Annotated in this window: 45 protein-coding genes and 1 pseudogene; 24 read left to right on the forward strand and 22 right to left on the reverse strand. The window is 74.1% G+C overall.

Features of this window, described 5'->3' with window-relative positions:
* Positions 1-53 precede the first annotated feature (53 nt).
* The 3 genes from OP18_RS43665 to OP18_RS43675 are packed head-to-tail and all read right to left on the reverse strand — an operon-like array spanning position 54 to position 9005.
* Entirely contained in the window at positions 54-7052 is a 6999-nt protein-coding gene (locus OP18_RS43665) for a non-ribosomal peptide synthetase (protein ID WP_052388220.1), read from the reverse strand.
* Between the two features lie 43 nt (positions 7053-7095).
* Positions 7096-8319 (reverse strand): cytochrome P450, encoded by a 1224-nt coding sequence (locus OP18_RS43670; RefSeq protein WP_033365236.1) that lies wholly within the window; start codon positions 8317-8319, stop codon positions 7096-7098.
* An 8-nt stretch (positions 8320-8327) separates the two neighbouring features.
* Positions 8328-9005, reverse strand: a complete 678-nt coding sequence (locus OP18_RS43675; protein WP_033365237.1) for an iron-containing redox enzyme family protein — start codon at positions 9003-9005, stop codon at positions 8328-8330.
* A 146-nt stretch (positions 9006-9151) separates the two neighbouring features.
* Between OP18_RS43675 and OP18_RS54595 the strand changes: the two genes are divergently transcribed.
* Positions 9152-9325 (forward strand): MbtH family protein, encoded by a 174-nt coding sequence (locus tag OP18_RS54595; protein WP_063745750.1) that lies wholly within the window; start codon positions 9152-9154, stop codon positions 9323-9325.
* Between the two features lie 86 nt (positions 9326-9411).
* Here OP18_RS54595 and OP18_RS43680 read toward each other — a convergent pair whose 3' ends face one another.
* From OP18_RS43680 to OP18_RS43700, 5 genes are all read right to left on the reverse strand, one after another.
* Complete coding sequence (locus OP18_RS43680) at positions 9412-10626, reverse strand: M48 family metallopeptidase (protein ID WP_033365238.1); 1215 nt, start codon at positions 10624-10626, stop codon at positions 9412-9414.
* Positions 10627-10779: 153 nt separating this feature from the next.
* A complete protein-coding gene (locus OP18_RS43685) occupies positions 10780-11052 on the reverse strand; it encodes a hypothetical protein (RefSeq protein WP_033365239.1) in 273 nt (90 codons plus the stop codon).
* A gap of 273 nt (positions 11053-11325) precedes the next feature.
* A complete protein-coding gene (locus tag OP18_RS53915) occupies positions 11326-12447 on the reverse strand; it encodes a signal peptidase I (protein ID WP_052388221.1) in 1122 nt (373 codons plus the stop codon).
* Between the two features lie 20 nt (positions 12448-12467).
* Complete coding sequence (locus tag OP18_RS43695; protein ID WP_156090195.1) at positions 12468-13007, reverse strand: hypothetical protein; 540 nt, start codon at positions 13005-13007, stop codon at positions 12468-12470.
* Between the two features lie 8 nt (positions 13008-13015).
* Positions 13016-13603 (reverse strand): M73 family metallopeptidase, encoded by a 588-nt coding sequence (locus tag OP18_RS43700; RefSeq protein ID WP_033365241.1) that lies wholly within the window; start codon positions 13601-13603, stop codon positions 13016-13018.
* 471 nt (positions 13604-14074) lie between these two features.
* Here OP18_RS43700 and OP18_RS43705 point away from each other — a divergent pair, with 471 nt between their 5' ends.
* Together OP18_RS43705 and OP18_RS43710 are read left to right on the forward strand one after the other, a co-directional pair.
* Positions 14075-14713, forward strand: coding sequence for a fasciclin domain-containing protein (locus OP18_RS43705; RefSeq protein ID WP_033365242.1), 639 nt, complete (start codon positions 14075-14077; stop codon positions 14711-14713).
* 71 nt (positions 14714-14784) lie between these two features.
* Complete coding sequence (locus OP18_RS43710) at positions 14785-16311, forward strand: molybdopterin-dependent oxidoreductase (protein WP_245635742.1); 1527 nt, start codon at positions 14785-14787, stop codon at positions 16309-16311.
* Positions 16312-16350: 39 nt separating this feature from the next.
* Here the strand turns inward: OP18_RS43710 and OP18_RS43715 are convergent, their stop codons facing one another.
* Positions 16351-17280 (reverse strand): carbohydrate ABC transporter permease, encoded by a 930-nt coding sequence (locus tag OP18_RS43715; protein WP_033365243.1) that lies wholly within the window; start codon positions 17278-17280, stop codon positions 16351-16353.
* A 509-nt stretch (positions 17281-17789) separates the two neighbouring features.
* On the opposite strand from OP18_RS43715, the gene OP18_RS53920 reads away from it, so the two are divergent.
* Positions 17790-18440, forward strand: coding sequence for a carbohydrate-binding protein (locus OP18_RS53920; RefSeq protein ID WP_156090196.1), 651 nt, complete (start codon positions 17790-17792; stop codon positions 18438-18440).
* 21 nt (positions 18441-18461) lie between these two features.
* Here the strand turns inward: OP18_RS53920 and OP18_RS58175 are convergent, their stop codons facing one another.
* A complete protein-coding gene (locus OP18_RS58175; RefSeq protein WP_156090197.1) occupies positions 18462-18611 on the reverse strand; it encodes a hypothetical protein in 150 nt (49 codons plus the stop codon).
* 314 nt (positions 18612-18925) lie between these two features.
* On the opposite strand from OP18_RS58175, the gene OP18_RS43725 reads away from it, so the two are divergent.
* Together OP18_RS43725 and OP18_RS43730 are read left to right on the forward strand one after the other, a co-directional pair.
* A complete protein-coding gene (locus OP18_RS43725) occupies positions 18926-19372 on the forward strand; it encodes a hypothetical protein (RefSeq protein ID WP_033365246.1) in 447 nt (148 codons plus the stop codon).
* An 80-nt stretch (positions 19373-19452) separates the two neighbouring features.
* On the forward strand, positions 19453-20844 hold the full coding sequence (locus OP18_RS43730; protein WP_033365280.1) for a S8 family peptidase: 1392 nt from the start codon (positions 19453-19455) through the stop codon (positions 20842-20844).
* Between the two features lie 59 nt (positions 20845-20903).
* On the opposite strand, the gene OP18_RS43735 is transcribed toward OP18_RS43730, so the two are convergent.
* From OP18_RS43735 to OP18_RS43745, 3 genes are all read right to left on the reverse strand, one after another.
* The gene (locus OP18_RS43735; protein WP_245635743.1) at positions 20904-21836 is read right to left on the reverse strand and encodes a DUF5996 family protein; all 933 of its coding nucleotides are present in this window, start codon (positions 21834-21836) and stop codon (positions 20904-20906) included.
* 131 nt (positions 21837-21967) lie between these two features.
* Entirely contained in the window at positions 21968-22645 is a 678-nt protein-coding gene (locus OP18_RS43740) for a response regulator (protein ID WP_033365247.1), read from the reverse strand.
* Positions 22642-23802: a sensor histidine kinase gene (locus tag OP18_RS43745; protein WP_033365248.1), complete on the reverse strand. Its 1161-nt coding sequence runs from the start codon at positions 23800-23802 to the stop codon at positions 22642-22644. The genes OP18_RS43740 and OP18_RS43745 overlap by 4 nt, the downstream gene beginning before the upstream one ends.
* 130 nt (positions 23803-23932) lie before the next feature.
* On the opposite strand from OP18_RS43745, the gene OP18_RS43750 reads away from it, so the two are divergent.
* The 6 genes from OP18_RS43750 (at position 23933) to OP18_RS43775 (ending at position 29710) form a co-directional block, all read left to right on the forward strand.
* The gene (locus tag OP18_RS43750; RefSeq protein ID WP_389254583.1) at positions 23933-24844 is read left to right on the forward strand and encodes an ABC transporter ATP-binding protein; all 912 of its coding nucleotides are present in this window, start codon (positions 23933-23935) and stop codon (positions 24842-24844) included.
* Positions 24841-25689 (forward strand): ABC transporter permease, encoded by an 849-nt coding sequence (locus OP18_RS43755; RefSeq protein WP_033365250.1) that lies wholly within the window; start codon positions 24841-24843, stop codon positions 25687-25689. Before OP18_RS43750 ends, OP18_RS43755 begins: the two co-directional genes overlap by 4 nt.
* 99 nt (positions 25690-25788) lie before the next feature.
* Complete coding sequence (locus tag OP18_RS43760; RefSeq protein WP_033365251.1) at positions 25789-26571, forward strand: hypothetical protein; 783 nt, start codon at positions 25789-25791, stop codon at positions 26569-26571.
* Between the two features lie 5 nt (positions 26572-26576).
* Positions 26577-26936 carry a GntR family transcriptional regulator gene (locus OP18_RS43765; RefSeq protein WP_033365282.1) on the forward strand — a complete coding sequence of 120 codons (360 nt, stop codon included), beginning with the start codon at positions 26577-26579 and terminating at the stop codon, positions 26934-26936.
* Between the two features lie 90 nt (positions 26937-27026).
* Positions 27027-29069 (forward strand): phenylacetic acid degradation bifunctional protein PaaZ, encoded by a 2043-nt coding sequence (paaZ, locus tag OP18_RS43770; RefSeq protein WP_245635744.1) that lies wholly within the window; start codon positions 27027-27029, stop codon positions 29067-29069.
* The gene (locus OP18_RS43775; protein ID WP_081971618.1) at positions 29066-29710 is read left to right on the forward strand and encodes a TetR/AcrR family transcriptional regulator; all 645 of its coding nucleotides are present in this window, start codon (positions 29066-29068) and stop codon (positions 29708-29710) included. The genes paaZ and OP18_RS43775 overlap by 4 nt, the downstream gene beginning before the upstream one ends.
* A gap of 5 nt (positions 29711-29715) precedes the next feature.
* Here the strand turns inward: OP18_RS43775 and paaK are convergent, their stop codons facing one another.
* The 4 genes from paaK to OP18_RS43795 are packed head-to-tail and all read right to left on the reverse strand — an operon-like array spanning position 29716 to position 33609.
* The gene (gene paaK, locus OP18_RS43780; RefSeq protein ID WP_033365255.1) at positions 29716-31014 is read right to left on the reverse strand and encodes a phenylacetate--CoA ligase PaaK; all 1299 of its coding nucleotides are present in this window, start codon (positions 31012-31014) and stop codon (positions 29716-29718) included.
* The gene (gene paaI, locus OP18_RS43785; protein ID WP_033365257.1) at positions 31002-31460 is read right to left on the reverse strand and encodes a hydroxyphenylacetyl-CoA thioesterase PaaI; all 459 of its coding nucleotides are present in this window, start codon (positions 31458-31460) and stop codon (positions 31002-31004) included. Before paaI ends, paaK begins: the two co-directional genes overlap by 13 nt.
* 30 nt (positions 31461-31490) lie before the next feature.
* Positions 31491-32309, reverse strand: a complete 819-nt coding sequence (locus tag OP18_RS43790) for an SDR family NAD(P)-dependent oxidoreductase (RefSeq protein WP_033365259.1) — start codon at positions 32307-32309, stop codon at positions 31491-31493.
* A 37-nt stretch (positions 32310-32346) separates the two neighbouring features.
* Positions 32347-33609 carry an ammonium transporter gene (locus tag OP18_RS43795; RefSeq protein ID WP_033365261.1) on the reverse strand — a complete coding sequence of 421 codons (1263 nt, stop codon included), beginning with the start codon at positions 33607-33609 and terminating at the stop codon, positions 32347-32349.
* A 226-nt stretch (positions 33610-33835) separates the two neighbouring features.
* Between OP18_RS43795 and OP18_RS43800 the strand changes: the two genes are divergently transcribed.
* Positions 33836-34258, forward strand: coding sequence for a nitroreductase family deazaflavin-dependent oxidoreductase (locus tag OP18_RS43800; protein ID WP_033365263.1), 423 nt, complete (start codon positions 33836-33838; stop codon positions 34256-34258).
* 53 nt (positions 34259-34311) lie between these two features.
* On the opposite strand, the gene OP18_RS43805 is transcribed toward OP18_RS43800, so the two are convergent.
* Positions 34312-35013 (reverse strand): VIT1/CCC1 transporter family protein, encoded by a 702-nt coding sequence (locus OP18_RS43805; protein WP_052388227.1) that lies wholly within the window; start codon positions 35011-35013, stop codon positions 34312-34314.
* Between the two features lie 187 nt (positions 35014-35200).
* On the opposite strand from OP18_RS43805, the gene OP18_RS58180 reads away from it, so the two are divergent.
* The 5 genes and pseudogenes from OP18_RS58180 to OP18_RS62760 all read left to right on the forward strand — a co-directional run.
* Entirely contained in the window at positions 35201-36829 is a 1629-nt protein-coding gene (locus tag OP18_RS58180) for a PLL family lectin (protein ID WP_156090198.1), read from the forward strand.
* Between the two features lie 187 nt (positions 36830-37016).
* The gene (locus OP18_RS43815; RefSeq protein WP_033365265.1) at positions 37017-38954 is read left to right on the forward strand and encodes a hypothetical protein; all 1938 of its coding nucleotides are present in this window, start codon (positions 37017-37019) and stop codon (positions 38952-38954) included.
* A 90-nt stretch (positions 38955-39044) separates the two neighbouring features.
* Positions 39045-40112, forward strand: a complete 1068-nt coding sequence (locus OP18_RS43820) for a trigger factor (RefSeq protein WP_052388229.1) — start codon at positions 39045-39047, stop codon at positions 40110-40112.
* The gene (locus tag OP18_RS62180; protein WP_033365267.1) at positions 40109-42142 is read left to right on the forward strand and encodes an ATP-binding protein; all 2034 of its coding nucleotides are present in this window, start codon (positions 40109-40111) and stop codon (positions 42140-42142) included. Before OP18_RS43820 ends, OP18_RS62180 begins: the two co-directional genes overlap by 4 nt.
* Positions 42139-42894 (forward strand): annotated as a pseudogene (locus OP18_RS62760) (AfsR/SARP family transcriptional regulator); the annotation flags it as partial. The gene OP18_RS62180 and the pseudogene OP18_RS62760, both read left to right, overlap by 4 nt.
* 907 nt (positions 42895-43801) lie before the next feature.
* On the opposite strand, the gene OP18_RS61390 reads toward OP18_RS62760, so the two are convergent.
* Genes OP18_RS61390 through OP18_RS53930 form a run of 4 tightly spaced genes read right to left on the reverse strand, consistent with a single transcriptional unit; the run spans position 43802 to position 48014 of the window.
* The gene (locus tag OP18_RS61390) at positions 43802-44809 is read right to left on the reverse strand and encodes a tetratricopeptide repeat protein (protein ID WP_081971620.1); all 1008 of its coding nucleotides are present in this window, start codon (positions 44807-44809) and stop codon (positions 43802-43804) included.
* Positions 44806-44955: a hypothetical protein gene (locus OP18_RS58185; protein ID WP_156090200.1), complete on the reverse strand. Its 150-nt coding sequence runs from the start codon at positions 44953-44955 to the stop codon at positions 44806-44808. The genes OP18_RS61390 and OP18_RS58185 overlap by 4 nt, the downstream gene beginning before the upstream one ends.
* A complete protein-coding gene (locus OP18_RS58190) occupies positions 44952-45116 on the reverse strand; it encodes a hypothetical protein (protein WP_156090201.1) in 165 nt (54 codons plus the stop codon). Before OP18_RS58190 ends, OP18_RS58185 begins: the two co-directional genes overlap by 4 nt.
* Before the next feature lie 42 nt (positions 45117-45158).
* Positions 45159-48014 carry a TIGR03767 family metallophosphoesterase gene (locus OP18_RS53930; protein ID WP_052388230.1) on the reverse strand — a complete coding sequence of 952 codons (2856 nt, stop codon included), beginning with the start codon at positions 48012-48014 and terminating at the stop codon, positions 45159-45161.
* Positions 48015-48234: 220 nt separating this feature from the next.
* On the opposite strand from OP18_RS53930, the gene OP18_RS43845 reads away from it, so the two are divergent.
* The 6 genes from OP18_RS43845 to OP18_RS43870 all read left to right on the forward strand — a co-directional run bounded on the left by OP18_RS43845 (position 48235) and on the right by OP18_RS43870 (position 54294).
* On the forward strand, positions 48235-48867 hold the full coding sequence (locus OP18_RS43845) for an MBL fold metallo-hydrolase (RefSeq protein WP_033365270.1): 633 nt from the start codon (positions 48235-48237) through the stop codon (positions 48865-48867).
* 63 nt (positions 48868-48930) lie between these two features.
* A complete protein-coding gene (locus OP18_RS43850) occupies positions 48931-49140 on the forward strand; it encodes a hypothetical protein (protein WP_033365272.1) in 210 nt (69 codons plus the stop codon).
* A 13-nt stretch (positions 49141-49153) separates the two neighbouring features.
* Positions 49154-50158, forward strand: a complete 1005-nt coding sequence (locus OP18_RS43855) for a hypothetical protein (protein ID WP_033365273.1) — start codon at positions 49154-49156, stop codon at positions 50156-50158.
* Positions 50159-50257: 99 nt separating this feature from the next.
* Positions 50258-52672, forward strand: coding sequence for a tetratricopeptide repeat protein (locus OP18_RS60005; RefSeq protein ID WP_033365274.1), 2415 nt, complete (start codon positions 50258-50260; stop codon positions 52670-52672).
* 190 nt (positions 52673-52862) lie between these two features.
* Positions 52863-53582 carry a zinc-binding dehydrogenase gene (locus tag OP18_RS60010; RefSeq protein WP_211273862.1) on the forward strand — a complete coding sequence of 240 codons (720 nt, stop codon included), beginning with the start codon at positions 52863-52865 and terminating at the stop codon, positions 53580-53582.
* Complete coding sequence (locus tag OP18_RS43870) at positions 53539-54294, forward strand: tyrosine-protein phosphatase (protein WP_156090202.1); 756 nt, start codon at positions 53539-53541, stop codon at positions 54292-54294. The genes OP18_RS60010 and OP18_RS43870 overlap by 44 nt, the downstream gene beginning before the upstream one ends.
* Positions 54295-54405: the final 111 nt, after the last annotated feature.

A 54405-nucleotide genomic window follows, 5' to 3' on the forward strand; every position in this document is an offset into this window, starting at 1 on the left:
CCAACTACCGGAGACCTCGCCCATTGTCGATCTCCGACACGCACCCAACCACGTCAGGGCAGGTCAAGCACCACGCCCGAGTTCGACACACGACCTAGGACGTCCGCGACGCGACGTGCGGCGTCGCCTTCCAGCATCGTGAAGTGGGTGCAGTCGATGCGGTGCACGTCGACGCGGCCGGTGACGTACGGCCGCCACGACGCGGCGGGCGGGGTGTCCGGCGCGCGGTCCCGGGTCGCGTCGAAGAACACCACATCGCCGTCGTACCGCCCGGGGGTGAACGCGCGGGCGGCCCGCATGCCGTGCGCGGCGACGGCGCGGATGCGGGCCAGCAGCCGCCGGTCGGTGCCGGCCCCGGCGAGCCCGGCCCGGACCGCGTCGCGGATGCGTTGCTCCACGGCCGCGTCGGCGGCCCGCGCCCGCCGCACCGGATAGGCGTCCAGCAGCGCGAGCAGTGCCAGCTCGGCGCCGTCGGCGCGCAGCTGCACCGCCATCTCGTGGGCGAGCAGCCCGCCGAGCGACCAGCCGAGCAGGTGGTACGGGCCGTCCGGTTGCAGCCGGCGGATCTGGGCGACGTAGTCCGCGGCCATCGCCGTGACGGTCGCCGGCAGCCGTTCCGTGCGCACCAGGCCGCGTGCCTGCAGCCCGTACACGGGCCAGCCGCGGTCCAGGTGCGGCAGCAGGCCCGCGTACGCCCAGCTGAGACCGCCCGACGGGTGCACGCAGAACAGCGGCGCGCGGGCTCCGGCGGGGCGCAGCGGCAGCAGCGTCTCCAGCCCCGCGGTGCGCGCGTCGGCACCGAGCCGCTCGGCCAGGGCGGCCGCGGAGGACGCCTCGAAGATGAGGCGCACCGGCACGTCGGTGCCCAGCACCGCACGGAGCCGGGTGACCAGCCGCACGGCGAGCAGCGAGTGGCCGCCGAGTTCGAAGAACCCGTCGCCGGCGCCGACCCCGGCCACGCCGAGGACCTCCTCGAACAGGGCGCACAGCACGGCCTGCAGTCCGGCCGGCGCGGCGGTGACGGCGGCGGGGACGGCGGCCGTGACGGCCGGTGCCGGCAGCGCGGCACGGTCCAGCTTGCCGTTGGTGGTCATCGGCAGCGCGGCGAGCGGCACGACCGCGTCCGGCACCAGCGCCGCCGGCAGCCGGGCGGCCAGGTGCGCGCGCACCGCGCCGGTGTCCAGGGTGGCCGGCGTGGCGTACGCGATCAGCCGCCGGGTCGCGGCGGTGGCACCGGACGCGACCACGGCGGCACCGGTGACCGCCGGGTGGCTGAGCAGCACGGCACGGACCTCCGCCGGTTCCACCCGCACGCCGCGGATCTGGACCTGGTCGTCGGCGCGGCCCAGGTACTCCAGGACCCCGTCGGCGCGGTGCCGGACGAGGTCACCGGTGCGGTACATGCGCTGCCCCGGCGGGCCGAACGGGCAGGCGAGGAAGCCCTGCGCGGTGAGTCCGGGCCGGTGCAGGTAGCCGCGGGCGAGCTGCACGCCGGCGACGTAGAGCTCGCCGGTGAGGCCGGGCGGGACGAGCGAGAACCGCTCGTCGAGCACGAACAGCCGGTTGCCGGGGATCGGCCGCCCGATCGGCACCCGGTCGGCGGGCAGGTCCGCGGGGTCGAGGCGGTGGTCGGCGCAGGCAACGGTGGTCTCCGTCGGGCCGTAGGAGTTGACCACCGTCACCCCGGTGCGGCGGGGGGCCCAGTCGCGCAGGTCCGCGCCACTGAGTGCCTCGCCGCCCAGCACCAGCTCGACCGTCGGCTGCGCGGCGGCGGGCAGGTCGGCGAGCAGCGCGAGGTGGCTCGGGGTGCCCTTGACGAACGCCGGCCGGTCGGCGTCGGCGAGCTCCGCCACCCGGACGGTGCCGCCGGTCACCAGCGGGCCGAGCAGCGACGTGACGGTGCCGTCGAAGCCGGGTGAGGCGTGCAGCACGGCGGTGCCGGCGAGCCCGGCGTACCGGTCGCGCACGTGCGCGAGGTAGTTGGCGAGCCCGCCCCGGGTCACCACGACGCCCTTGGGCCGGCCGGTCGACCCGGAGGTGTACAGCACGTACGCGGCGCTGGCAGGGGGTGGCTCGGCGACCGGCGCCGCGGTGACCGCCGGCCCGTCGGCCTGCTCGGGGCGGTCGATGACGTGGATGACGCGGGCGTCGGCGAGCAGGGCGGCGCGCCGGGCGGGCGGCAGGTCCGCGTCGAGCGGCAGGTAGGCGGCGCCGGCCCGCAGCACGCCGAGGATCGCGGCCAGCAGGTGCGGGGAGCGGGGCAGGCAGACCGCGACGACGGACTCCGGGCGCACGCCCTGGCGGCGCAGCCTGGCCGCGACACGGGCGGCGCGCGCGTGCAGTTGTGCGTACGTCCAGGCGCCGCCGGGCCAGGCGACGGCCGGGGCGCCGGGGTCGCGCCGCAACGGCGCGGCGAACAGGCCGGCCAGCGGCGGCGGCGGGCGTTCCGTGCCGGCCCAGTCGTGCAGCAGCCGGTGCCGCTCCCCCGGCGCGAGCAGGTCGAGCGTGTGCAGCGCACGGTCGGGGTCGGCGCTGGCCCGGTCCAGCAGCAGTCCCAGGCGCGCGGCGATCGCCCGGACGGTGCCTTCGGTGAACAGGTCGGTGGCGTAGTCCAGGACGCCGGCCAGCCCACCGGCCGACCCACCGGCCGACCCACCGGCCGACCCACCCGCCGGCTCCGCCGCGGTCAGCTCGGTGAAGGTCAGGGACAGGTCGAACTTCGCCGGGCCCGGGGGCAGCGGCACCTCGGTCACCGCCAGGCCCGCCAGCCGCACCGGCGCCGTGGCGGCGCGCAGCGCCAGGAACGTCTGGAACAGCGGGTGCCGGCCGGCCTGCCGGGGCGGGTTGACCGCCTCGACGACCCGGTCGAACGGCGCGTCCTGATGGGCGAGGGCGGCCAGATCGGCGTCCCGGGCCCGGGCCACGAGGTCCCGCAGCGACGGCTCGCCGCCGGTGCCGAGCCGCAGCACGACCGTGTTGACGAACGGCCCGACGAGCAGGTCGACGGCGGGATCGGTGCGCCCCGCCACGGGCACCCCGACGGCGGTGTCCGGGCCGGCGCCGAAGCGGGTCAGGATCGCCGCGAACGCCGCGTGCAGCACCACGAACACGGTGGTGCCGGCCCGCCGGGCCAGCTGCCGGAGCCGGTCGTGCACGTCCGCGCCGATCGGCACCGGTACCCTCGCCGACGCGCCCGACGGCACGGCCGGGCGCGGCAGGTCGGTCCGCGGTCCGGTGTGCTCGGGCAGGCCGGCGAGCGCCGCCGTCCAGTACCGCAGCTGCCGCACCGCCGCCTCGCCGCCTTCACCCGCCCGCTGCCACAGGGCGAAGTCGGCGTACTGGACCGGCAGCGGCGCCCAGTCCGGCGCGGTGCCGGCCGTGCGGGCGGCGTAGGCGGTGGCGAGGTCGCGCAACAGGTGCCCGACGGACCAGCCGTCGGCGGCGATGTGGTGCAGGACGACGACGAGCAGGTGCCGGTCGGCGCCGTCGGGGATGAGCCGGACCAGCATCGGTGGCTCGTCGCGCAGGTCGAAGCGGTGCCCGGCGAGCGCCCGCGCCTCGACGGCCGCGGGCCCGGCGGACGGCCCGACGCGCAGCCGCGGGCCGGTGTCGCGGACCGACTGGACCGGCACACCGTGCTCGTCCAGCGGGAACACGGTGCGCAGCACGTCGTGCCGGTCGGCGAGGTCGGCCACGGCCAGCTCCAGTGCCGCGACGTCGAGCGGGCCGTCGACGCGGTACACGACCGGCATGTTGTACGCGGTCGCACCGCCACTCGTGTGGGACCCGGCATCCGGCCCGGTCAGGAACCACAGCCGCGCCTGCGTGGCGGACAGCGGGACGTGCGCCGGCCGCGGCACGACCGGCACGACCGGCGGCGGAGCGGCCGCACCGGCCCCGTCGACGCACCGGGCGAGGTCGGCGACGACCGGGTGGTCGAACACGGCACGCAACGGCAGGTCGAGCCCGGCCACGGCGCGGACCCGGGCGACGAGCCGCACGGCCAGCAGCGAGTCGCCGCCGAGGGCGGTGAAGTCGTCGTCGGGGCCGGCCTCGGCGAGACCGAACAGCTCGGCGAACAGGCCGCACAGCAGCGCTTCGGCGGCGGTGCGGGCGGCGCGGGCGGGCGGCGCGCCGTCCTCCGGTGCGGGCAGCGCGGCGAGGGCGGCCCGGTCCAGCTTGCCGTTGCGGGTCAGTGGCAGCGCCCCGACGGGGACCACGGCGGCCGGCACCAGGTACCGCGGGAGCCGCTCCCGCAGGTGCGCCAGCAGCTCGCGGCCGAGGCCGGCACCGGCGGCGGTGGGCACCGCGTAGGCGACGAGGCGGCGGCGGCCCGGGCGGTCCTCGCGCACGATCACGGCGGCCGCGGCGACCCGCGGATGCGCGGCGAGGGCGGCCTCGATCTCGGCCGGCTCCACCCGGAACCCGTTGACCTTGACCTGCTGGTCGCCCCGGCCGAGGTACTCCAGCACGCCGTCGTCGCCCCAGCGGGCGAGGTCGCCGGTGCGGTACATGCGACCGCCCGGCGGACCGAACGGGCAGGCCAGGAAGCGCTGTGCGGTGCCGCCGGGCGCCCGCCAGTAGCCGGTGGCCAGCTGGGCGCCGGCCAGGAACAGCTCGCCGACGCCACCGGCCGGCACCGGGTCGAACCGGTCGGTGAGCACGTAGGCGCGCATGTTCGGCACCGCACGGCCGATCGGCGGCCGGTCGGTGCCCCGGTCGGCGTCGCCGTCGACCAGCTGCGCCGTCGCGACGTGGGTCTCGGTCGGCCCGTACTGGTTGTGCAGCCGCCGCCCGCGGGTCAGGGCCCGCAACGCCGGCGTCAGCACGAGCGCCTCACCGGCCTGCACGACGTCGGTGAGGTCGGGCAGGGCCGTGCCGAGCTCGGCGACGGCTGCGCCGACGGCGTCCAGCACGAGGTTGGGCGCGAACAGCTCGTTGACGCGGTGCCGGGCCAGCCAGCGCAGCAGGCGGGGCGGGTCGCGGCGCAGCTCCTCGGCAGGCACGGCGAGGCAGCGGCCGGTGCCCAGAGCCAGGACCAGCTCCTGGGCGGCGACGTCGAAGCCGACCGGGGCGAACTGCGCGGTGACCGTCCCGGGTCCGCCGGGCAGCGTGTCGCGCTGCCAGGCCAGCAGGTTGACCAGCGCCGCGCCGGGCAGGACGACCCCCTTCGGCCGGCCGGTGGAGCCTGAGGTGTAGATGACGTACGCCGGGTCACCGGGGCGCAGCGGCGCGGTGCGCTCGGCGTCGGTGACGGGCCGGTCGTCGCGGTTGCCGTCCGGCGCCACCCAGGGCACCCCGGGCAGCATGCCCACCGTGGACACGACGCAGACCGGGCGGGCGTCGGCGAGCAGGGCCGCGACCCGGGCGGGCGGGTGCTCCAGGTCGACCGGCAGGTATGCGGCACCGGTGAGGACCGCGGCGAGCACGGCGGTGACCTGGTCGGCGGAGCGGGGCAGGGCGACGGCAACGACGGCGTGCGGCCCCGCCCCGGCGAGGATGAGGCGCCGGGCCAGGGCGTTGGCCCGCCCGTGCAGGTCACGGTAGGTCAGCGTGCCGCCGTCGCTGACGATCGCGGCGGCGTCTGGGGTACGGGCGGCCTGCCCGGCGAGGAGCGCGGCGAGCGTCTCGCGCTGCGGCGCCCGGCGCCAGCCGGCGACGAGGCGGCGCCGCTCGCCGGGCAGCAGCACGTCGAGGCGGCCGACGGTGCGCTGCGGGTCCGTGCCGAGCTGCCGGACGACCTGCCGCAGCCGGCGCTGATGCCCTTCGACCGACGCCGGGCGGTGCCGGCGGTCGTCGGCCTCGGCCTGCACCAGCACCGTCGCCCGGACCGGGTCGACCCGGCCGACGAACGCGACGTCGCGGACCGGGCCGGTGGTCAGCACGTGCCGCCGCAGGCGCAGGCCGGGCAGCCGCGGACCGGGCGGGTCGGGCAGCACGTTCAGGACCGGGCCGGCGACCTCACCGGCGGCGGCACGGAGATCCTCCACCCGGTACCGCTGGTGCCGCAGTGCCGCCCGCAGCTCGGCCGCCACCGCGGCGGTGAGCGCCGCGGCCGGCTGCCGCGGGTCGACGCTCAGCCGCACGGGCAGGATGTTGGACAGCATCGCCGGGGTGGCCCGGGCGGCGGCCGTCGTCCGGCCCGTCACCGGCACTTCGATCACCAGGTCGGTGGCGCCGGTGACCCGGTGCAGGTAGGCGGCGAGCCCGGCGGTCAGCCACACCGTCGGGTGGGCGCGCATGCCGAATCCGGCGAGGTCGACGGCGAGCGGCCCGGTGGCCACCCGGCCGCCGGCGCCGGGCCCGCCGTCCAGGCCCAGAGTCACGGGTGCCGGCGGATCCTCGTACCGGCCGAGCCAGTGGTCGCGGTCCCGGTCGTACGCGGCCGACCGGCGGTACGTGACGTCCTCGTCGACCAGGTCGGTGAGCGCGCCGAACCGGCGGGGCGCGGCCGTCTCACCGTACAGCTGGATGAGCCGGTCCACGAGCAGCGCGGCGCCGTAACCGTCGAGGGCCAGATGGTGCACGCGCTGGTAGTAGAAGTGCCGGCGGGGGCCGAGCCGCAGCAGGGCGGCCGCCGCGAGCCGACCGGCGGCCAGCTCCAGCGGGCGCGCCAGGTCGGCGGCCATCCAGGCGTGCGCGGCGGCCGGCGGGTCGCCGGCGGCGCGCAGGTCGATCACCGGCAGCTCGACCGGCGCGGCCGCGTCGGGCAGCTGCACCGGCTCCCCCGCGACGACGGCGAACCGGACCCGCACCGCGTCGGTCTCGGCGATGACGCGGTGCAGGGCCTCGCGCATGCGGCCGTGGTCGAGCGGGCCGCGGATGTCGAAGTACTGCGCGATCTCGCGCCGGTCGGCGCCGCCACCGACCTGCTCCGCGAGCCAGATGCCGCGCTGCGCCGCGGTCAGCGGCAGCGCGTCGCCCGGCGGCGTGCCGGGCCCCGACCCGCCCGCGGCAGCGGGCGTCACCGCGACGGTGGCGTCGCCGGTGCGGCGCGCGGCGGGGTCCGGCGGGTGGCCGTTCGGCGGCGGGCGGTCAGAGACGGTCGTCACGAGGCGCTCCGGAGGGTCGACGGTCCGGTCCAGGTTCGGTGCGTCACCAGCGCACGGGCAGCGCGTGCACGCCGTACGTCGCCATGTCGGTGCGGTAGGACAGCTCCCGGGCCGGCACCGCGAGGCGCAGGTCCGGCAGCCGGCGCAGCAGCCCCAGCAGGGCGATGCGCAGCTCCGCCCGGGCCAGCTGCTGGCCCAGGCACTGGTGCGCGCCGAACCCGAACGCGAGGTGGTGGCGCGCCTCGCGGCCGATGTCGAACGCGTCCGGGTCGGCGAACACCGCCGGGTCGCGGTTGGCCGCGGCGAGCAGTGCCAGGACGCCCTCACCGGGCCGGATCGTCTGCCCGGCGACGGTCAGCTCCTCGACCGCGACGCGCGGCACCCCGAAGTGCACGATCGTGTGGTACCGCAGCAGCTCCTCGACGGCCGCCCCGGCGAGGCCGCCGTCGGTGCGCAGCCGCGCCAGCTGGCCCGGGTGCTCCAGCAGCGTCAGCACCGCCATACCGATCATGTTCGCGGTCGTCTCGTGACCGGCCACCAGGAGCAGCAGGGCGATGCCGACGATCTCGTCCCGGTCGACCTCACCGCGGCGCAAATGCCGGCGTACCAGCCGGCCGATCAGGTCGTCGCCCGGGTCCTCGGCGGCGGCCTTCGCGTCCACCAGGGCACCCATGTACGCCTGGAGCTGCGCGGCGAAGCGCTGCGTGTCCGCCTCGCTGTGCCGGCGGGAGAACAGCTGCCGGCTGCGGCCCTGGAACTGTTCGTGGTCGGCGTACGGCACGCCGAGCAGCCGGCAGATCACCTGCGAGGTCAGCGGGAAGGCGAACTGCGACACCAGATCTGCCTCGCCGCCGGCCAGCCCGTCGATCAGCGTGTCGACCATCGCGGTGATCTCCGGCTCCAGCCGGCGGATCTCCCGCAGCATGAAGTCGCCGGTCAGCAGCCGCCGCAGCCGGGTGTGCTCCGGCGCGTCCATCCGCAGGAACTGCCCTGCGCGGTTCTCGGCGCGGGCCGCGGCACGAAGCCCGGGACGCACGAACGGGAACCCGGGCCGGGTGGGGTCGGCGCTGAGCCGCTCGTCGCGCAGCAACCGGGCCACGTCGCTGTGCCGGGTCACCAGCCACGCCCAGCCGCCCGCCGGAAGCTCCACCCGGGTGACCGGCGCCTCGGCGCGCAGCACCGCCAGCTCCGGCGGCAGGTCGAAGGGGTCGGTGCGGTCGGTCGGCAGCGCGACGGGGCAGCTGCGGACCGCTGCGTCGGTTGACATCGCCGGACCTATCCGCGGTCCGCGAGGTACCGCTCGAGGACACCGGCCAGCATCGCCTCGTTCAGGTGCAGCGACGTGCGAGCCACCTCGATCACCTGCGCCTGCTGCTGCGCGGTGACGGCGTGCCGGCGCAGCGCGTCCTCGACCTCCTTGCTGTGCTTCTGGTCGATCGTGGAGTGCGCGACGAAGAAGCTCAGCTCGCGGTCGGTGAGGCCGAGCTCGGCGCGGGCCTTGCCGAGCAGCTCGCCGATGTGGTCGTAGGCGTTCTCGGCCCAGTAGCTGTACCCCATCCGCGGCACCGCGCCCTGGGTCAGGCCGACGTAGTACAGGTACGCGATGAACGCCTGCGTGGCCGGCAGCGGCACGGCGTCGTACATCGCCTCGTCGAGCAGCCCGACCGCGCGCAGGTCGTGCTCGATCATCTTCTCGTGGCTGATCTCCTCCATCGCGTGCTCCACCGCGTAACGGACCAGGTGGGTGTTCCGCGGCGGCGCACCGAGCACCGCGACCGCCTGGTTCAGCGGGTTGTGCTGGATGTAGTGCCAGAGCTCCCACATCGTGCGCTGGTAGAGCTCCCGGTCCGGAGCGTGCTCGCGGACGTAGTTGAAGAACGGTCCATTGTGGATACGCCGCCAACCGGCGGCCACCACGTCGTCGAGCTGCTCGAAGAATTCGTCCTCGGCCATCGCTGTCTCCTGGCGGGCTGCTGTCTGCATCGGACGCCGGGAAGCCTAGCCACGGCCACTGAAGCCGGTCTTTCGTGTCGCTTGGCAAGCCGGCCTTTAGCGACGCGCGGCACGATGACGGCGCAGACGACGGAAAGGAGCCGGCGATGAACGGTCGATACTGCGTCCTGGTGAACGACGAGGAGCAGCACTCGCTGTGGCCGGCGGATCTCGACGTCCCGGCCGGCTGGCGGGTCGTGTTCGACGGCGGCGACCACGACGAGTGCGTCGCCTATGTGGAGCGCAACTGGACCGACATGCGCCCCCGCAGCCTCCGCTGAGACACCCTCGCCCGGCGTCAACCCCGGCAGCCCCGGGCCTGCCCGGTCCCGTGCGGAGGCGCGCAGCTCGGTCCGCGGGTGGTGGATCAGCCGTTTCTGAGGTCCCGGACGAGCCTGCGGTACATCGGCCGCAGCTCGACGTCCGTCTCCGCGGACTCCTCGGGGTCGGCGGCAAGGGTGCCCGGCACGTCGGCGAGCACCTCGATCCGCCGGCCGAGCGGTGGCGTGACCGCGAACGGCGAGGCGTTGCGCGCCACGTCGGCGTCGCAGCGGTCGGGCAGCAACGGCAGGTTCTCTGCCAGGGCGGCGGCGGCGAGGGCGGGCCAGCCGGCGACGACCGTCTCGGGTTCGTCGCGCCGGACCGCGCTGGAGCGGTCACCGGCGCGGGCGTCGCGGCGCAGGACCGTCACCATCGACTCGGCGAGCAGCCGGGTGGCGAGGACCGACCGGACGTCCGCCGTGCCGGCCGCCGCGGCCGCCCGGGCGTCGGCCGCGAGGACCGCCCGGAACGCATCCGGCTGCAGCAGCGTCAGGTAGCCCAGCCGCACCAGCCCGAAGGCGCCCTGCAGGAGTGCGATGAACGGGCGGATGAGGTCCTCGGCGAGGTTGGTGGACGCCTGTTCCTCACCGACCCGCTGGCCCGGATTCGCCGAGATCATCTTGACGACGTCGTTGTCGCGACCGGTCTGCATCCGTTTGTCCGCGGCGGGTTCGAGCACGGCGACCATGGTCGCGAGCGTGCGCTCGACGGTGCCGGTGAGCGCTGCGCGGCTCGGGTCGCCGCCGCCGAACCGGGCCAGCTCCAGGGCCACCAGCGCGGCGCGCTGCGCCGGGTCGAGCACCGCCCACAGCGGCGCGCCGATGCGCAGGTACCGGCGGCGCAGGAATCCGGCGAACCCCGAGTCGGCGGCGAACCGGTCGTCGAGCACGACGACGTGCGGCCGGGGCACGCCCAGCGCGTCGGCGACCCGGTCGGTCAGCGCGTGCAGCGCGGGTGCGTCGGCGCGCCGCACCGCGACGGCGTCCCGCGGCATGGTGGCCGGCCGGGGCAGGGTCAGCACGCCGAAGAGGAGCAGCACCACGCCCGGCAGCAGGGCGACACTGGGGAACCGCACCGTGCACAACCAGGCACCGCACAGCAGCGTGGCGAACGCTGCGACCTGCACGACGGCGGCGAGGGCGGCCGTGGCGGCCCGGCGCCGGCGGCTCGGTGCGGGTTCGGCCCGGACCTGCCGGCGGGCCCGCTCGCGCAGCCGCACGTCAAGCCATCGCCAGCCGACGATGCCGTCGTTGCCACTCATCCGTGCAGTATGTCCCCTGCTGTCCAGGAGGGCCTGCCGAAACCCTGTCCGGCGCGGTCCGGGACATCGCCGCGAAGTGCGCCGGGGTGCCGCGTCCGGCTTGCACCGCGGCGGCGTGTCCGCCTGCCTGTATCACCACGCCGCGGTCCGTCGTCAGTCCTCCGCGAGCAGCCGGGCGACCGGCCGGCGGCTCAGCGGCAGCGCCGGCAGCGCCGCCGACACACCGGCGAGCAGCGTCCCGGCGAGCGCGGCGAGGAGACCGACGAGGACCAGGTCGGCCGAGGTGTGGCCGACGAACAGGCTCGCTGCGGCGAGACCGGCTCCGGCGCCGAGGATGCCGCCGGCGACGCCGATGCCGAGCCCTTCGTTCGCGATGAGCCGCCCGAGCGCGCCGGTGGACCACCCGACCGCGAGCAGGCTCGCCATCTCGCTCGCCCGGCAGCCTGGCGGTGGCGGTCGCGCCGGAGAGCACGGTGAAGCCGGTGGTCGCCACGAGGATGCCGGCCAGCAGCGCCATCGACCGGCCGGCGCGCCCGCGCACGTGCGACCACACGAACCGGATCACGGGCGGTCCCCTCCGGCGCTCGACCCAGATCAACGCTCTTACATTGCTACAATGCAAGACCGGTGCGCAAGGGCCGCGCGCCCGCACCTGCGGGCTCCGCGCCGACACGTCTTGCGGGGATGGACCCGCCCGGGTCAGGCCGCGACGGGCAGGCGGAGGGTGAGGCCGGCCGCCGCGGCGTCGACATGGATGCGTTGGGTCTGCAGGAGGTGCCGCGCGGTGGTGGCCGCGACGCTCACGCCAGCGTGCATGTCGGCGTGTGCGGCGCCGAGCTCGGCCATGTCGACGGTGACGTGGTCGCGGCGGCGCCGGACGGTGATCGTGAGGATGTGGCCGGGTTCGGCGCTGGTGACCGCTTCGTCGAGCAGGGCGGTGACGGCGCGGCGGACGGGCCGTGGGTCGACGAGAACGCCGGTGTCGCCCTCGACGTCGAACACGAGGTCGGCGCCGTGGGCGGCCAGGTGCGGGGCAAGGGCGTCGCGGACCTGATGGAGGATGGCGAGCAGGCAGGTCGGTCCGTCGACGTGCTCCGGATCGCGGGTGAGGGTCTGCAGGAGGCTGAGGTCGTCGGCGAGGCCGGTGAGGCGCTGGGCCTGCCTGGCGATGGTGCGCACGACCTCGGCCTGGCGAGGACTGAGCTGCTCGTCGGCGAGCAGCTCGGTGTAGCCGACGATGCTGCTCAGGGGTGTGCGCAGTTCGTAGGAGATCTGTTGCAGCGGCGCGACAGCCGCCCGGGGTTCACGGTTGCGCAGCAGGCGGGTGGCGTAGGCGGCGGCGCCGGCGAGCAGGAGGATGCCGGGCCAGGTGAGCGCGCCGCCGGTCCGGCTGGCGGTGTTGTGCAGGAACTGCACGACGACCCCGGCGTGCGGCAGCGACGTCTGGACCCGGTACAGCGAGGCGGAACGCAGGTCCACCGTCCACGGGTCCGTGGCGGTGTTGGCGTCGCCCCTGGTCCGCATGACCGGGGTGCCGTCCTGGTCGCGCAGTTCGACGACGCGGTGCATGACGGCGGTGCCGGCGGGCAGGTGCCCGGCGGGCGGCTGGAAGATCACCACGTCGCCGACGCGGAGGCTGTCGGCGCGCACCGGCACGGCAGCCACCAGGGAGTACCGCGGGATGGTGGGACTCATGGAACCGGACAGGACCGGTTCGAGCCGGGCACCGGTGACGGCGAGGACAGCAGTGACGGCGAGGAACAGCAGGGTGACCACGAGCGCCGTGCGGAACAGCAGCGTGTGGGCGGCGCGGATCAGCATGCGACCTCCGTGACGGTTGATCAGCCGAGGGTTCGGTCGGCGCCACCGGCCGGTAGCACGGCGCTGGTGACGCTCAGGGTGATGGCGGCGGTGGCGAGGAACCCGCCGACCTTGACCTGCAGGTAGGTCCGGCCGCCGGCCGGGATCGGGGTGCTCTGGTAGGCGACCGCCGGCTGCGTGCTCAGCCACGTCGGGGCGAGCAGGGTGACCGCCCCGGTCGGGCAGGCCCCGCCCGCCCACGCGACCCCGCAGCCGCGCACGAGCACCGTCGAGCCGAGCGGCAGGGCGGTGTCGGCGGTGATGACGCCGGCGAAGCTGGCCGGTGTCGCGCCGGTGTTCGTGAACACCGGGTAGTCGGTGTCCACGAAGTTCACCACCGTGTAGGGAATCGTGTACGAAGCGCCGGTCGGGCCGGAGAACCTGTACGCCGGTGTGGCCATCGTCAGGTCGCCGGTGCGCTGGTGCGTGCTGCTCGTCCAGCCCGCCGCCGCGGCGTCCGCCGCCGGTACCGACGCCGAGAACGCCACGAGGAAGGCGGCAAGCGCGGCAAACGTCCTCATCGGCTGCCTCAGCCGCCGGTGCGGTCCCGGCCGCCGGAGACCGGCGTGCTGCCGTTGACGGTGACCTTGACCGTGCCGGTGGTGCCTTGGAACGTGGCCTGGGAAGCGCCCGCGCTGAGCATGAACTTGTACCGCAGGTAGGACGACCCGCCGGCGGCGATCTGCCCGAGCGCGATGTCCGTTGAGCCGGCGACGTCGCGGATCGCGGCGACCGGCAGCAGCGTGCCGCCGCACGTGCCGTTGCCGGCCCACGCGGTGGAGCAGGAGTCGACGGCGATCTGCAGCCCACCCGCCGCGGCGAGGGCGCCGCTGCCGGTGACCGCGGCGGTGAAGTCCTGCGCGAGCGCGCCGGTGTTGACGAGGTTCGCGTAGCGGTACAGGTAGTCGCCGGGCAGCAGGTTCGCCACACCGCTGCTGAACACCGTGCCGTTGGTGTCGGTGTGGGTGAGCCCCACGCTCGCCGCCTGCACGGCACCGGTCGTGGCCTCCGAGGTCGCCACCCACGACGCGAACACGCCCTGGCTGGTCATGACCGTACCGACGGCAGCCGCGGCACCGAGCACCAGCCACTGCCCCGCACGTGTCTTCTTCGCCATCTGCCCGCCTGCCTTCACCGTCGCGCGAAACCTGTCGACGGCAGCATCGGCCTGTCCCCCGATCGGATGAGGCGCGGCACCGACCCGCCGACGGCCGGCACCCGGAAAGCAACCCACCGCCATGTTTGACCGCGCTCCCGGCCGCCGCAGCCGCTGCGACTCGGCAGTGTCGGACGGTCCAGTTCGAAGATTTCTCCGCCGGGCACCCATCCGACGGCACAACAGCGCCGAATACCGATCGAGCCTGACGCATGGGGCGTCACCGCTGATATCAGGAGGAAAACCATGAACGTGCGGTCCGCAGGGCGCGTGGGGTGCCGGCCGGCCGGCCGCTCACCAGGGTGGTGGGGTGGCGCTGCTCGGCGGCGGCCTCGGCACTGACCGGCGCTGACATTCACTCGAAGGTGCGCCGATCCGGCCGCCGCACCGTTCCGAATCACCGGCAGAAGTCCCAACGTGAAAGGGTTCCCGATGTTCCGCACGAAGCTGGTCGCCGTCACGGCGGCCGCCGCATTCGCCCTGACCCTCACCGCCTGCGGCAGCAGCGATGACACGTCCGGCGCCGGCGCGCCGGCCACCACCGCCGCTCCCATGACGTCCGCCGCGATGCCCTCGGCGACGGGCACCATGGACACAGCGTTCGGCGCAGGCTGTGCCGCGGTCCCGACCGACCCGGCCAACCCTGGCAGCTTCGACGCCATGGCCAAGGTCCCGGTCGCGAGCGCCGCCTCGGGCAACCCGGTGCTGTCGACCCTGGTGACTGCCGTGAAGAAGGCGAACCTCGTCGACACGCTCAACGGCGCACCAGCGGTGACGGTGTTCGCGCCGACCAACGACGCCTTCGCCAAGATCCCGAAGGCCGACCTTGACAAGGTCCTCGCCGACAACGCCACGCTCACGAAGATCCTCACCTACCACGTCGTGTCCGGCAAGCTCACCCCCGCGCAGCTGGCCGGCACGCACAAGACGCTGCAGGGCGGTGAGGTCACTGTGACCGGCTCCGGCACCAGCTTCACGGTCAACGGCGCCTCGATGGTCGTGTGCGGCAACGTGCAGACCGCCAACGCCGTCGTGTACATCGTCGACACCGTCCTGATGCCGAAGAGCTGACGCACGGCCGGCACGGGCCGGGCGGCCCATCCGCCCGGCCCGTGCCCATCACCGTGGAAGGGATACCGGTCGTGCGTCCACCTCTACAGCCGATCCTGGCCGGGCTGCTCGCCGCCGCGGCCGGGACCGCCGCCGCCGAGCTCGTTGCCGCGCTCACCAACCCCGCCGCCGGGCCGATCGTTGCCGTCGGCGGGGTCGTCATCGACGCCACACCCACCGCCGTCAAGGAGTTCGCCGTGCGCACGTTCGGCACCGCGGACAAACCGCTCCTGCTGACCGGCATCGCCGTAGCCCTCGCCGCCGCCGCCGCCACCATCGGCGTACTCGCCGCCCGGCGACGCCGGCACGGACTGATCGGCGTGGCGCTGTTCGCGGCGCTCGGGACCGCCGCGGCGCTGTCCCGGCCGGCCGCCACCGGACCGGACTGCACACCGACGCTGCTCGGCGGTGCGGTCACCGCCGTGGCGCTGCACCTGCTCAACCGGCGGCCGCCGGTCGAGCGTGCGCCCGCCGGCCTGAGCACCGGCCGGCCAGCGCGGCTGCTCGACCGGCGGACGTTCCTGGCCACGGCAGCGCTCATCTGCGCCGGTACCGCTGCCGCCGCCGGCGGTGCCGTCGCCGCCCGCAGGGCACGAGGCAGCGCCAGCGCCCGCGACCGCTCCGCGGTGCGGCTCCCCGCGCCCTCAGACCCGGCACCGCCGTTGCCCGCCGGGCAGGAGCCGGGCTTCGTCACCGCGAACGCCGACTTCTATCGGGTCGACACCGCCCTCACCGTCCCGCGTGTCGACCTGGACAGCTGGCGGCTGCGCATCCGCGGCATGGTCGAGCGCCCGCTGACCCTGTCGTTTCCACAGCTGCTGGCCCGGCCCCTCATCGAACGGCACATCACCCTCAACTGCGTCTCCAACGAGGTCGGCGGCCCGTACATCGGCACCGCCCGCTGGCTCGGCGTCCCTCTCGCGCCGCTGCTGCGTGAGGCCGGCATCGCACCGGGGGCCGACCAGGTCGTCGCCCGGTCCGTCGACGGCATGAGCATCGGCACCCCGCTGACCACGGTGCTGGACGTCCGCGACGTCATGCTCGCCGTCGGCATGAACGGCGAACCACTGCCGTTCGAGCACGGCTTCCCCGTTCGCATGCTCACCCCCGGCGTGTACGGCTACGCCGGTGCATGCAAATGGCTCACCACGCTGGAGGTGACCACCTTCGACGCAGTCGACGCGTACTGGGTCCAGCGCGGCTGGGCGCCCCGGGCTCCGGTGAAGACCGCTGCCCGCATCGACCGGCCCGCGCCGCTGACCAGCCCTGCCGCCGGGCCGCTGCCGATCGCCGGGGTCGCCTGGGCGCAGGGCCGCGGCATCGCCCAGGTCGAGGTCCAGATCGACGACGAACCGTGGCGGGCCGCCGAGCTGCTGCCGGTGCCGTCCACCGAGACCTGGGTGCAGTGGCGCACCACCTGGACCGCCACCCCGGGCCTGCACACCATCCGCGTCCGCGCCACCGACCGCACCGGCGCGGTGCAGCCCGAGCTCCGCAGCACCCCGTTCCCCGACGGCGCCACCGGGTGGCACACCATCAGCGTCACCGTCGCCGGCTGAGCCACCCGGCCACCGGCTCGGGAACGTCCACCGGCCGACTCAGCCCTTCACTCCCCCTGTCAGCAGGCCGCGGACGAAGTACCGCTGCAGGGTCAGGAAGACGACGAGCGGGATCACCATGGAAACGAACGCGCCGGACGTGAGCCGCTGCCATTCATTGCCTCGCGTGCCCGCCAGCTCGGCGAGCCGGACCGTCAACGGCCGGGTGTTCGGTCCGGAGGTAAACACCAGTGCGACCAGCAGGTCGTTCCAGATCCAGAGGAACTGGAAGATCGTCAGTGACGCGAGCGCCGGCGCGACGAGCGGGATCACGATCCGCCGGAACGTCGTGGCGTGGGTACCGCCGTCAATGCGTACGGATTCGGAGATCGTCTTCGGCACCTCCGACATGAAATTGTGCAGGAGGAACACACCGAATGGCAGCCCGAAGCAGGTGTGGGCGACCCATGCGGCAAAGAATCCGCCACCCCAGCCAATGGCCGGACCGAGCAGCTGCAGCAACGGAATGAGCGCGACCTGCAGCGGCACGATCTGCAGCACGAAGACGCCGATGAAGATCCAGTCCCGGCCGCGGAAGTCGACCCAGGACAGCGCATAGGCGGCCATCGCCGCCAGACAGACCGAGAAGAGCACCGCGGGGACGGAAATCACCACGGAATTCACGAAGTAGCTGGCGAGCCTACCCGATGCGCCCGACGTGCCGAAAACAACCTGCTGGTAATTGTCCAGAGTCAGGGCAGGATCGCCGAAAGCCTTCCACCAGCCATTCGTCTTGATTTCCTCCTCCGGGCGCCACGAGGAGATGAACAGGCCAAACGTCGGGATCGTCCAGACGACACCGATAAGGATGGAGGCCACGGTGGCCGTGCGGGTGCTCAGCTTGCGCCGCACCCGACTTGCCATGGTATTGCGCTTCGGCGTGGTGGTGCGATGACGACTTGGCACGGCAACGGCGCCGACACTTTTCATCCGACATCCATCTCAGTCTACGTAACGCACATGTCGATCACATCAGCTCGAGCGCGCAGGGGTCGCGCCCAACAATGCATATTCATATTTCGAGCGCCAAATCGGCACTCATGGTGCTCGCGATGCGTTCCGGTTTGCGTACCTAATGAGCTAGTGTCCGGGCTGTTCATTGTCAAGATGCGCACTCTTGAAGCCCGTAACGATCCCGCAACGGGCCAGGCGAGGAGCGGCCGCGTGGGCGGGGCGGGGACACCGTCCCGGACCGACTAGATTGACGCCTCATGACCAGTGACGACTCCGAGGCGAGCCGACTGCGGGCCGGTCCCTGGTTGCCGGAACCGACCGTCCGGCACTCTTCAGGGGCAAACTGGGACGAATCCGCCGGCGCGGGCACCGATCCCCCATCGCCCAGGCACGCGAGCCGCGGCCGGGAGGCGAGGGGTCCGGTGTGGCCCGAGCGGAGCTCGGCCCCGCCCCCGCCGGCCGGCACCGGCGGACCCGAGCCGCCGGTGCCCACCCGGCGACGGCTGTGGTGGCTGCTCGCGGCGCCGGTCGCGGTCGGTGCCGCGGTCGCGGTGACGGTGTCGATGTGCTCCTCGCCGCCCGAGCGCGAGCCCGTCCGCGCGCCGGAAGGGCTCGTCGCCCCGACGGCGGCGACCGGCGCGCCGTCCGCGGCCGGGTCCGCGACGCCGAGCCCGAGCGTGAGCGTCGCAGGCTCGCCGTCGCCGTCATCGTCGCGGACCGCCACCCGGCCGCCGTTCCAGCTCGGGCTGGAAGCCGAGGCGGGCTCGGCCCAGCTCGCCGGCACCGCCGAGATCGTCGCGTACCCGGGCGCGTCCGGCGGCCGGATCGTACGGAACCTGGGCAGGCTGGGACCCGGCGCGAAGAAGACCGGCAGTCTGACGTTCACCGACGTGACCGTGCCCGAGACCGGGACGTACGTCGTCACGCTCTTCCTCGTCGCCGACGGCGACGGCACCCGCTCGGCGGTGGTCAGCGTGGCCGGCGGCGGCTCGGCGACGGTCACCGCGTCGGGCGCCGCGTGCTGCACCCGCACGGCGGCGACCTTCACCCTGACCAAGGGACGCAACGCGATCACGATCGGCAACGGCGACGGTCACGCACCGTCCGTCGACCGGATCACGGTCAGCGCCGCATGACCTGCCCGGCGTACGGGCGGCTCAGCGGGGCACGTCGCCGGAGGCCACCCGGTCGGCCGCGGCCTGGAACAGGTCCGTGACCGGCCGGGTGACCAGCTGCCACCGGTACGGCGGCTCCTGGTCAGGCGTGAAGCCGTACAGCGTCGACTTCCATGCCTCGAAGGCAGGCACGAATCTCGGTTCGAGCCACGGTCCGGGGATGCCGTACCGGCGACCGGGCCGGACGTCCTCGACGACCAGTTCGCGGCCGAGCAGCGGCGCGGCGAGCGCCGCGAGTCGCGCCGCGTCCCATCCGTTCCACCGCAGCAGGTGGGCGTCCGTCGGGTCGGGCAGGGCCAGCAGTTGCAGGTACAGCGACGCGGCCGCCGACGGCAGCGCGAACCGCCGCGCGACGCGTTCGACGATGTGCGGGGCCGACAGCAGGGCGTTCTGGTCGTAGGCGCCGACGCCTGGTCGGGCAGCGCCGCGTCGAGCACCTGGACGCGGTGCGCGACAGGGACGGTCATCAGTTCCATCCTGCCGATCTCCGCCTCACGCGCGGTCAGCTCCAGCACCGAACGCTGCGTTTCGTCGAGGAACTCGGCGTCCCGGTGCCCTTCGATATAACTGCGGTCCCGTTCACCGAGCTGGTCGGCGGTGGCGAGCGCGTGCTCGAGTGCCTGGACGAGCACCTGCCGGTGCACCGCAGGCGTCGCCGCGGAGGTCGCCCGGATCAGCACCGCGCCGATCCCCGCCGGTGCGTCACCCGCCTCACCGAGCAGCCAGCCGAACGCGGCGGCCTCCTCCGGATACTCCTCGTCGTCCTCGTGCTCCGGGTCGACCAACGCCTTCAGCGCGTCCCACACGTCGGCATGAAGCTGTCCGAGGCTCGCCACGATGTGATCATCCACCGGACCGGGCGCCGGGGACGACATGCCCATTCCGACCGGTGATCAACTTCCATTGATTTCCATTCGTCACTGAAGCTACCCTCCGTGGTCACGCGCCGTGTTCGCTGACCAAGGAGGGTCCCTTGAAACGCTCGCGTGTCTCCACGTTCGTCACCGGTGCCACCGCGCTGGTCCTGACGACGTTCGCCATCCAAGCCCCCGCGCACGCACAGGTGCCGGCCGGCTCGGAGGCGGCCCCGGCCGACGGCCAGTCCCAGCAGTACATCGTGCAGTTCAAGGCCGGAGCCGACCGGGGGGCCGCGCTGCGGGCCATCGGCAACCGTCTCGGCGTCTCGCTGACCGAGCAGCGCCAGCTCGCGGTCGGCGCGCACGTCATCACGGTCAACCGGCGCACGGCCGGTCTCCTCGCCGCGCTGCAGGCGCGCGGCGACGTCGAATACGCGGAGCCCGACACGCAGATGTACGCGCTGTCGACCCCGAACGACCCGAACTACCCGCAACAATGGGACTACTTCGAGCCGACCGGCGGCATGAACGTCCCCGGCGCGTGGGACCTCGCCACCGGCACCGGCGCGGTGGTGGCGGTGCTCGACACCGGCCGCACGTCACACCCGGACCTCGACGCCCGCTGGCTCGGCGGCTACGACTTCATCAGCAGCTCGACCATCTCCCGCGACGGCAACGGCCGTGACGCCGACGCGCAGGACCAGGGCGACTGGTATGCGGCCGGCGAGTGCGGCCAGACCACCGCCAGCAACTCCAGCTGGCACGGCACGCACGTCGCCGGCACGATCGCCGCCGTGGCCAACAACAGCCTCGGCGTCGCCGGTATCGCGTACAACGCCAGGGTCGTCCCGGTCCGGGTGCTGGGCAAGTGCGGCGGCACCAGCTCCGACATCGCCGACGCGATCGTCTGGGCCTCCGGCGGCTCCGTCGCCGGCGTCCCGGCCAACCCCAACCCGGCGAAGGTCATCAACATGAGCCTCGGCGGCAGCGGCTCCTGCTCACAGACCTACCGGCGCGCGATCAGCTCCGCCAACAGCCGCGGCACCACCGTCGTCGTCGCCGCGGGCAACTCCAACGCCAACGCCTCCGGCTTCAGCCCCGCGAACTGCGCGGGCGTGGTGACCGTGGCCGCCCTGGACCGCGACGGCAACCGGGCCTTCTACTCGAACTACGGCAGCACCGTCGAGGTGGCCGCGCCGGGCGGCGAGGTACGCCTCGAGACCGACCCGCCGGGCACCCGCTCCACCCCGCAGAACGGCATCCTCTCCACCCTCAACGACGGCGCCACCACGCCCGGCAACCCGACCTACACCACGTACATGGGCACCAGCATGGCCGCACCACACGTGGCCGGCCTGGTGGCCCTCATGCTGAGCCGCAACCCCAGCCTCACCCCGACCCAGGTCCTCGCGGCCCTACAGGCGCACGCCCGCCCGATCCCCGGCACCTGCAGCGGCGGCTGCGGCGCCGGCCTCGTCGACGCGGCAGCGACGGTGGCAGCCGTATAACCCACCAGGAACTGGACACGATGGCCCCGGCCGGCTCCCTCCGGCCGGGGCCTTCACGCTCAGCCGGCGGCCGGGCCGGGTTCGAGGGCCTGCCGGTCCCACCCGCCGAGGTCGGCGGCGGCCTCGTAGGTCGACTGGAGGAAGTCGGTGAGCGTCGCGTCCGGATCGGCCGATCCGGCCACCGCCTCGTACGGCAGCAGGAACTCGCAGAGGCGCGGATCGTAGGAGGCGTCGGGCGGGCGGACGCGCCGTTCGGCGTATCCGGCCGGCTCCGGGTAGGTGTACGCGTAGAAGGTCCCCTCGGCGCCACCGCCCGGCCAGAAGCCGCAGCTGGCCAACTCGTGGGAGTAGCCCTCGCGCATCACCCAGGACGGGCAGTTCGGCGCGCCGCCGGGGTGCGGCGGCGCGGGCCGGCCGGAGAACCGGGTGTACGCCAGGTCCATCGCACCCCAGAAGTAGTGCACCGGGCTGGCCTTGCCGAGGAACCCGGACCGGAACCGCCCGATCACCCGTTGGGCCTGCAGCAGCTGCCGCCAGAACACCTGGGCCGCCGCCGCGTCGTACGCCGTGTGCACCTCGTCCTCGGCGAACGGCACGGCCGGCTCGACCTCATTCGGCACGGCGTGGATCCGGGTCTGTACGCCGAGTCCGGCGAGGGCGTCCATCGTCTCCCGGTAGAACACCGCGACCGGCCTGGGCGCCAGGGCGACCGCCCGGGAACGGCCGTCGCTGGTGCGCAGCCGCAGCTGATGGTCGAGCAGGTCGAACTCGATCTCGAACGCGCCGTCGCGGTACGGCACCGCCGACGTGGTCAGCCCCCGGGCGCTCAGGTAGAGCGTGACGTGCCACCAGTGGTTGACCGCCGGGGCGTGCGCCATCCGGATCTTGCCGACGATCTGGGTCCACATGTGCAGCGTGTCCCTGGTGTCGGTCCAGTCCGCCACCCGCAGCCGCGGCCACCCGCCCTCGTCTCGCACCGCCCAGCCCTCCACCAGAACCAACCTACGCGGCCCCGGTGCCGAACCGGTGCCGAACGAACGGCGCCGCCAGGGTGGGATCGTGAGGGTGGCCGGCGGCCCGGCCGGCCGGCGCGCGTGGTGCGTGGAGCGCCGAACCCGGGCTCTCAGCGCCGGGGCGCGACAAGCCCGGCGTCGTACGCGGCGATCACCAGCTGCAAGCGGTCACGGGCACCGAGCTTCGTCAGCAGCCGCGCCACGTGCGCCTTCGCGGTGGCGACGCTGACCACCAGCTCGGCGGCGATCTCGCCGTTGGACAGGCCGCGGCCGACCAGCGTCAGCACCTCCCGCTCCCGCTCGGTCACACCGGTGAGCACCGGGCGCGGGCGGGCCGGTGCGGGCCGACCGGCGAACTCGGCGATCAGCCGGCGCGTGACGCTCGGTGCGATCAGCGCGTCGCCGGCAGCCACCACCCGGACCGCGCCGAGGATCTCCTCCAGCGACATGTCCTTGACCAGGAAACCACTCGCCCCGGCCCGCAACGCGCCGTAGACGTACTCGTCGTCGTCGAACGTCGTCAGCACCAGCACCCGGGTCGCCCCGCCCGCTGCGGTGATCCTCCGGGTGGCGTCGATGCCGTCCATGCCCGGCATGCGGAGGTCCATGAGCACCACGTCCGGCCGGAGCTGACCGACCAGTGCCACCGCCTCCGTGCCGTCCGACGCCTCGCCCACCACCGCCATGCCGGGCGTGTCGTCGATAAGCACCCGCAGGCCCGCGCGGATCAGCGGCTGGTCGTCGGCGAGCACGACCCGTACGCACCCGGCGCCGCCCGGCGCGGTCACGCGACACCCGCCGTCGTCGGGAGCCGAGCGAACACCCGGAAGCCTCCGCCCGGGCGCGGACCCGCGCTGAGCTCTCCACCGAGGATCGCGGCCCGCTCCCGCAAGCCGGCGAGCCCGAAGCCCGGCGCCGCCGCCGCGTCGCCATGTCCCGGGCCGTCGTCGGCCACCTCGACCGACAGCTCCCGCTCGCCGTAGTCCACGGTCACCCGGCAACGGGCGGCGCCGGCGTGGCGGACCACGTTCGTCAGCGCCTCCTGCACGATCCGGTACGCCGACAGTTCGACCTCCGGTGGCAGCAACCGCTGCTCGCCGCACCGGGAGAGCTCCACCCGTACCCCGGCATCCACGGTGGACGCCACGAGCCGGTCGAGGTCCGCCAGACCCGGCGCCGGGTGCCGAGGCGGCACGTCCCCGGTGGTGTCCGGACCGGCCCCGCCGGCCGGACGGCGCAGCGACACGAGCGTGAGGCGCAGCCCGGCGAGGGTCTCCCGGCTGGTCGCCTCGATCGTGCGCAGCGCCAGGCGGGCCTCGTCCGGCCGGCTGTCGATGACCCGGGCACCCATGCCGGCCTGGATGGCGATGATCCCGACGCTGTGCGCGACCATGTCGTGCAGTTCGCGGGCGATGTGCAACCGCTCAGCTGCCACCGCCCGCTCGGTCGCCTGCGCCGTCATCTCGGCCGCGTGCTCGCGGCGCTGCCGCGTCGAGTTGCCGATCGCCCACGCGGCCACCCCGGTCAGCGCGACGATCGCCACGGTGCTGCGGTAGAGCTGGTCACCGGTGGCGTAGAAACCGACCGCGGCGACCTGAACGGCGACGACCAGCGCGGCCGCGGCCAACGACACCCGTCGCGACCAGGCCGCCGCCGTCACCGCCAGCGCCACGTCCACCGCGAGGACCTGGCTGTATGCCACCCCCCATACCGGCGTGGTCACCGTGACCAGCCACGAGCCGGCCAGCATCAGCGCCAGCACCGGTAACGGGTACCGCCGCAGCAAGCCGGTCGGCAGCAGCAGTGCCAGCATCGGCAGCAGCGTCCCCCGGTACACCGGCACCAGGGTCAGCAGCACGACCGGGTACGCCGCCGCGCCGCACCAGGCCAGCACCGTCCAGACGAGCGAGGCTGGCGGGCGCGTCGGCGATGCGGGGTCGGACATGCCGCGATGCTATGCGAGGCGGCGGCGGCCGGCATCGGCCTGCGGGCGTACGCCCACCGGCTACCCCGCGCCGGCGATTGTGTGCCGCGGCCCGATGCCCGCAGCCGGCCCACCCGGCACGGTGGACATCGTGATCGAACTACGTCAGCTCACCAAGCGGTACGGCGGCACCACCGCGGTCGACGACCTCACCTGCACCATCGAGCCCGGCCACGTCACCGGCTTCCTCGGCCCCAACGGCGCCGGCAAGTCCACCACGCTCCGGCTGATCCTCGGCCTGCACGAGCCGAGCGGCGGGACCGTCACCGTGGACGGGGTCCGCTTCCGGGACCACGCGCGAGGGCTGCGCCACGTCGGCGCGCTGCTCGACGCCAACGACGTGCACGCCGGACGCAGCGCCACCGCGCACCTCACCGCGCTCGCCGTCAGCAACCGCATCCCCCGCCGCCGGGTGGCCGAGGTGCTCGCCGAGGTCGGCTTGAGCGCCGCGGCCCGGCGCCGGGTCGGCGGGTACTCCCTGGGCATGAAGCAGCGGCTCGGCATCGCGGCCGCGCTGCTCGGCGACCCGCCCGTGCTGCTGTTCGACGAGCCGTTCAACGGCCTGGACCCCGAAGGGGTGCGCTGGGTGCGGGAGTTGTTCGGCCGGCTCGCCGCGCAGGGGCGCACCGTGTTCGTCTCCAGTCACCTGATGAGCGAAATGGAGCACACCGCCGACCGGCTGGTCGTCATCGGCCGGGGACGTCTGATCGCCGAAGAGCGCCTGGCCGACTTCGCCGCCCGCAGCGCCAACCCGAGGGTCACCGTGCGTACGTCCGCCCCGACCGCCCTCGCGGCGGCGCTGGTGGGGGCCGGCGGCGCGGTCGACACCGACAGCACCGGCACCCTCACGGTGACCGGCCTGGCCGCGGAGCGAATCGGTGAGCTCGCCGCTGTCCGGGGCATCGCCGTGCACGAGCTGTACACCCGCACGTCATCACTGGAGGAGGCATTCATGCGGCTCACCGCCGACAGCGTGGAGTACCAGGCCGGGGAGGAGCGATGAGCGTGCCGCGCACCCGTACGGCCTCGCCCACCGCCCGGGCGGCGGAGACGGAAGCGCGCGCCCGCTTCGCCGACCTGCTCGCCGCGGAGTGGATCAAATTCTGGTCACTGCGCTCCACGGCCGGCGGCCTGGCGCTGATCGCGGCGCTGATCGTCGGCTCGGCCGTGCAGCAGGCGATGTACGACCGGGACAACTGGGGCCGGTGGAGTCCCGAGGAACGGGCCGCGTTCTACCCGCTGCGCGACGCGTTCGTCCACAACTCGTACCTGATGGCGATGCTGGCCGCCGGCGCGATCGGGGCGGTGGCCCTGGTCAGCGAGTACGGCAGCGGCCTCATCCGCACCACGTTCGCCGCGGTGCCCGCCCGGCGTTCCCTGCTCGCGGCCAAAGCCTGCGTCCTGGCCGGGGTCATGTCGGCCCTCGGCGTGCTCGTCGCGGTCTCGGCGTTCCTCGCCAGCCAGGCCATCCTGGCCGACCACCACGCCGGGCTGTCGATCGGCCATCCCGGCGTACCCCGGGCGATCACAGGCTGCGCGCTGCTGCTGCCGGTCTGCGCGCTGGTCGGCATGGGCATCGCCGCGCTGCTGCGCCACCCCGCCAGCACGATCGTCACCACCACCGGGGTCCTGCTGTTGCTGCCCCTGTTCTTCAGCCCGGAACATCGGTGGAGCCGGGAAGTCCGCAACGCCACGCCACTCGTGGCCTACGACCGGCTGGTGGACATCAACCCGCACCCATGGGGCCTGTACCCGCCGAGCCTGGCCGAGGCGTGGGCCGTGTTCGCCGCGTGGCCGCTCATCGCGCTGCTGGTCGCGCTGGTCGTCGTGCACCGCCGGGACGTCTGACGCCGGCCGGCGGGTGCGGGTCCACGCCGTCCCGTTGACTTGTCGCAATCCTTGTCGCACTCTATTGGTACAAGCATTGCGACAAGCGGTGGAGGCGTCATGTCGAACCGAACGGACGGGGACCTCAGGGACGCCGGCGCCTGGCTGGCCGGGCACGGGCTGGGCGACGTCGAGCCCACCCCGCTGCTGGCGGCGCGGCTGGCGGTCCGGCGCCGCGCGCGACTGGCCGGGTCGATCCTGCTGGCCGTCTTCCTGTGCGCCGTCGCCCTCGCCTACGTCAGCAGCCTGCCGGACGGCGCCGGGCGCGGGCCGTTGCTGGCCCTGACCTCGGCGGTGGTCGCGCTGGTACTGGGCCAGTCGCTGCTGGACCGGTGGGTGCGCCGGGCCGACCGGCGGGCCGCCGCGACACTGCCCCGTCGGGCCGCCCACCCGGTCCGGCTCGGCTGGCGCACCCTGCTCGGCCCGCCGCGGGCCGCCCTCGCGCTCATCACCTACGCCGGAGCGGCGGCGATGGCGGTCCGCGGCCTGGTCGAGCCGGACGCCGGCACCAGGTTCGCGGCGGTGGTCCTGCTCATCGGGCTGGCCGGGGTGGCCGCGGCCGCCGCGGTCCAGTTGCGCCACATCCTGACGCACCCGACGGTGGCCGACGACGAGGCGTCCCTCACCGCCGACGTCATCCTGCGGGTCGAGGACGCCCGGGAGGTCGCCACCCCGACCGCGGTGTGGTCGCTGCCGGTCGTGTCGGTGTTCGCCACCGCGCCCGGCTGGTGGGTCGCCGCCTGGATGGTCTTCATCGTGGCGACCGTCGCGGCCCTGGTCGTGGTCAACGCGCGGACCGCGGGCAGCGGCACCGTGGCGCGGCACGCCACGAACGCCGGGTGAGCCGGATGATCGTCATCGACGCCGCCTCGCCGGTGCCGCCGTTCGAGCAGCTGCGCGCGCAGCTCGCCCGGCAGATCCACGAACGCGCCCTGGCCGTGGGCACCCGGCTGCCGACCATCCGCCGCCTCGCCGCGGACCTCGGGCTGGCCGTGAACACCGTCGGCCGGGCGTACCGTGAGCTGGAGGAGGCGGGGCTGATCGAGACCCGCGGCGCGGCCGGCTCGTTCGTCTCCGCCGGCGGTGAGCAGGCCCGCGAGCGGGCCGGGCGGGCCGCCGCCGAGTACGCCGCCGTCATCGCCAGCGTGGGCCTGGACACCGAGGAGGCGATCCGGATCGTCCGCGCGGCACTGACCGCGGGCACCTGACCCCGGACCCGGTTGACACCCGCCGCCCGGCGGACTAATTATTCAACCGAACGTTCGTTAAATCGGCGCCGCGCCGGCGAGGAGAGCATCATGCCCACACCCATGATCCGTAACCACGTCGGCGGGGCGTGGCAGACCGCGACCGACGACGGGCGGCCGGTCCACGACGCGGTGACCGGCGAGGAGATCGCCCGGGTCTCGTCGGCCGGCGTCGACTTCGCCGCCGCCCTCGACCACGGCCGCCGCACCGGCGGGCCGGCGCTGCGCGAGCTCACCTTCCACCAGCGCGCCGCCCTGCTCAAGGCCCTCGGCCAGCACCTGCGGGAGCACCGCCAGCGCCTCTACGCGGTGTCGGCCAGGACCGGCGCCACGCCCGGGGACTCCAAGTTCGACGTCGACGGCGGCATCGGCGTGCTGCTCGCCTACGCCAGCAAGGCCAAGCGCGAGCTGCCCAACGACACCGTGTACGTCGACGGCGCCGTCGAGCCGCTCGGCCGCGGCGGCACGTTCCTCGGCCAGCACGTCTGCGTCCCGCTGCACGGCGTCGCGGTGCAGGTCAACGCGTTCAACTTCCCGGTGTGGGGGCCGCTGGAGAAGTTCGCCCCGGCGTTCCTCGCCGGCGTGCCGAGCCTGGTCAAGCCGGCCACCCCGACCGCGTTCCTCACCGCCGAGCTCGTCGAGCTCATCGTCGAGTCCGGCATCCTGCCGCCCGGCGCCCTGCAGTTCGTCGCGGGCAGCCTCGGCGACACGTTCGAGCACCTCACCGGCCAGGACCTGGTGTCGTTCACCGGCTCGGCGTCCACCGCGCAGACGCTGCGGGCGAACCCGGCGCTGGTGCGCCACGCGGTGCGGTTCACCGCCGAGGCCGACTCGCTGAACCTGTCGGCGCTCGGACCCGACGCGGTCCCCGGCACCGCCGAGTTCGACCTGTTCGTCAAGGGCCTGGTCACCGAGATGACGGTGAAGGCCGGCCAGAAGTGCACCGCGATCCGGCGCGCGTTCGTCCCCGCCGCCCACGTCGACGCCGTCGTGCAGGCCGTCTCGGCCCGGCTCGCCGCCACCGTCATCGGCAACCCGGCCGCCGCCGACGTGCGCATGGGCGCCCTGGCCAGCCTCGACCAGCGCGACGAGGTCCGCCGCAGCGTCGCCGCGCTCGCCCGGGCGGGCCGCATCACCTACGGCGACCCGGAGAAGGTCGACGTCGTCGACGCCGACCCGGACCGCGGCGCGTTCATCTCCCCGATCCTGCTCGTCGGCGACCCCGACCGGGCCGAACCGCACGACGTCGAGGCGTTCGGTCCCGTCGCCACGATCCTGCCGTACGACAGCACCGCCCAGCTCATCGACTACGCCGCCCGCGGCCAGGGCAGCCTCGCCGGGTCGATCGTCACCGCCGACACCGGCTTCGCCCGCGACGTCGTGCTCGGTGCCGCGCCGTGGCACGGCCGGCTGCTGGTCCTCAACGCCCGCGACGCCGCCGAGTCCACCGGCCACGGCGCTCCCCTGCCGGCCCTGGTGCACGGCGGGCCCGGCCGCGCCGGCGGCGGCGAGGAGATGGGCGGCATCCGCGGCGTCCTGCACCACATGCAGCGCACCGCCGTCCAGGGCGACCCCGACACGCTCGCCGCGGTCACCGGCCGCTGGGTCACCGGCGCCGAGCGGCACCACGGCGACGTGCACCCGTTCCGCAAGCACCTCGAGGAGCTGCGCCCCGGCGACACGATCGTCGCCGGGCCGCGCCGGGTCACCCAGCAGGACGTGGAGCACTTCGCCGAGTTCACCGGCGACACGTTCTACGCCCACATGGACGCCGACGCCGCCGCCGCCAACCCGCTGTTCGGTGCGCGCGTCGCGCACGGCTACCTGGTCGTGAGCCTCGCCGCGGGCCTGTTCGTCGACCCCGACCCGGGCCCGGTCCTGGCCAACTTCGGCGTGGACAACCTGCGCTTCCTCACCCCGGTCAAGTTCGACGACGAGCTCACCGTGACCCTGACCTGCAAGCAGGTCACGCCGCGGGAGTCGACCGGCTACGGCGAGGTGCGCTGGGACGCCGACATCACCCGCCAGGACGGCGAGTCCGTCGCCCGCTACGACGTGCTGACCCTGGTCGCCAAGCGCGCGGCCGGGCAGTGACGACCACCGGCCGGGCGGAGACGGGCGCCGAGCAGGGCGCCGACCAGCGACCCGGCCGCGGCCGGCCGCCCCGGTACCGCCGCGACGAGCTGCTCGAGCGGGTCGTCGAGGTGTTCAACGAGCGCGGGTACGAGGCCACCTCCATGGAGGACCTCGCCCGCGCGACCGGGCTGAACAAGTCGTCGTTCTACCACCACTTCAGCGGCAAGGAGGAGCTGCTCGGCCTCGGCGTCGGCCGGGCGCTCGACGCGCTCGCCGCCGTCCTCGCCGAGCCCGCCGCCCGGCACGGCGCGGCCGCCGACCGGCTCGAGCACGTCGTGCGCCGCACCGCCGAGGTGCTGCTCGCCGAGCTGCCGTACGTGACGCTGCTGCTGCGGGTACGCGGCAACACGAAGGTCGAGCGCGAGGCGCTGCGCCGCCGCCGCGACCTCGACACGCAGGTCGCCGCGATGGTCCGGGCCGCCGCCGAGGCCGGCGAGATCCGCCCCGACGTCGACCCGCGGCTGGCGACCCGGCTCATGTTCGGCATGGTCAACTCGATCACCGAGTGGTACCGGCCGGGTGTGCGGCCCTCGTCGCGCACCGACGTCGTCAACGCCGTCGTGGCGATCGCCATGCACGGCCTGGCCGTCAAGGGCTGAGCCGCTCAGCCGCGCGGGCGGTTGTCCTGGATGCGTTTCGCCTTGCCGATCGAGCGCTCCAGGCCGCCCGGCGGCAGCACCTCCACCCGCACCGTCACCCCGACGTTGTGTTTCACCAGCGCGGCGAGCTGACCGGCGAGCGTCTCGTCGACCGGGTCGGCGCGGGCCTCCACGCGGACGGTCAGCTCGTCGAGGCGGCCGGGCCGGTCGATGACGCACAGATAGTGCGGGGCGAGGCCCGGCACCCGCAGGATCAGCTCCTCGATCTGGGTGGGGAACACGTTGACGCCGCGCAGGATCATCATGTCGTCGGAGCGGCCGGTGACCTTCTCCATCCGGCGCATCGTGCGGGCCGTGCCGGGCAGCAGCCGGCTCAGGTCGCGGGTGCGGTACCGGATGATCGGCAGCGCCTCCTTCGTCAGCGACGTGAACACCAGCTCGCCGCGCTCGCCGTCGGGCAGCACGTGGTCGAACACCGGGTCGACGATCTCCGGGTAGAAGTGGTCCTCCCAGACGTGCAGGCCGTCCTTCGTCTCGACGCACTCCTGCGCGACCCCGGGCCCGATCACCTCTGACAGCCCGTAGATGTCCACGGCGTGCATGTCGAGGCGCTGCTCCACCTCCCGGCGCATGTCCTCGGTCCACGGCTCGGCGCCGAAGATGCCGACCTTGAGGCTCAGCCGCCGCGGGTCGACGCCCTGGCGGTCCAGCTCGTCGAGGATCGTCAGCATGTACGACGGGGTGACCATGATGACGTCGGGTTCGAAGTCGACGATCAGCCGCACCTGCCGCTCGGTCATGCCGCCGGACACCGGGATGACGGTGCAGCCGAGCCGCTCCGCGCCGTAGTGCGCGCCGAGCCCGCCGGTGAACAGGCCGTAGCCGTAGGCGACGTGCACCCGGTCCCCGGGCCGCCCGCCGGCCGCCCGGATCGACCGGGCCATCACGTCGGACCACATGTCGACGTCGGCAGACGTGTACCCGACGACGGTCGGCTGGCCGGTCGTGCCGCTGGAGGCGTGGATGCGGGCGACGCGCTCCCTCGGCACGGCGAACATGCCGAAGGGGTAGCTGTCGCGCAGGTCCTGTTTCGTCGTGTACGGGAACCGCGCCAGATCCTCGAGGGAGCGGCAGTCGTCGGGGTGCACGCCGGCCTCGTCGAACTTGCGCCGGTACAGCGGCACGTTGTCGTACGCGTGCCGCAGTGTCCACCGCAGCCGGCGCAGCTGCAGGGCGCGCAGCTCGTCGACGGACGCGGTCTCGATCGGCTCCAGGTCGCCGGGGCGGGGGCTCAGCTCTCGCACGACACGCTCCTCTCCGCTTCGGCCGGGGTCAGGATCGGCTGCCCGAGGCGACGGCTGCGGCCGCGGAACTCGGCGACGACGGTGCCGTCGGCGGCCCGCACCGTCACGTCGTACAGGCCGCTGCGCCCGTGCCGGACCCGCTCGGTCGCGGTGGCGACGAGCTCGTCACCGGGCCGGGCCGGGGCCACGAACGTGATGTCGAACCCGGCGGCGACGGTCACCTCGTCGTAGGTGTTGCAGGCGACGGCGAACGCGCTGTCCGCGAGCGTCGCGATGTGCCCGCCGTGGCACAGCCCGTGCCCGTTGGCCATGTCGTCGCGGACCGCCATGGCGAGGGTCGCCCGGCCGGCGGCCACGTCCCGCAGGCGCATCCCCATCGCCCGGCTCGCCACGTCCCGGTCCCACAGCGCCCTGGCACAACGGCGGGCCAGTTCGTCCGGATCCATGCGGTGCTCCTCGCGGTGCTGGTGCGGGCGTCACCCGCCGACGGCGGCGGCGCTCGCGTCCCACAGGGTAGCCGCCGCGGCCGGGTCCGCGGCGTGCGGCGCCGGCGTGGTCACCTTGTGCCCGACGTAGTAGCCGCCGTTGGTCAGCCCGCCGACCGCTGCGGTGGCCGGCGTCGTGGCCAGCCAGACCAGCAGCGCCCCGGCCTTCTCCGGGGTGGTGAGGAACGGCGCGAACCGGTACACGAGCCGGACGGGTCCCTCACCGAAGTTCGTGCGCACCACGCCCGGGTGGAACGACACGCTCGTCACGTCCGGCCAGCGGCGGGCGGCCTCCGCGGCGAACAGGATGTTCGCGGACTTCGCCGCCCCGTACGCCCGCCCCCACCGGAACCCGTCGGGGCCGCCGGTGAAGTCGCCCGGGTCCGGCCGGCCCTGCGTGTGCACCCGCGACGCGGTGGCGACCAGCCGCGCCCCGGCGAGCCGCTCCCGCAGCAGGGTGGTCAGCAGGAACGGCGCCAGGTGGTTGCTCTGCATCGTCGCCTCGAACCCGTCGACCGTGCGCCGGTACTCGCCGACCATGCCGCCGGCGTTGTTGGCCAGCACGTCGATCGCCGGGTATCCGTCCAGCAGCCACCCGGCGAGGTCACGCACGTCGGCGAGGCGCTCGAAGTCGGCCCGGAACCGGCCCGGCTCCCGCCCGCCGCCGGCGGCCCGCACCCGCGCGACCGCCGCGTCCAGGCGCGCCTCGTCGCGCCCGACGACGACCACCTGGTCGCCCTGGGCGGCGAACTGCTCCGCCGCCGCCAGCCCGACCCCGGAGCTCGCCCCGGTCACCACGACAGTCCGCATCGCAGCAGTATCCGCCGCGCCGGTGCCCCCCGCACGCCTACGCCAGGTGGCTGACCCGCCCGGCGGTCGTGGTGTGCTGCTCGTACGCGCTCTCGGCGTGGATGGCGAGGTCCAGGCCGCCACGCTCGTGCTCCGGGGGGACCCGGAAGCCGACGGTCCGGTCGACGGCCTTCGCGACCAGCCAGGTGACGGCGAACGCGTACACCGCGACGACGAGCACCGCGAGCGCCTGCCGGCCCAGCAGGTCCGGCCCGCCGCCGAACGCGAGACCGCGCTCGCCGCCGGTGACCGCGGCGGTGGCCAGGACACCGATGAGCAGCATGCCGATGAGCCCGCCGACGCCGTGCACGCCGACGACGTCGAGCGAGTCGTCGTAGCCGAGCTTGTACTTGAGGCCGACGGCGTAGCAGCAGGCCACCCCGGCGACGAGACCGATCGCGAGCGCGCCGAGCGGGTTGACCGACCCGCACGACGGGGTGATCGCGACCAGGCCGGCGACCGCCCCGGACGCCGCGCCGAGGGTGGTCGGATGCCCGTCGCGCCACCGCTCGACGATCAGCCAGCCGCCGACCGCGGCCGCCCCGGCGACCTGCGTGTTGAGAAACGCGGTCGCGGCGACCCCACCGGTGGTCAGTGCCGACCCGGCGTTGAACCCGAACCAGCCGAACCACAGCAGCCCGGCGCCGAGGATCACCAGCGGCAGGCTGTGCGGTCGCATCGCCTCGGTGCGGAACCCGAGCCGCGGCCCGAGCACCAGGGCCAGGGCGAGCGCCGACGCACCGGAGTTGACCTCCACGACGGTGCCGCCGGCCAGGTCCAGGACGCGCAGGTGGGTGGCGATCCATCCGCCGCCGAACACCCAGTGCGCGATCGGCACGTACACGAGCAGCACCCAGACCGCCACGAAACCCACCCACGCACCGAACTTGGCCCGGTCCGCGATCGCCCCGCTCAGCAGGGCCGCGGTGATGATGGCGAACATCAGCTGAAACGTCGCGAACGCCATCGTCGGCACCGACCCGGTGAGGTCACGGGCCCCGATGCCGGCCATCCCGACGTGCTCGAGCGAGCCGATGAGACCACCGGCGGTGTCCTTGCCGAACGCCAGGGTGTACCCGGCGAGCACCCACACGACGGTGACCACCGCGAGACACGCGAACGACATCATCAGCATGTTGAGCGCGCTCTTGATGCGCACCATGCCGCCGTAGAACAGTGCCAGGCCCGGCACCATCAGCAGCACCAGCGCCGCGCTCACCAGCAGCCAGGCGGTGTCACCCGCGCTGAACCCCTCCGGCATCCCGGACCCTCCCCTTTCCGCGTGTGGTCCGTGATCGCCGTTGATCGCGTGGCATGCAGCGTCGCGGCCGCGCGTTTCACCCGGTGAACGTGCTCGTTTCAAACATGTTTCCAGCGTCACGCGTTCGGTACCTGATCGCGCTGTCCCGTTCGCCGGGTGGAACCCGCCGGCATGGACAATCATGATCAGGGAAGAAGATCCGCGACGAGAAGGACGAGGTGCACGGGTGAGCGACTGGAACCAGAAGATCATCGAGGAGTTCCGGGCGAACGAGGGCAGGGTCGGCGGCCCCTTCGAGGGGGCACCCCTGGTGCTGGTCCACCACCGCGGCCGCAGGACCGGCCGCGAGACCGTCGCGCCGATGATGTACCTGCCGCACGAGACGAACGACGACGTCATTTACGTCTTCGCCTCCAAGGGCGGCGCACCGGAGAACCCCGACTGGTACTACAACCTGACCGCCGCCGGCACCGGCAGCGTCGAGCGCGGCACCGAGACCTACGCGGTGACCGTGCGGGACGTGACCGGCGACGAGCGCGACACGCTGTACGCGGAGCAGGCCCGCCGGTACCCGGGGTTCGCCGAGTACGCGGAGAAGACCGCCGGGATCCGCACCATCCCGGTGCTGGAGCTGAGCCGCAGCGCGTGACCGCCCGCGGGCACCGGTCCCCGCGACCGGTGCCCGCGGCGCCGTCGAGCGGCTCATCCGACGGCGGTGCCGACCAGTGCCCCGACGCCGTAGGTGACGGCCATGCCGGCCGCGCCGCCCAGGACCAGCCGCAGGACCGCGCGGGCGGGCCGGGCGCCGCCGAGCCGGGCGCTCAGGTACCCGGTCGCGGCGAGCGCGGCGACGACCACACCGAAGGTGACAGCGACCCGGATCCCGGCCGGTGGCAGCAGGATCGCCGCCAGCGGCAGCAGTGACCCGATCGTGAAGGCCGTCGCGGACGCGACCGCCGCGTGCCACGGATTCGTCAGGTCGTCGGGGTCCAGGCGCAACTCGACGTCGGCGTGCGCCGCGAAGGCGTCCTTGTCGGTCAGCTCCCGCGCCACCTGGCGGGCGGTGGCCTCGCTGAGTCCTTTGGCCGCGTAGAGCGAGACGAGCTCCTCGAACTCCCGCTCGGGGGAGGCGGCCAGCTCGCCGCGCTCCTTGTCCAGCAGCGCACGCTCGGTGTCGCGCTGGCTGCTGACCGACACGTACTCGCCCAACGCCATGGACACCGCACCCGCCACCAGCCCGGCGACACCCGCCGTGAGGATCGGCCCGGTGGAGGTCGTCGCGCCGGCCACACCGACGACCAGGCCGGCGGTCGACACGATGCCGTCGTTGGCGCCCAGCACACCCGCGCGCAGCCAGTTCAGCCGGCCCGACACACTGGCGTCGTGTGGCTCCCCAGGGTGCATGATTCCAGCGGCTCCTCGCGTCGTCGACGGTGGGAACGCACTGCCACGGACCGGTTCGCGGGCGTGGGCCCCGCGGCCGCTGCCGGTTCGCAGCGGTGCCCGCCTGCGTACCCCGCACGATGTCCCGAGGGTACAGCAGCCCCGGCTGCGCCCACCGCGGCGGAACCGGGTGGAACGCCAGGCGGACGTGAACTCTTCAACACTGCGAAGCAGAGCAGGGCGGGCCCTGCTGGCGGGGCTGGCCGCCCTGGCGGTGGCCGGGCCCGGCGCCCAGCCGGCGTCCGCGGGTCCTGGCGACGAGCTGGAGGAATACGGCAAGTACGCGGGGCACGTCAAGACCGCATACGACGTGTATCAGAAGTTCTTCGGCAACGAGATGACCCTGCAGCGGGCGGTCGACGAGCTGCAGTCGGCGATCGCTGAGGTGAGCGAACAGATCGACGGCGTGCTCGACGAGGTCGGTGAGGTCGCCGCGGCGGATGTCGAGACCTGTGCCAGGACGGCGCTCGTCACGTTCGCCGACATCGAGTCGCTCAGCGTGGACAGCGCGCAGGACTTCGCGACGGACGCCACCGAGTGTGTCGCGAGGGCCCGCGCGTACATCAACGTGGTCGACAACCGGGCGGCCGTGGACGTGATGAGCTATGCCCTCAACGCGCTCGGGCCCGTCGCGCTGTTCGCGCGGGCGAACGTCGGGTTCGGCCCGGCGCTGCTGCGCGACGAGCTGGTCGCGGCCAACCGGCGGGCCGTCGAGCGGCTCGAGCCCAACTGTCTGGCGAGCCCGCTGTGGGGGGACGCGCTGCCGGGACGGCCGGTCGAGGTCCAGCTGGCGTGCACCGCGTTCAACGGCAGGGTCGGCTACGACGTGACCTGGGCGATGCTCACTCGTGCCGATCCGCTGCCGCCGTTCGACTTCTCGCACGCCAGGGACCGTGCGCTCGAACTGTCCAGCGCGCCGATCGCGGAGGAGACCCTGGCCACGCTGCTCGGGCCCGGGCCGGCGAGCGGATCGTCCATCGCGGCGGGCGCCGGCCTGGACGGGGCGCTGCGGGTCTGCGGGACGTCGTCGTCCGACGGCATCTTCTGCCGGTCCGGCTCGTCGGCGTGGTCACAGCTAGACGGCGAGCTGCACTCGGTGGCGGTGGAGCGCAACGACGACGGGCGGCTGGAGCTGTTCGGGGTGAACCGCGAGGGCACCCTGTGGCACCGTTGGCAGACGGGGGCGGCCGACTGGTCCGGCTGGGCGTCGCTCGGCGGGCCGTTCACGTCGGTCGCCGTCGCCCGCAACGGGCAGGGTCGGCTGGAGCTGTTCGCGACGTACCTCGACGGTGCGGTACGTCATCGGTGGCAGAACGTGAAGAACACCACGACCGACTGGTCGGGCTGGTCCTCGCTCGGCGGCACCGCGCGGTTCGTCGCGGCCGAGGCCAACGGTGACGGCCGCGTCGAGGTCTTCGCGATCGACGCCGCCGGCGGCCTGTCGCACCGCTGGCAGCTGGCGGCCGGCGGCTGGTCCGGGTGGAGCCCGTTCGACGGCTCGCTGCGGTCGGTGGCGCTCGCCCGCAACAGCGACCAGCGCCTCGAACTGTTCGGGACCAACCGGGACGGCATGGTGTGGCACCGGTGGCAGCTGGCGACCGGCGGCTGGTCCTCGTGGAGCCGGATCGACGGGTCGTACGCCGGGGTCGCCGCGGACGGCGGCACCGACGGGCACGTGGAGCTGTTCGCCGTGGACGCGGCCGGCAAGCTGTTCCGCCGGGAACAGACGGCCGCCAGCTGGACGGCGTACGACAGCGGACTGCGGCTGCGGCCCTGACCCGGCACCGGCCCACGTCGCCGTGACTGCGCGCACCGCCGTGACGGTCCCCGCGGCGCCGGCCGGGCCGGGCCCGCCGTGGCAGGGACGACGCGACGCCGGTGGGCCACCGCGCGGACCCGGCGACCTGGTCCGCACATCAGCACCACATCAGCGGCAGTTCAGCGGGACGGGTGAGGCTGCGTCCATGGCCCCGCTCGTCCCGGTCCCGCCCCGCACTGCCCGGTCCCTGCTCGCCAACGGGGCGCGGACCCTGCACGTCGACGGCAACCTGAAGTCCAGCCGCGAGTGGTTCGACCAGGCGTACCGGCGAGCGGAGCGCGACGTCGACGACGAGGCGCAGGCCGTCGCCGCGGTGGGGTACGGCGGCCTCTGGGTGCACGAGCACCGCGGCGCCGGCACTGCGGTGCTCATCGAGGCCCGGCTGCGGCGCGCCCTGGCCCTGGTCGAGCCGGCGTCCCCGCTCGGCGTGCGGGTGCAGGCCCGGCTGGCGGCCGAGCTGGACTATCGCGAGGGCGGCCACGAGCGCGTCTTCGCCGCCGTCGAGCAGGCCCGGCGCAGCGGCGACGCGGTCGCGCTGGCCGAGGCGCTGAGTCTGGCACACCACTGCGTGCTCGGGCCGCACCAGGCCCAGCTGCGCGAGGCCGTCGTGCGGGAGCTCATCGAGACGGGGCTGCGCAGCACCCGGCGCGGCGACACCCTCATCGGCCTGCTGTGGCACACCGTCGACCGGTTCCTGGCCGGCGACCGGCACGCGGAGCGGTCGCTGCAGGAGCTGCGGACGCTGCTGCGCCGCAAGCCGCACGAGGCCATCGGCTACGTCGTGCAGGCGATGGAGGTGATGCTGACGATCCGCGCCGGCGACCTCGAGCTGGCCGAGCGGCGGGCGGCGTCGTGTGCCGAAGCGGGCAAGGATGCCGGCGACGCCGACGTGATCGGCTGGCAGGGTGCGCACACGATCGCCCTGCACTGGTACCGCGGCACGCTGCCGGAGCTGATCCCGGTGCTGCGGGAGCTGGTCAACTCCCCGACGCTCAGCGCGGTCGACAACTCGCACCTGGCCGCCCTCGCCGTCGCCGCGGCGGCCGCGGGCGACCAGCGCCTGGCCCGCGGCTGCCTGGCCAGGCTGGAGGGGCCTTCCTGGTCGGCGCTGCCGATGACGAGCAGCTGGCTGGCCACGATGTACGGGGTGGTGGAGGCCGCGCACCGGCTCGGCGACCGGCGGGTCGCGGCCGCCGTCCACGACCTGCTGCACCCGTTCCACCGGCTGCCGATCATGGCCAGCATCGGCGTCACGTGCTTCGGCTCGGCAGCGCACGCGCTGGGCGTGGCCAGCCTGACCGTCGGCGACGTCGACCGGGCGGTCACGCAGTTCGAGGACGCGGTACACGCGAACCAGTCGCTGCAACACTGGCCTGCGGCGATGCTGTCGCGCGTCCGGCTGGCCGAGGCGCTGTGGTACCGCAACGGGGGCGGGGACCACGCGGCGGCGCAGCGGCACCTCGCGCAGGCCCGTGCTGAGGCCACCGCCTTGGGTTTGCCGCTGCCGGCCGTGGCGGCCGGCGAGCGCGCGGCCGTGCACGGCGCGGTGGCGACGCTGCGCTGCACCCGGCGGGGACTGCACTGGGAGCTGCGCCTCGGCGACCGGGCCGTCCTGGTCGAGGGCGGTAAGGGCATGGCCTACCTGGCGAGCCTCACCGCCAACCCTGGCTTCGAGATCCCGGCGGCCGAGCTGGCCGCGGGCCCGGGCACCGCTGCCCGGGCCGCCGGCGCCGACCGGCTCGCGTCGGCCCAGCACGTCCTCGACGACGAGGCCAAGCGGGCCTACCGGGTCCGGCTCACGGAGCTCGAGTCCGCCATCGACGAATTCGAGACGATGAACGATCTCGGCAAGGCCGAACAGGCCCGCGCCGAGCGGAGCTGGCTCATCGAGGAGCTCGCCGCGGCGACCGGCCTCGGCGGACGCTCGCGCCGCTTCGCCGACGGCGCCGAACGGGCCCGCATCTCGGTCGGCAAGGCGATCAGGCGGGCGATCGCGCAGGTCGAGGCGGCCGACCCGGTGATCGGCAAGCACCTGCGCTGCAGCGTGCGGACAGGCATGCGCTGCTGCTACCGGCCGAGATAACTTGCAACCGCCCGAGACGCGCGCCCCTGGCCGCGGAACACGACGGAACGCCGCGTGCGTCGGCCACCGTCTGAAGGAGCTGAGGAAACCATGGACAGCATGCGCTGGTTGGGTCCACGCCGGGTCGAGGTCGTGTGCGCCGCGCCGGACCAGGACGCGCTCGACACGATGTTGCGCCGGCACGGGCTGGTCGCCTCGGCGCCGCCGCAGTTCTTCCCGGACACGATGACCGCGCACGTCGACGTCCTGCCGCACGGGGTGCTTCCCGACCTCGACACGATCACGGTCGGCGCCGCCGCCGGCCTCGACGAGCAGGAGGTGGACGACTACCTCGAGCACCTGCGGCAGCAGGCGGCGACGTTCGAACCGCTCAACCGTCCGGCGATCCGCGGCGACTGGGTGCGGCTGGACCTGGCCGCGACCGTCGCGGAGGTCGCGGTCGACCACGGCCGGGCCCACGACGTGCTGCACGAGGTCGGTCGCGATCATGCCCTGCCCGGCCTCGACGAAGCGGTGACGGGACTCGGCCCGGGCGACGTCACGACGATCGAGACCGTGCTCGTCGGCGGGCCGCAGCAGGGCCGCACGGCCACCGTGTCGCTCACGGTGCGGGCCGTGCTGCGGCGGGTCACGCCGGCGCTGGGCGACGAGTTCGCCGCGCGGATCGGCGAGTTCACCGGCCTCGCCGAGCTGCGGGCCGCGATACGGGCCCGGCTGGTCGCGCGGGCCGCGGATTACGACCACATCGCGGCCTGCCGCAGCGCGGTGCGGCAGGCCGCGGACGCCGCGGGCGTCGCCGCACCCGAGTCGCTGGTCCGCTGGGAGCTGCGCCGGCACAAGGACCGGCTGACGGCCGCGCTCGGACGCTACGGCGTGTCGATGGCCGAGTGCCTGACGGCCGAGGGCGCGACCGAGGACGAGGCCGACGCCGAACTGTCCGCGGTCATCGCCGGCCAGCTGCGGGCCGAGCTGACCCTCGACCTGATCGCCCACCGGTACGCCATCGGGGCGACCGACGCCGAGGTCGCCGAGGAGGCGCGCCGCCCCGGACCGGCCAGCCGGACCGGCGGCTACGATCCGTCGTCGCCCCGCGCCAACGTCCTGCGCGGCAAGGCGCTCGTGCTGCTGATGAGCCGCGTCAGGACGGCGCACGGATGATCGCCGACGTGCGGGTGCGGCTGCTGGGTCCGGTCGAGGCGCTGGTGGACGGCGCGTGGCGGCCGGTCGCCGGGCTGCGCCGGCAGGCGCTGCTGGCCGCGCTGGCGCTGCAGGCCCGCGAGGTCGTGTCGGCCGAGGCACTCGTCGACCTGGTGTGGGACGGGGACGAGCCCGCGAAGGCGCACAACTCGCTGCAGAGCCACGTGTCGTTCCTGCGGCGCGAGCTGGCACTGCGGGACGTGATCGTGGGCCGGGCGCCGGGATACGTGCTCGACCTCGCCGTCGGCGGCACCGACGTCGAGGTGGTCGACGGCCTCGTCCGTCAGGTCCGGGCCGAGACGGATCCGGCTCGCCGGGCCGGCCTGCTGCGGCTGGCCCTGCGCTGGTGGCGCGGGCCGGCGCTGGCGGGCCTGCACGACCTGAGCTGGTTCGGCGAGCAGGCGGCCCGGCTCGAGGCGGTCCGGCGCGATGCGGCCTGGGCGTTGACCGACGCGCGGCTGGCGCTGGGTGAGCACCGGGCGCTGCTGGCCGAGCTGGAGCACCTGGCCGACCAGCATCCTCTCGACGAGGAGCTGCACCGCCAGCTCATGCTGGCCCTGTACCGCTGCGGCCGGCCGAGCGACGCCCTTGCGGTGTACGGCCGGCTGCGCCGGCTGCTGGTGGAACAGCTGGGTGTCGACCCCGGTCCGGTGTTGCGCGAGCTGGAGGCGTCGATCCTGCGCCACGACGCCACGCTGGAGCCGCCGGCCGGCGGCGGCCCCGTGTCGGCGGTCGACCGCAGTGACCGGGTGCTGGTGGAGCGGGCGACCGAGCTGCGGGTGATCGATACGGCACTGACCGGTGCGGCAACGTCGGATTCGGGTTCGGTGATCTTCTTCGAGGGACCCGCGGGGATCGGCAAGTCGACCCTGTTGCGTTACGCCCGGACCCGGGCGGAGGAGGCCGGGTTCAACCTGGCGGCCGGCACCGGGCGCCTGCTGGAGACGGGCCACGCGTGGGGTTGCGTGCGCCAGATGTTCGAGTGCCTGCTGCGCAGCCCGCAGGACACGACCATCCCGCTGGCCGGCGCGGAGCGGGCCACCGCACGCCGGCTGCTGGCCGAGGCGGACCCCGCCGGCGAACACCCGTTCATCGACGCGCTGCACCGGCTGGTCGTCGACCTGGCCGCGCGCGGGCCGCTGCTGGTGACGCTGGACGACCTGCACTGGGCCGACCCGCCCTCGGCGCGGCTGCTGGCATACCTGGCGGCCCGGGCCGAACGCTCGCCGATGGTGGTGATAGCGGCGCTGCGGCCCGGGGTGGCCGGGATCGACCAGATCGTCGCCGGGTTCGCCCAGTCCACGTGGGTCCTGTCGCCGTTGTCGGAGCGCGGCAGCGCGGCGCTGCTGCACGGCGTCGACGAAGCGGTCGCACGCCGCTGCCGCGCGGTGGCGCGTGGCAACCCGTTGTGGCTGCGGGAGCTGCGCCGGCACGCCGCCGCGGACGTCCCGGCCGACGACGCGTTCGAGCGAGGCCTGCGCGGGCTGCGCCGTCTGCTGCAGGCGCAGATCCGCCAGCTGCCCGCGGCGCTGCCGGTGGTGCAGGCGCTGGCGGTGCTGGGCGGACCAGCTCCGGTGGAGGCGATCGCGGTGACGGCCGGCACCGGCGTCGACGAGGCGTTGCACCAGTTGGCGGTCCTGCACGTGAACCACCTGGTGGAGGGGGCCCAGCGGTACTCGTTCACGCACCCGCTGACCGGTGAGGCGGCGTACGAGGGGATCGGCCCGGCGCAGCGGGCGGCGATGCACGCTCGGGCGGCGGGGGTCGCGTTACGCACGGACGATGTGGTGGCGGCGGCGTCACATCTGGTGCGGGTGCCGGCGCGCTGGGGTGACGTCGATGCGGTGCCGGTGCTGGACCAGGCGGCCCAGGTGTGCCTGGACCGGGGTTCGGTGGACGAGGCGGCGGCGTTCCTGCGCCGGCTGCTGGAGGAGGACCTGGGCGGCGACCGTGACCGGATCCTGGACCGGCTCGCCAGCACGGGGCGATGACGCCGGCCGGGCTACCATTGACCGTGCCGAATTCGGTGACGGACAGCCCGGACGGGTCCGCCCTGCCCAGGGTGCGGCTGCTCGGCCCGGTCGAGGTGGTGGTCAACGGGCAGGCCCGGCCGGTCAACGGCCTGCGGCGGCGCGCGATCGTGGCCGCCCTGGCCCTGCCGCCCGGCGTCGTCGTGGCCACCCGGCGCCTGATCGCGGTCGTGTGGGCCGACGACGCGCCGGCGACGCGCCCGAACACGCTGCAGAGCCATCTGACGTACCTGCGTCGCGAGTTCGGCCTGCGTGACGCCATCCGCGCACGCGGCGCCGGCTACCTGCTCGACCTCGGCGACGAGCTGACCGACGCGCAGCTCGCCGAGCACGGGATCCGCCGGGCCGCGCAGGAGCCGGACCCCGTGCGGGCCGTTGAGCTGTTGCGGACCGCCCTGGCGCGGTGGCGGGGCCGGTCGCTCATCGACCTGCACGAGATGCCCTGGTTCCGGGAGCACGCGGTGCGGCTGGAGGCACTGCGGCGATCCGCGCGGCACTCGCTGACCGAGGCGAGGCTGGCCGCCGGCGACCATCACCAGCTGGTGACCGAGCTGGGTCAGGCGGCGCAGCGGCATGCGCACGACGAGGCGCTGCACCGCCAGCTGATGCTCGCGCTGTACCGCAGCGGCCGGCGGGACGAGGCACTGACCGTCTTCCAACAGCTGCAGCACCGCCTGGGCCGCGCCGCGGACCAGGCGTCACGCGAGCTCGAGGCGGCGATCCTGCGCCGCAGCCCGCAACTGGAGCTACCGGCGAGGGTGGGGGTCGCCGGTCCGGTCCCGGCCGGGCCGCTCGTGGAGCGGGACCGGGAGCGCGAGCTGATCGACGCCGCCGTCCGGCGGGCCGTCGAGCAGCGCTCCGGCACCGTCCTGGTGTTCGACGGCGGGCCGGGCATCGGCAAGTCGGCGCTGCTGTCCTACGCCGAGACGACCGCGGCGGCGCGCGGCTGCACGGTGGCGACCTCGGTCGGCTGGCCGGCCGAGGCCGACGTGCCCTGGGCCGGCGTCCGCAACCTCTTCACCGACGCCGACCTGCCCCCGCACGCGTACGGCGTGTACTGGCACATCGTCGAGCGCGCCGAGCGCGGTCCGCTGGTCCTCGTCGTCGACGACGTGCAGTGGATGGACGAGACCTCCGCCCGCTTCCTCGCCTACCTGGCACCGCGGGTTGACCGGCTGCCGGTCGTCCTCGTCGCCGCCGCGCGCCGCGACTCGCCCCATGTCGACGAGATCCTCTCCGCCCTCGCACCGGCCACCCACCGGCTGTCGCCGCTCACCGGCGACGCGGCCACCACCCTGCTCGCCACCGTCACCGGTCTCCCCCGTGACCACCCGGTGATGGCCGGCTGCCAGCGGCTCAGCGGCGGCAACCCGTTCCTGCTGCACCAGCTGGGCCGGCGCATCAAGCGGGCACTGACGAGCGGCGGAGATCCGCAGACCGCGCTGGAGGAGACCGTGCCGACCGTCGCCCTGATGGTCAGCACGCAGCTGGCGTACTTCCCGCCGCCCGCCACCGTCGCCGCCCAGGCGCTGGCGGTCCTGGGCGGTGAGGCCGGCGTGCACGCGCTGGTCCGGGTGTCGCCGGCGCCGGCCCAGGAAGTGCTGCAGGGCCTCGGCATCCTCACGGAGAGCGCCTACGTCGTCGAGCACGCCGCCACCGGCACGTACGCGTTCGCGCATCCGCTGGTCGGTGCCACCGTCTACGCGGCGATCGCACCGGCGCAGCGGGCCGAGCTGCACGCACGCGCGGCGCGGGTCGAGGGGACCGGGCCCGCCCGTTGACGCCCGTCAGCCGCCGCAGTTCGGCACGGCAGGCGACCAGGGTCGGCTGGGACTCCGCGACCACCGGTCGCAGGACGGCGACCGCCTCGCGGAGGTGCCGGACCGCCGGCTGGACGCGGCCGAGGACTGCGGCGCAGCGCGCCAGGTTGTACAGCGTCACCGCCAGATCGGGGTGCCGGCGGCCGAGGCAGGCGCGCTTCACCGTCAACGACCGTCGCAGGGTCCGCGCCGCCGCCGCGTGCGCCCCCATGCGGTGCCGCAGCGAGCCCAGGTTGTGCAGCGTGACCGCGACGTCGTGGTGGACGGGCCCATGTGCCTGCAGGAAGGTGGCCAGGCAGTCACCGAGGAGACGCTCGGCCTGCGGCAGCTCGCCCCGGTCGACGAGGATGGCGGCCAGTGCGGCCTCGTCGGCGGCCAGCCGCAGCCGGTCGAGCGGTGCACCGGCGGTGCGGACCGCGATCCCCCGGCGGGCCAGCCGGACGGCGAGGTCGAGGTGGCCCCGGATGTGGGCCAGGCCCGCGAGGTTGTGCAGGCCGGAGGCGACGTCCGCGTCCCGGCCGGGCAGCTGCTCGAGGAGGCCGAGCGAACGCTCGTACGCCCGTTGCGCCTCGTCGAAGCGGCCCAGGTACTTGCAGTACATGCCAAGCTCGTTCAACAGCACCGCCATCATGACCGTCGCGGCCGGCCCACGGGCGCGTTCCAGCGCGTTGACCGCCTCGCGTGCGGTGGCGGCGGCCCGCGCGTAGTCGCCGCCGCGGCTGAGCGCACGGCAACGCCCCAGCAGCTGCGCGGCGGCCGCCGGTCGGATCCGACCGGCGGCCGCCGTTGCCGCCTCCCTCCCGATCATGCCTGGCCGGGCGGGCCGGCCGGATGAGGACCGATGTAGAGCCCGCCCGCGGCCTCGACCCGCGGCCCGGCGGTCGTGGTGGCGAGACTCAACGCCGCGGCGACGAGGACGCCGACGACGAGCCGGGACCGACGCCCGCGGTTCACAGCAGCACCTGGTTGTGGTTCTGGCCGCACGCCCAGTCCGGGCAGTCCTGGAAGGCCGACGTCGTGGACCGCTCGCGCGCCTGGTGCCCGGCCACGCCCGCGGCCAGCAGCGCGGCGAGGGCGAGGACCGCCGCGACCGCGCGTTTCCGTGTGTTGTTCATACCGGCCGGGCGTTCCACGGCGTTCCACCGCGTTCACCGACCTCAGGCACCGCCGCCGGCGACGTACTCGCCGATGGTGAGGCTGACCGCCGATCCGGCCGGGACCTGGCGGCCACCGGCCGGACTCTGCGCGATGACGCGGCCGTTCAGGACGGACTCCGAGACCTGCCGGTGCCCGACGGCGCCCTTGGTGAGTCCCGCCTCCGCCAGGGCCGCGAGGGCGTCGGTGAGCGTCTCCTCGTAGAGGAACGGCACGGTGACCGGCTGCGCGATCAGCTCCGGCATCGCCTCCCACGCCGACCAGCCACCGGCCGCCAGCTGGGCGCGGCGCCACACCGTCCCCAGCTGGTCGGTGCCGCCGAGCCGCCGGCGCTCGGTCGCGAACACCTCCACCAGCCCGCCCGCGCCGGTCCCTGCCGCCAGGTGGCTCATGGCGTCGACGGCGCCGCCGAAGTACTGCCACGGCGTCCACGTCCCGTCGGGAGCAGTCTGGTACCGGTGCAGGATCGCGCCGTCCCGGTCGGTGCCGAAGATCTCCAGCCGTCCGTCGCTGTTCGTGGCGGCCGCGATCGACGTCACGGGGGTGCCGAGGCTCAGGTCGATCCAGCCGCTCCAGCCGCCGGAGGCGAGCTGGATCCGGTGCCACACCTTGCCCTCGGCGTTGACGCCGAACAGCGCGAGCCGCCGGCCGGCGTCGGGCGCGGTGTGGGCGATGGCGACCTGGCACAGCTCACCGTCGAACCTGGCCCACGGCGTCCATGTGGTGTCCGTCGGGCTGCGGTGGGTGCTCTGCCAGATCCGCCCGGCCGGGTCGGTGGCGAGGAGCTCCAGCCGCCCGTCGGCGTTGCAGCCGGCCGCGACAGCGGTGACGGTGGGACTGGCGAGGCGCACCCAGCTGGTCCACGTGCCGTCGTTCTTCTGCGCGCGGGTGAACAACTGCCCGACACGGTTGATCCCGAACAGCTGGGGTCGCAGGGACGCGGCGCGCACGGCGGAGACCGACCGCAGCTCGCCGTCGAAGCGCATCCACGGCGACCAGCCGGTACTGCTCTGCATGGCGTGCACGATCTGGTCCGCCCGGTTGACCGCGACGAGTTCCAGGTTGCCCCGGCTGTTGGCGGCCGCGGCCAGCGGGGAGCCGTAGACCGGCGGCCTCGTGAACGGGGTCGGCACCAGCAGCTGCGCGTTGCGGTCGACGTCCATGCCCTCCCGCCCGACGTTGCCCTGGGGATCGTTGGCGGCCAGCTCCCGGCCGAGCGCGGCCAGCGCGGTGGGCGTGCTGAGGTCACCGTTGTTGCTCAGTGGCGCGTCGATGTCGAGCATCGTCGTGAAGATCGACAGCATCCCGCCGCCCTCGGTGATCTCGATGATCCGGCTCTGGATCGGCCAGTCGATGTGCGACGCCGTCGTCACCTCCCAGAAACCGCCCTCCACACCCATGGCGCTGCGCCGGGCGTGCGGCCGGATCCGGTTGCGGTGCGTGTGCCCGTCGACCATCAGGATCACGTTCGGGAAGCACAGCAGCAGATCACGCAGCTGGCTACCGTTGTAGTAGCTGTCCCCGCCGGGCGCCTCGACGTCGTTGGTCATGGTGTCGAGCGTGTGATGGCAGTACACCACCACGAACTTGTCCTCGACATCCGGTCGCGTTTCGATCCGGAACGTCTGCCGCGGATCGTCGACCGGCAGGAGCACCGCCTCCTTGACGATGTTGCGCGAGCTGCACGCCTTGAGCTGCGCGACCAGCCAATCCCACTGGTCCTCGTCGATCGCCCCTTCCGAGCTCGCCGTCGTCGTGCGGGTCGAGTCGACGCAGATGAACCGCACGGCGTCGTCGGCCAGCGCGGGCACCGCGTAGTAGGCGAGGTCGCTGCCGGCGGTGAACCCGTGTCCCGCGGGCAGCCCGGTGGTGTCGAAGTGTTCGTCGATGAACTGCGCCCGCGACAGCAGCCGCCGGTCCGGGTCCGGCGTGACCCGCAGCCCGGAGAACCCGCTGAGCACGACGGTGAAGTCCCAGACGCTGGCGTCGTCGAGCCGGTCGGGCAGCGCCTCGACGAGCGAGGTGCGCTTCACGTCGCCGACCGCGATGTCCTTGAGCGTGCTGCCCACGATCGGCCAGGTGGTGGGCGCGTTGCCCTGGACGAGGGCGTCATGGTTGCCGTAGGCCGCGTACCAGGGCATGCCGAGGCCGTGCGCCTGGAACTCCCGCCGGGCGTTGGACAGCAGGTTCTGGATTGCCGGGAACTGCCGGTAGTACCCCTGCGGCGCACCGATCGAGTACTTGTCGAGCTGCCCGTGCTGCTCCTCCCACGCCCGCATGGTGGGGTGCCAGTACTCGAAGATCGCCCCGAACCCGTCCCCGGAGACGCTCTCCTCCTTGCTGAACGACCCGGAGTCGGCCCGCACCCGATTCCCGTCCAGCAGATCGATGTACCAGCGCGTCTCGTTGTACTGGCAGTTGTCGATCGAGTCGCCGGTGACGAGGGTGAACGCCAACGGCAGGCCCGTCGCCGGCCCCTTCCCGACCTTGGCGACCGCCCGGATCGCGGCATCACTCATGTGCGCGGACAGCATCTCCTGCGGCCGGTAGGCCGACGCCGTCGGGTACGACGCCCAGTGCGGCGCCCCACCGTCGGCATACTGGTCGAGGAACTCGACCCGCAGCGGCGACTGGTCGTCGATGATGTGCAGGTCACTCATCTGCGCGAAGGCGATCACCGGCCGCTGCGCCGTCGACGGCCCACGCGACACCAGGTCCCTGCGCTCGATGTGCGGCTCACCGTCCCCGGCGACGAGCGCCGAATAGTAGACCCCGTTGAGATACCGGACGGTCCGCTCGAGGGTGGTGTAGACCGGCCCGGTGGACGCGGCGGCGGGCGCTGCACCCCCACGCAGCAACCCAAGCGGATCGAGGGCGCCGACAACGGCCCCGATCCCCCCGACGGCAAGCAGACCACGACGCGAAACTGACACTGTTCCTCCACGTGTGCGAAAGCGACAGCCCGGTCAGCGTTCCCCGCCGTTCCACGTCCGGTGTCACGACCCGCCGGCGCGGCCCGCGGCGCACCGTCCAACGCCGGACGACGACCGCCGGACCGCCCCCTGCCATAGTGGGTGCATGCGTCTGATCAAATACGGCCACGCCTGTCTGCGGGTGGAGGCGGACGACCGGGTGCTGGTCATCGACCCGGGCACGTTCTCGGCGGCCGAAGCCCTCGACGGGGTCGACGAGGTGCTGGTGACGCACGAACACCCCGACCACCTCGACGTCACCAGGCTCGTCGCGGCGAGCCGGCGCAATTCCGCGTTCCGGGTGTACCTGCCACCGACCGCGATCGAGTCAACCCCCGAGCTGGGCGGCGCGGCGGTCGCCGTCGAGCCGGGCCGGCGGTTCACGGCGGCCGGGTTCTCCGTCGACGTCGTGGGCGGGACACACGCCGAGATCTACGAGGGCCTGCCCGGCTGCGCCAACGTCGGTTTCATCGTGGACGGCACGGTGTACCACCCGGGCGACTCCCTGTTCGTGCCGCCGTCGCCGGTCGAGACGCTGCTCGTGCCGGCCGCCGCCCCTTGGCTCAAACTGGCCGAGGCGCTGGACTTCGTGCGGGCGGTCCGCCCGAAGCGGGCGTTCCCGATCCACGACGCCACCCTCAACGAGCTCGGCCAGGAGTACTTCGACGGCTGGCTGGAATCCAAGGGCGGCACCGAGTACGCACGCATCCCCGACGGGAAGTCCGTCACGATCCGCTAGGAAGCCGCAGCCGCGCGTCCGGCGGTGATCGCGCCGGACGGGCCCGGCGGGCACGATAGCGGGGTGATCGTCGCGTCGACCGCTCCCACCATCGCGGAGCAGCCCTGGTTAGGTGTCGTCATCGGGCTGATCGGCATGGTCGGGGCCGGGTTCGTGTTCATCCGCCTGCGGCGCACGCCGAATGAGCCGCGCGGGCAGCTCATCGGGGTCGCGGTGGTGTTCGTGGGGATGCTGGCCGCGTTCACGCTCGGCGTCTACCACCTCACACGCTGACATCCGCCGGGGCTTGAGGGGCGGTCGGGTCGCCGGCCACCCTCCACAGCCGGTTCGCGCATCGGCCCAGACCGCATCCGGCTCGATCGACGACTACCTCGACGAGGTCGAGCTCGCCCGCAGGCACGCCGCCGAGCTGACCGACGCCGCCGTCGCCGCCGGGCGGCCAGCACCCGCGCTCCATGACGAGATCTGGTTCGGGCTGGTCGGCGCGGGTCTGCGCGGCAGACGCGACAACATCAGCGCGGACCTGCTCGAGCTGGCGGTGACTGAAGGCAGCTGGACCTCGCGTCGGGCGCTCGCGCAGCTGCACCGCGACGGCCGGCTGGTCCCAGGTCACGGCAGGTCGGTCCGTCAGCTGCTCCCGCACGTGCCGGAAGACGACCGGCGGCGGCTGATCGCCCTGGCGTCGGCCAGTACCGCGACCGCCGAACACGACTACGCCCGGGTCTTCGAATGGGTCGACCTGCTGCCGCACCTGACGCCCGAGGAGAGGGCCGCGACGACCGCGAGGATCATGGACGAGCTCCTCGCCATGGACAAGGTCACGTTCCAGAACATGTTGCCCGTCGCCGACGCGCTGGCGTTGGCCCTCGGCCCCGCCGGCAACCCGCGCCCACAGACACTGGTCGCGCTCGGCCCGGTGCTGTCCGAAGCGCAGCTCGACCGAGCGATGGCCGCCGCTGTCGCGTTCGACGACGGCAACCCTCGGCGGCGGGCCGTGCACGGCCTCGCGTCGCACCTGCCGCCACCGCTCGTCATCCGGTACGCCGGCGTGGCCGCGCGGGACACCTTCACCATGACGGCGATGGCGCGACGGGCATCGGCGATCGTGGCGGCCGAACCGGGCCAGGCGCACGTGGCGCTCACAGTACTGCGGACCGGGCTCGCCGCGCCGGAGCGCCGCATCGCGTACGCCGCCCTCGCCGAGCTCACCGGCGTCGTGGCGGCGGTCACGGGCGGCGACCTCGGACCCACGCTCGACGCGGTGCTGCGAACGGCCGCGTCGTGGCGTTGACACGTGCGAACGTCCGCGACGGTGAGGTTGTGGACCGTCGTCGTCTCCGCCCAGCGCCGCACGGCGGTGACCGGTGTCCGCCGGCATCTACAGTGAGCCGTGCGCCGCGACCTGACCGACCTGCACGCCCGTTTCGACAGCTACCGCGACCGTGGCTGGCCCGATGACACACCCGAGGACCTGCTGCGGGGTTACTTCGAGCTGCTCCGCAGCACGAACGATCTGGAGCGGATGGTCGTCTGCGCCACTGACCGCGACCGTCATCGCCGTCTGCGCGAGTACACCGGCGGCATCGGTGCCGCGTTGACGGAGCTGACCACCACGCAACAGCTGCTGCTCGGCCGGCACCCCGTCGACCTGAGCCTGGTCGCCAGGGTGGCGGTCCACCGGGAAGCGTTGCTCGCGAGCCGTCCGTACCTGCCGGCCAGCATCCCGGCGATGTGGCTCCGGCTCGGCAACGTCGAGCGCGCGGAGGCGATCATCCGCTCGGGGCGGCGGGCCGAGCCGGCGCCGGCCGACCTGGCGAAGCTGGCCGAGGCCATGGCCGAGACCGGCCGGCCGGACCGCGCGAAGGCCATGATCGCCGAAGCGGTCGCTGGGGCGTGGGCGGTGACCGACCGCGACCGCCGCGGCCACGCCGTGCTCGGCGTCGCCGCGGTCGCTGTCGGCCTCGTCGACCCGGCGGAGGTCGAGGCGCTGTTCGCCGAGGCGGAACGCCTGGCCGCGCTGGAACACTGGCCCATCGAGCAGATTTCCAGTCTCACGCATGCGGCCCGTGTCGCAGCGGAGGCGGGCTGCCTGGACCGCGCCCGGGGCATGATCCGCCGAGCCGCGACCCTCCTCGACGCGCTCGACGAGACCGCGTCCCGCGCGAATGCCTTGTCCGCGATCGCGTTCGCCCTGGCCACCGCGGGTGACCTCGACGAGGCCGAGGCGGTCGCGCGTGGCGTCGAGCCGGCCGACGACTGGCAGGCGCAGGCAGCGCTCAATTACGTCGCCTGTGCCGCCGCGCGGTACGGCGAAACGGACCGGGCGGCGGCCCTCACCGCGCTGCTCGACAAGCCCTTCGGGGAGATGGCCCTGGCCGCGATCGCGGGGGCGGCCGCCGCTGGTGGGGACCTGCCGCGGGCCTCGGCCATCGCCCGGTCGATCACGGGCGCCGACGAGCGTGCTCAGGCCCTCGCGACCATCGCTCACGAGCTGATTCGCGTGGGTGACCTGGAAGCCGCCGCCGCGCTGCTCGACGAGGCGGTGACCACCGTCGGCCCGTCCGGCGCCGCGGTCAAGGACGTCGGGGTCGCTCTGGTGCGGGTCGGGCGCGCGGGCAGCGGTGTCGCGTTGGTCCGCGCCATGCCCCGTGGCCGCGACCGGGCGGAGGCGCTCGCCGGTGTCGCGCGGGCCGTTGCGGAGGCCGGCGACACCGCACAGGCGACCGCGCTCATGTACGAGGCGGAACGTGCCGCGTGGACCGACGAGAGCCCTGTTCCGTCGACCGACCGGGAGCTGGCGCTCATCGCCCTGACCGAGGCGGTCGCCGCCGCCGGGGACCTCGACCGGTCGTTGCGTGTCGCCGCGCTGATCGTCATCGCGGGCCGGCGGGAGCTGGCCATCGCCACAGCTGCGCAAGCGGCGGCGGCACACGGCGATCCGACGCGCCCGGAGGTGATCGCCCGAGCCACGCTCGGGCCGTACTGGCAGACACAGGCCCTCGCCTCGATCGCCACCGACCACCCTCACCGCGCCGGAGACCTGCTGCGCGATGCCGAACAGCAGGCCGGCACCGACACCGAGTCCCTGGCCGCCGTCGCCGTCGCCTACGTGTCCACCGGTGACATCGCCCGGGCCCGAACGATCCTGGACCGGATCGACATCGACGGCCTGGACATGGATGCCGAGCGCGTCACGGTGGTCAGGACGTTCGCGGCCGCCGGCGACCTCGGCCGCGCCGCCGGCCTGGTCCGCACCATCGAGAGCGACCAGCACCGGTGCGACGCACTGTCGGAGATCGCGCTGGCGGCCGTCGACGCCGGTGACACGACCCGCGCGGTGAACCTCGCCGTTGACATCACCAGCCTGGCCGTTGCGACGCAGGAACCCTACTGGCCGGCTCAGGCGCACCTGGCCGCGGCCGAGATCTACCACCGGTGCGGCGCGGACGACCGGACGCACACGTCGGCCGCGCTGGCGGAAGCCTTCGCCCACGGCATCACGAACGACCACGCCCGCTCCCACGCGCTCGAGGCCGTCGCCCGCTTCGCGATCAGGACCGGAAGACCGGGCCATGCGGAGGCGCTCAGCCGCGCGATCCCCGACCCGGGCCGCTCGGCGCGGGTGCTGGTCGCCCTCGCGGAAGCGGCACCACCGGACCGGACCCCGCACCTCGTCGGTGAGGCGCTGTGCACCGGGCCGTGGGCGGCCTACGTCGGCCTGCTGCCGGACCGCCATCCGGCCGTCGTCACAGCCATCGCCGATGAGGTCCTTGCGACCGCCGCCCCCGGGGAATCCGCTCCCTGAGGCGTACCAGAAGGCGGTCGCCTTGGAGGCGCATCGCGACAGCTCACCGGGGCGACGGTTCAACTTCGACCTGAGCAGGCGCAGGTCGATCCGGGCATCCGCGACAGGCCCGCCTCACAAGCCGGAGTCGCTCAGCCCGCGCGAGGCCGCCGCGCTGCCGCTGGCCGCCATCACCGCATGGGAAGCGCTGGTGGACCGGGCACAGGTACGCGCGGGCCAGCAGGTACTGGTCCACGGCGGTGCCGGCGGCGTCGGGCAGATCGCCATCCAGATCGCCCGGGCCCGTGGCGCCGAGGTCTTCGCCACCGGATCCGCCCGGAGCCTGGCGACCATCGCCCGGCTCGGGGCGACGCCCATCGACTACACCACCACACCGGTGACGGACTACGTGGCCGAGCACACCGGCGGCGAGGGCTTCGACGTGGTCTTCGACACCGTCGGCGGCGCCACCCTCGACCTGTCCTTCACCGCGGTCCGCACCTACACCGGTCACGTCGTCAGCGCACTGGGCTGGGGCACCCACAGCCTCGCACCGCTGTCGTTCCGCGGCGCCAGCTACTCCGGGGTGTTCACCCCGCTGCCGATGCTGACCGGCCGCGGACGTGAGCACCACGGCGAGATCCTGCGCGAGGTCGCCGACCTGGTCGACGCGGGGGCGCTGAAGCCCCTGCTCGACCCCCGGCGATTCACCCTCGCCACGGTCGCCGACGCCCACGCGGCCGTGGAGAGCGGCGCCGCCACCGGTAAGGTCGTGATCGACGTCGAGGAATGCATCCGCCGGGTGATCAGAGCCTTGTGTCAGCGCCGAGCGGGACGTTGGTCTACTGTCGCCCAGGCGGCTCGTCGTTGGAGGCCGGGAGGTGGCGATGGCCGACGTGTTGTCCTGGTCAGGAGCGCGGAACCTGCGTGACCTCGGCGGCCGGGCGCTGTGCGACAGCGGGACCACGGCGCGCGGACGGGTGTTCCGCTCCGCCGCACCCGAGTATCTCACCGATGAGGGCTGGGCCGCGGGGAAGCAGGCAGGGTTGCGCACCGTGGTGGACCTGCGCAACGCCCCGGCGGAGACCCAGCGCACCCCGGACCACCCGATCATCCGGCCCGAGTCGCTGCACGGACTGGTGTTCGTGTCGGCGCCGACCGAAGACCCCGACGACGTCGAGTACCTGCGGGTTTGCGGCCCGTGGCTGGACCACCCCCGCGGCTGGACCGACAACGCCCGGCTCGCCCCGGCCCGCATCGCGCGGGTCATGCGCGCCCTCGCCGAGGCCGAGACCGCCGTGCTCGTCCACTGCGCCGGTGGCCGGGATCGCACCGGCATGATCTGCGCGATGCTGCTGGACCTGGCCGGCGCGACCACGGACGCCATCGTCGAGGACTACGCGGACGGATGGCGCGGCGCGGGGTCCTATGCAGGCCACGCCTGGGTGTACGACCCCGACCAGCAGGCCTGGCGGGAACATCACCAGTCCGCGACCGAGCCGGAGGACCTGGAGCGCCAACTGGCCGACCGGGTACCGGTGCTGCGCGACTGGGTCAGAACCTTTGATACCGCCACATATCTGGAGTCGGCCGGGCTCACCGGACACGAGATCGGTTCCCTCAAAGCCCTGCTGCGACCGTGACGTGCTACGGATCTAAGGCGTGTTTGGTAAGTGGTTGTCGATCGCTGACCGTGTGTCGGTGTGGCGGTGATCGATAACGAGTGAGGTCTCCGGTATCTGGTGTATCGACCA

It is taken from the genome of Dactylosporangium aurantiacum (genome assembly GCF_000716715.1).
Taxonomy (GTDB): Bacteria; Actinomycetota; Actinomycetes; order Mycobacteriales; family Micromonosporaceae; genus Dactylosporangium; species Dactylosporangium aurantiacum.

What these genes read in the sequence shown, in the direction of transcription:
- OP18_RS43670 (WP_033365236.1), bottom strand. Translation starts at nt 8,319, where the DNA reads ATGTCAACCGACGCAGCGGTCCGCAGCTGCCCCGTCGCGCTGCCGACC.
- OP18_RS43675 (WP_033365237.1), bottom strand. Translation starts at nt 9,005, where the DNA reads ATGGCCGAGGACGAATTCTTCGAGCAGCTCGACGACGTGGTGGCCGCC.
- OP18_RS54595 (WP_063745750.1), top strand. Translation starts at nt 9,152, where the DNA reads ATGAACGGTCGATACTGCGTCCTGGTGAACGACGAGGAGCAGCACTCG.
- OP18_RS43680 (WP_033365238.1), bottom strand. Translation starts at nt 10,626, where the DNA reads ATGAGTGGCAACGACGGCATCGTCGGCTGGCGATGGCTTGACGTGCGG.
- OP18_RS43685 (WP_033365239.1), bottom strand. Translation starts at nt 11,052, where the DNA reads ATGGCGAGCCTGCTCGCGGTCGGGTGGTCCACCGGCGCGCTCGGGCGG.
- OP18_RS53915 (WP_052388221.1), bottom strand. Translation starts at nt 12,447, where the DNA reads ATGCTGATCCGCGCCGCCCACACGCTGCTGTTCCGCACGGCGCTCGTG.
- OP18_RS43695 (WP_156090195.1), bottom strand. Translation starts at nt 13,007, where the DNA reads ATGAGGACGTTTGCCGCGCTTGCCGCCTTCCTCGTGGCGTTCTCGGCG.
- OP18_RS43700 (WP_033365241.1), bottom strand. Translation starts at nt 13,603, where the DNA reads ATGGCGAAGAAGACACGTGCGGGGCAGTGGCTGGTGCTCGGTGCCGCG.
- OP18_RS43705 (WP_033365242.1), top strand. Translation starts at nt 14,075, where the DNA reads ATGTTCCGCACGAAGCTGGTCGCCGTCACGGCGGCCGCCGCATTCGCC.
- OP18_RS43715 (WP_033365243.1), bottom strand. Translation starts at nt 17,280, where the DNA reads ATGAAAAGTGTCGGCGCCGTTGCCGTGCCAAGTCGTCATCGCACCACC.
- OP18_RS43745 (WP_033365248.1), bottom strand. Translation starts at nt 23,802, where the DNA reads ATGTCCGACCCCGCATCGCCGACGCGCCCGCCAGCCTCGCTCGTCTGG.
- OP18_RS43755 (WP_033365250.1), top strand. Translation starts at nt 24,841, where the DNA reads ATGAGCGTGCCGCGCACCCGTACGGCCTCGCCCACCGCCCGGGCGGCG.
- OP18_RS43760 (WP_033365251.1), top strand. Translation starts at nt 25,789, where the DNA reads ATGTCGAACCGAACGGACGGGGACCTCAGGGACGCCGGCGCCTGGCTG.
- OP18_RS43765 (WP_033365282.1), top strand. Translation starts at nt 26,577, where the DNA reads ATGATCGTCATCGACGCCGCCTCGCCGGTGCCGCCGTTCGAGCAGCTG.
- paaZ (WP_245635744.1), top strand. Translation starts at nt 27,027, where the DNA reads ATGCCCACACCCATGATCCGTAACCACGTCGGCGGGGCGTGGCAGACC.
- paaI (WP_033365257.1), bottom strand. Translation starts at nt 31,460, where the DNA reads ATGGATCCGGACGAACTGGCCCGCCGTTGTGCCAGGGCGCTGTGGGAC.
- OP18_RS43790 (WP_033365259.1), bottom strand. Translation starts at nt 32,309, where the DNA reads ATGCGGACTGTCGTGGTGACCGGGGCGAGCTCCGGGGTCGGGCTGGCG.
- OP18_RS43795 (WP_033365261.1), bottom strand. Translation starts at nt 33,609, where the DNA reads ATGCCGGAGGGGTTCAGCGCGGGTGACACCGCCTGGCTGCTGGTGAGC.
- OP18_RS43805 (WP_052388227.1), bottom strand. Translation starts at nt 35,013, where the DNA reads ATGCACCCTGGGGAGCCACACGACGCCAGTGTGTCGGGCCGGCTGAAC.
- OP18_RS43815 (WP_033365265.1), top strand. Translation starts at nt 37,017, where the DNA reads ATGGCCCCGCTCGTCCCGGTCCCGCCCCGCACTGCCCGGTCCCTGCTC.
- OP18_RS43820 (WP_052388229.1), top strand. Translation starts at nt 39,045, where the DNA reads ATGGACAGCATGCGCTGGTTGGGTCCACGCCGGGTCGAGGTCGTGTGC.
- OP18_RS62180 (WP_033365267.1), top strand. Translation starts at nt 40,109, where the DNA reads ATGATCGCCGACGTGCGGGTGCGGCTGCTGGGTCCGGTCGAGGCGCTG.
- OP18_RS61390 (WP_081971620.1), bottom strand. Translation starts at nt 44,809, where the DNA reads ATGATCGGGAGGGAGGCGGCAACGGCGGCCGCCGGTCGGATCCGACCG.
- OP18_RS58190 (WP_156090201.1), bottom strand. Translation starts at nt 45,116, where the DNA reads ATGAACAACACACGGAAACGCGCGGTCGCGGCGGTCCTCGCCCTCGCC.
- OP18_RS43845 (WP_033365270.1), top strand. Translation starts at nt 48,235, where the DNA reads ATGCGTCTGATCAAATACGGCCACGCCTGTCTGCGGGTGGAGGCGGAC.
- OP18_RS43870 (WP_156090202.1), top strand. Translation starts at nt 53,539, where the DNA reads ATGGCCGACGTGTTGTCCTGGTCAGGAGCGCGGAACCTGCGTGACCTC.